Origin of the sequence: Synechococcus sp. HJ21-Hayes (assembly GCF_024345835.1) — a bacterium.
In the GTDB taxonomy this organism is placed as follows: Bacteria; Cyanobacteriota; Cyanobacteriia; order PCC-6307; family Cyanobiaceae; genus Vulcanococcus.
In genome coordinates this window covers 161,793-217,192 of the sequence record NZ_JAGQBW010000001.1, presented here as the reverse complement: position 1 = coordinate 217,192, position 55,400 = coordinate 161,793, and the positions used below count along the sequence as shown (strand labels likewise).

Genomic DNA, 55,400 nt, shown 5'->3' with positions numbered 1-55,400 from the left:
GAGGCGATCTTGCCGGTGGCCTTCACGGTGCTGCCTTCCTGGATGCCGCGGCCTTCGCCCATCAGCACCGCACCCACGTTGTCGTCCTCAAGGTTGAGGGCGATTCCTTCCGTGCCATCTTCAAACTGCACCAGCTCACCGGCCATCACCTCTTCGAGGCCATAGACACGGGCGATGCCGTCGCCGATCTGCAGCACGGTACCGACATTGCTGACGGAGACCGACTTGTCGTAATCAGCGATCTGCTGCTTGAGGATCGCGCTGATCTCGTCGGGGCGGATGGAAACCATGGGAGGCGTTGGTGTTGAGGACGAAGGGTGAGAACGATTGACGGGTGCGGAGCTAGCTCACCTTGGCCAGTGCCAGTCCGAGGCGACGCACCTGACCCGCAAGGCTGGCGTCAATCACCTTGGAGCCGACCTTCACGACGAAACCGCCGATCAGGGCAGGGTCCACCTTGAGGCTGATCTCCAGCTGGTCGGTACCGGCAACGGCCTGAACCTTCTTGCTGAGCTCAGCCTGCTGCTCCTCGCTGAGGGCGGCAGCGGAGGTCACGGTGGCAAGCGCAATGTTCCGCTGATCGCGATAGAGCTCGAGCATGCGCTCAAGCACGGCGTCCAGAACGCCGATGCGCTGGCGATCAGCCAGCAGCTTCAGCAGATTGAGGAACGACGGGGTCACCTGATCGGCAAACAGCTTCTCAAGGGCCGCCTTCTTGGCGTCAACTTCGAGAACTGGTGAGGCCATCGCCTGACGCAGTTCCAAGGATTGAGCCCAGAGGGCCAGAACGGCCTTGGCTTGGTCGACCACCTCATCGACTTCCTTGCGGCTGTCGGCCACTTGCAGGAAGGCTTCGGCGTAGGGGGTGGTGACGGTGTTGAGCAGCGGCATCAGGCGTTCCCCAGGTTTTGGATGGACTGATTCACCAACTGGGCCTGAGCCTTGTCGTCGAGCTTGCCGGGCAGGGTCGCCAGGGCCTTCTCGATGGCAAGACGGGCAGCTTCCCGGCGCAGCTGGTTGCTCACCCGTGCGGCCTCAGCATTGAGGTCGGCAGTGGCACCCTGCTTGAGACGGGCCATCTCCTCGATAGTGCGCATCTCGCTGTCCAAGCGGATGGCTTCGGCACGGGCCTTGCCATCTATACGGATCTGATCGGCCTTCTGCTGGGCTGCGGCCAGATCGCTCTGGGCCTGGGCAAGGGAGCTGGTGGCGGCTGCCAGACGCTCTTCGGCGTCTTTGAGGTCGGCAAGGATGCCAGCGCGACGCCGCTCCAGAATTCCACCCAGGAAATTGGGAAGGAATTTGTAGAGGGCGAAGATGACAATCGCCAGGTTGATGATGTTGGTCTCGAACAGGTTCAGGTTCAGCCCGAAACCACCGTGCGAGGCCAGGATCGAGGGGAAATTCATTTGGCAGCCAGCAGACGGTTGACGATCAGGTCACCGAGCTTGTCGGCATCACCCTTGAGCTGACTGAGGGCCGACTCCCGTTGGGCGTCGATCTCACGCCGGGCCTGCTCCCGGGTGGCGTTGGCGTCTGCCGTAGCAGCTGCCAGAGCTTCGCGGTAGAGCTTGTCGGAATCCTGCTCCGCTTCGAGAATCAGCTTCTGGGTTGCCACGCGGGCATCCTTGAGCTGTTCCTTGAGGTCCGCCTCAAGACGCTCAACCTGGGCAAGCTTCTGCTTGGCCTCGGCACGGCTGGTGGTGATGTAGCCCTCACGCTCTTCCACGACCCGACCAACGGGACGGAAGAACAGGGCATTGAGAATGAAGGTGAGGAGCACCACCTGCACCGCCATCAGCGGCAGGGTGGCATCGAGGTCAAACAGACCTCCCTCCGTTGCACCTAGCAGTAGCCAGCTGGTCATGAGGCGGGGGTGCGGGCGGGTGATCCGGGGTAGTCCGGAGGGCCGTCAAGCGGCCAAAAAGCAGGAAGGGCTGGGATGTGGGAAGGGGCTGACCACCATTGGTGGTCGGCCCCCACTCACCTCCGTTCGCGATCAGCCGGCGAAGGGGTTGGCGAACAGCAGCACCAGGGCGACCACGAGGCCGTAGATGGTGAGAGCTTCCATGAAGGCCAGGGACAGCAGCAGGGTGCCGCGGATCTTGCCGTCAGCCTCGGGCTGGCGAGCGATGCCTTCAACGGCAGAACCAGCTGCGGTGCCCTGACCGATGCCGGGGCCGATGGCGCCGAGGCCAACAGCGAGACCAGCGGCCACAACAGACGCAGCGGAAGTGAGGGAATCCATGGTGGAACTAAGGATGTGGGGCGCCGGGAGAGCGCGGATTGGGACCGGGACGTTATCCCTGCGCCTGGGACATCTCAGAAGACCTGAGATGGGCCCGGATCGAGCCGGACCTGCGCGCAGAGAGTTTGCCAGACCGGGGTGACCGGCCTGGACTGACCATCAGTGGGTCAGTGGTGCTCTTCGTGCACCGCTTCACCGATGTAGTTACCGGCGAGGGTGGCAAAGATCAGGGCCTGGATGGCGCTGGTGAACAGGCCCAGGAACATGGCCGGAAGGGGAACGAACAAGGGCACCAGGAAGGCCAGCACACCCACCACCAATTCGTCCGCAAGGATGTTGCCGAACAGACGGAAAGACAGCGAGAGCGGCTTGGTAAAATCCTCGATGATTTTGAACGGGAGCATGATCGGGGTGGGCTCCACGTAGTACTCGAAGTACCGGAATCCCTTACGGCTCAAACCTGCGTAGAAGTAGGAGAGCGACACCAGCAGAGCCAGGGCCACCGTGGTGTTGATATCTGCTGTGGGAGCCCCGAGCTCACCGTTGGGCAGATGAATCAGCTTCCAGGGCACCAGAGCGCCACCCCAGTTGCTCACAAAGATGAACAGCAGCAACGTGCCGATAAAGGGGAGCCAGTCGCGGTAGGCCTTCTCACCGATCTGCTCGCGGGCAAGATCGCGGATGTAATCCCAGAGGAATTCCAGAAGATTCTGGACACCACGGGGATCCCGCTCCATCTTGCGGGTACCCACCACCACGAGGGCCAGCAGGGCACCGATCACGACCCAGGAGCTCAGGAACACCTGGCCGTGGATCTTCAGATTCCCGAGCTGCCAGTAGAGGTGTTGACCCACCTCCAGTTCGGCAAAGGGAAGAGCAAGTGGCAAGGGAACCATCTGGCTGGAAGTTCGGTGTCGCAGGAGCGACGGTTGAGGGGAAACCGGCGAGGCCGGAGCTCAGGTCTCGGAAAAGGCCTGGAGAATCAGAGCGGGCTTGTAGAGCAGGAAGCCGAGCAGAGCCGGCAACAGATCGAGCTGGGGGATTCGGGCTCCCGCCAGCACAAGCACCACTGGGACGAGCAGCTGGGTCTTGCCGACCTTCTTCGAGCCATTGCCGAGCTTGCCAACACTGCGGGCGAGAAGCCGCAGATAGAGCACTCCGCCCAAGGCGCCCACCAGCAGGCTGGCGGCCGTATGGAGGCTGAAGACCAGGGCCGTGATGGACACCGCCAGGGCGGAGACGATCAGAGTGGCCAGGATCAGGCGCCGCTGAAGCTGCGCGTAGTCGTCGGGCGAACCAGACGACGGGGGTTTCAGAGCCGAATCGGGGCTGATGGAAGCTTCAACACCGCTCTCCGCCTCGATCTCAACCCCCTCGAGGGGATCAGTTTCAGGGGGGTTCACGGGTGAGGCCTGCAAACGCGCCGAGGCTCTGAAAAGGCGCGCGGAATCTATCACGCAGCCTTGCCACCAGGGGGGCGAAGCAGTAGAACCTGCGCCCCCTGCAGTTCCCTTGCCACAGCAACGATCCGGGCCGATTCCCAGCCCAACGGCAGCGCGGCCAGGGGCGTTCCTGCTGGAGCAAGCTCGAGAGATTGCATCAGGGCCAGGCCATCGGCGCTCAGGTCCAGGGGGGCCATATCGGAATCGAGTAGGGCCGCACCGGGCCAACCCCAGAGGCAGCGGTTGCGCTCCCCGGTTGCCGCCAGCAACTGGGGAGTATCAGCCCAGTCGTGGCGCGGCAAGTCCCCCTTGGACAGGAAGAACTCGAAGTGGCTGATGTCGGGGTCGAGATCTTCCACCAGTTGCCACTGGGCCCGGCTGGGCAGAGCCTGGGCCCGCTCCAGCAACTCGCCGCACAGCAGACGGCTGGGATCCCACACCTTCGGATTGGAGAAGCCGGCGAACTGCAGGTCAGCAGAGTCCACAAAGGCGAACAGCCGCTCGAGGTTGTAGCTGGTCTCCTGGGGATGGAGATACATGTCTGCGAAGTTCGCATCGGCGGCACAGTCGATCGCCCAACGCTGCTCGTGGTTCCGGCGCAGCCGGTTGTGCTCTGGCAACTCCGCGAACAGTTGCCGGCCCAGCCGCAGCCCCTGCTCGCCGGTGCCCACACCCATGGCGCTGAGCGCCCGTTGGGTGCGATGAATCTCCCAGCGCCCCCCATCGGCGTAGAGGAACAGGTGCAGCAGGCCACCGGGTTTCAACAGCGCAGCCAGAGCCTGGAGACCAGCTTCCGGTTCGCGCAGGTGGTGCAGCACCCCCACCGAGTTGATGTAGTCGAAGGGGCCCTCGCCCTCCAGCTCCAGCAGGCTGCGGTTCTCCAGCCGCACGCTGGCCTGGCGCCCACCACCGGAGCGGCGCAGCCGCTCGCGGGCCACCTCCAGGGTGCCGGGCGAGATGTCCACCGCCAGGATCTCGGCACCGGGATTGAGGTGGGCCAGGTAATCGGTACTCACTCCAGTACCGCAGCCCGCATCGAGGATGCGTAGGGGCTGGTCCGCACCAGCAGGGACCGGCAAGCCACCCGTACAGGCGGCATAGGCCGTATCGACACACCAGCGCCAGTTGTATCCAGGCGGGGGGCCGTCCTGGAGGGGATCACCGGGATAGGGAAAACGGTCGTAGAAGGCGCTCACCACCGGCGTGGCGGCATCGGCTGGGGCCTGGGTCATGGAGCGACGGAAGACAAGCGGCGCCAGGCCTGAAGGGGGGCCTGAACGGCTGAGCTTTTCATGGCCACCCCCGCTGGCGGCGGCCCAATCCCATCAGGCTGCAAACATTTGTTCATGGGCTGCCGGGAGGCCAGAGGGCCAGCCGTAACGTGCCTTGGCCCGGTTCGCTCTCCTCAATGACTGTGACCGCCAGCAGCGGCAGCAGCAGGGTTGCACCCCAGCGCTTTGACACCCTGCCGCTTTCCAGCGTCCGTCAGGCGGAACAGCAGGATCGATTCCCCGATGGCGGCGAGCTCAACACGCTCGTCAACTTCTTCCAAAGCGGCCAGCTGCGTCTCGAGGCCGCCCGTCGCCTCTCGGCCAACGCCGAGGCGATCGTGGCCAGGGCCGCCAACCGCATTTTTGTGGGTGGCACTCCGCTCTCCTACCTGGACGCGCCCCTGACGCCGGTGAGCGCCCCTGGCGCCACCCCGCTGGCCGCCGATCAGGCCGCCTTCCAGCGGTCCGTGCAGACCTTTGCCGGTGCAGCCGGCAGCAGCAAGTCCGGCAATGTGCTCACCCGGCTCCTGGAAGGTGCCGGCGGCGATGCCGACGTCCGTGTGGTTCTCCCAACGGGCTTCAATCCGATTTCGGTGGCCCGCTACGGCACCGAGCGGATGAAGAAGTCGATCCGCGACCTGGCCTGGTTCCTGCGCTACGTGGGCTACGCGGTGGTGGCCGGCGATCCCAGCATCCTCGCCGTGAATACCCGTGGCCTGCGGGACGTGCTCGAGAAGGGCTGTTCCCTGGCAGCCACCAACGTGGCCCTGCAGGAAATGCGTGCAGCCGCCGCGGAGCTGATCAAGGATCTTCCGGAAGCCCGTCAGCTGCTGATCGACAGCTTCAACGTGCTGATCAAGGAACTCGACGTTCCCACCCCCTCGGCCCGCCAGCGCCTGGGCAACCCCGAGAGCCAGGGCCTGCAGCTCCCCGCTATCTACGCCCTGGGAGCCCAGGGCAAAGCCCAGCGCTTCAACATGAAGCCGGGTATGAGCGGCGCCCAGAAGGCGGAGGTGGTGCGTGCTGCTTACCGCCAGGTATTCGAGCGCGACATCGTCAAGGGCTACAGCCAGGTGGTGTGCCCCGTGGAAGCCACCCAGGTGCGCCAGGGTGACATCTCCATGCGGGAGTTCATCCGCGCCCTTGGGCATAGCAAGGAATATCGCCAGCAGTTCTATGGCCGCTTCTCCAACAGCCGGGCTGTGGAACTGGCCTTCCGCCACTTCCTGGGGCGCGGGCTGAGTTCCAAGGAGGAGTTCACCCGCTACTTCGACATCGTGAGCGCCCAGGGCCTCAAGGGCCTAGTGGATGCCCTGATCAACACCATGGAATACGCCCAGGTGTTCGGGGAAGAAACGGTGCCCTACCTGCGCGACTTGGGCGAAGAGGCCCAGGAGAGTGCGGGCTGGGGTAGCCACCGCAAGCTGTTCCGATTCAGCGCTCCCTTTGAAGGTGCCCCCCAGTACGTCACCCTTTACGCGAGCTACCGCCAGCCCTTTGCCGACCAGCACCCCTACGGCGGCGGCAACGATCCGCTGGGCCTGAACTACGGCGCCATCTTCCCCTCAGGCACGGCCAATGTGGCCACCCGCCCGGCCCCCTTCGGCTACGACAGCCGCCGCATCTTGGTGGGCAACGGCATGCGCCAGCCGGGCCAGATGAATAGCCCCCAGTTCCGTGCCTCCACTCCCCGCAAGGTGGGGCCGAAGGTGGTGAGGCTGGAGCAGATCGCCACCGGTGGCGCCTCCGTGCCCCGCCGCGGCGGACAGCCCAGTGTGCGCAACACCGAAGCCAGCACCCAGCGCGTGATCCGCGCCGTCTATGTGCAGGTTCTCGGCAACACCGGCTATGCCGGTGAGCACAACAAGGTGGAGGAGATCAAACTCGAAAACGGCGACCTCAACCTGCGGGAGTTCGTGCGCCAAGTGGCCCGCAGCGACGCATTCCGCCGCCGCTACTGGAGTGGGCTCTACATCTGCAAAGCCATCGAGGTGATGCACCGGCGCCTGCTCGGCCGTCCCACCTTCGGACGCTGGGAGATCGATGCCTACTTCGACGTGGCCGCCCGCAAGGGCTTCTACGGGGTGGTGGACGCCATGCTGAACAGCCGCGAATACAGCGAGAGCTTCGGCGAAGACACCGTTCCCTATGAGCGGTTCATCACCCCGACTGACCTGAGCACCCGCCGCGTTCCCGCCCTCAAGCGGACCTTCAACGCAGCGGCCTATGCCGATCTCACCCCCCGTCAGCGCCCCGATGTGGCCCCTGGCAATGAGATCCGCTACGCGGGCAGCCTCACCCCCCGCAACCTGCCCGCCAAAGCCTCGGTGGTGCGCGGCGGTTGGAGTGCAACCCTCACCGGTGGCCAAACCCTTGCCCCCCAAGACGGCCTTCAGCAGGGGCCGGGTTCGGTTCAGGTGCCTCCCGCTCCCGAGCGGCGCTGGAGTGCCCCCCGCTGGCAACCCGGCGGTGGCCTGGCGGCCCCCTGGAGATCAGGCGCCACGATCACCGCACCGACAACTGCACCAGCCGCCTTCCGCAGCGCACCCACCATCAGCGGTGGGTGGAGCGCCAGCCTGTCCACTGGCGCGGGGGCCTTCGCGGAACAACCCGGTGCCGCCATGGCCAAAGCTCTACGAGCCGGCAACCTGCAGGGCTTCAGCAAGCGCAGGAGCCTTGGCAGTGTGCTGAAGCTGGCCATGGCAGCCAGCCCCGCCGAGCAAACCCAGGCCATTGAGGCGGTGTACCGCCAACTGCTGGGGCGTCAGCCCCTGGCCTCAGAGCGGCTGGTGGATGCCGAATCCCAGCTCCGCAATGGCGAGCTGATGGTGGCCGATTTCGTGGCCAAGGTGGCCGGCAGCGAGCTGTTCAACCGACGGCTCAATCGCATGGCACCGCTCCGGGCCGCATCCGCCGCCTACTTGGCTCTGCTTGGCCGAGCCGCCCAACCGGAAGAAACCAGCCGCTTCCTGGCCACCCGCTCCAACGAGGGCCAGCGGGCCGCCCTCGAGGCCATCCTCAATGGCCAGGAGTATGCCGAGAGCTTTGGCCGGGACACCGTGCCCCACCTCAAGGGCATGGCCACCAGCGATGGCATTCCGCTCACCACGGTGAATCGCACCGCGGCTCTCTACGGCGGCAACGCCGCCCTGATCCCGCCCAATCGCGGCGCCATCTGAGCTGCCGCCTGCGTTCATGGGCAACCAAAGCCCCTGGCCTAACGGCCAGGGGCTTTTATTTGCAACAGCTAGACACAAAGAATCGATCGCTTCGAGCCTTCTCCAGGGCGGAATCAAGCCACCAGATTGTTAACAACTGAGACGACTCCCGCGTATTCACAACACAGCCCAAAGCCTTTGCCAGCAAAGGGGTTTGCCGATTCCGAGCGCCGTGAAGAACTGTTACCAGGCCAGGGAAGCTCGCGGGGCGCTGCCACAGAATGACTCGGCGATCAGCACTGCTGTCGCCTCCTTCAGTCGCCCGTCCAAGCAGGCCACCTGGCAGCAGGTGATCCGCGTGGCAGGCCGGCCCCGCCGCAGTCACCTGCTCAACGGACCACTGAGGGTGTCCCCCCCTTACCCACCGGATATCGGTCACCATTCTGGCGACCGCTTGTTTCGAGGCAGAACTGCATGAGCATCGTCTCCAACTCGATCATCAACGCGGACGCCGAAGCCCGCTACCTGAGCCCTGGCGAACTCGACCAGATCAAGGCTTTCGTCAGTGGCGGTCAGCGTCGTCTGCGTGTCGCCCAGGTTCTGAGCGAGAGCCGTGAGCGCATTGTCAAGACCGCTGGCGGCGCTCTCTTCCAGAAGCGCCCCGACGTCATCTCCCCCGGCGGCAACGCCTACGGCGAGGAAATGACCGCGTCCTGCCTGCGCGACATGGATTACTACCTGCGCCTGGTGACCTACGGAATCATCGCGGGTGATGTAACCCCGATCGAGGAAATCGGCATCATCGGTGCCAAGGAGATGTACCGCTCCCTGGGTACTCCCCTCGAAGCCATGGCCGAAGCCGTGCGCGAGATGAAGAACGCCGCCACAAGCCTGCTCACCGGCGCTGACGCCGAAGAGGCTGGCTTCTACTTCGACTACGTCGTCGGCGCCCTCTCCTGAGGTTGCTTCCTCTCTAACCAACGCCTCTTCGATCAGGTTCCATGCAAGACGCCATCACCAACGTCATCAATCAGGCCGACGTTCAAGGCCTGTATCTGGACAGCTCCTCCATGGGCCGTCTGGAGCAGTACTTCGCCAGCGGTGAGCTGCGCGTGCGTGCCGCCGCGACCATCAGCGCCAATGCCTCCGCGATCATCAAGGAAGCGGTTGCCAAGTCGCTGCTGTACTCGGACATCACCCGTCCGGGCGGCAACATGTACACCACCCGTCGCTATGCAGCTTGCATCCGCGACCTGGACTACTACCTCCGTTACGCCACCTACGCCATGCTGGCCGGTGACACCTCGATCCTTGACGAGCGTGTGCTGAATGGCCTCAAGGAGACCTACAACTCCCTGGGCGTACCCATCGGTGCAACCGTGCAGTCGATCCAGGCTATGAAGGAAGCCACTGCCTCCCTCGTGGGACCGGATGCTGGCCGCGAAATGGGCGTGTACTTCGACTACATCAGCTCCGGCCTGGGTAACTGATCCCTGCCCCTGGCACACCCTGCGGATCACTCCCATGCGCCTGTTCAAAGTCACGGCCTGCATCCCCTGCCCTGAGAAAACCCGTTCTCAACGCGAGCTGCAGAACACCTTCTTCACCAAGTGGGTGCCCTTCGAAAGCTGGTTTGCTGAGCAGCAGCGAATCATGAAGCAGGGCGGCAAGATCCTGAAGGTTGAACTGGTCACCGGTCGCCGTCAGGTGAACGTCGGTAACTGAACCATCCGTCACTGTCAGCCCTGTCGCTGCCGTCTCTCCATCGATCAGCCCGGCTTCGGCCGGGCTTTTTTGTTATTGATGCCCAGAACTGGCGCCCAGCCATTGGCGGGTCTCCAACAAATACGAGAAACTCAGTCCTTCATTAGCCCATGCCCTTGGCCAAAGCCACTGCCCAGACCAAGGGTTTTCTGCCCGTGCCCTTCGCCCAGTGGCCGGCGGAAGCGCGCCTGCTGCTCGGCATGGTGGCGCTCTGGTGCCTGTTGGGCCTGGTGGTGCTGGGCTCCGCCAGCTGGTGGGTGGCCGCCCGGGAGATGGGCGATCCCAGTTACTACCTGAAGCGTCAGGCCATTTGGCTAGTGGCCAGCTGGGGCCTCCTTTATCTCGGGCTGCGCATCAACCTGCGGCGCTGGTTGCGGCTCGCGGCTCCAGCGCTGTTGATCGGGGCGGTGCTGGTGGCTCTGACCCTCGTGATCGGCAGCACCGTGAACGGTGCCAGCCGCTGGTTGGTGATCGGCCCCGTACAGATCCAGCCCACGGAACTGATCAAGCCCTTTCTGGTGCTCCAAGGGGCAGCGCTGTTCTCCCACTGGAAGCGGATCTCAGCCGATCAGAAGCTGATCTGGCTTGGGGTGTTCGCCGTGGTGCTGGGCCTGATCCTCAAACAGCCCAACCTCAGCACCGCTGCCCTGTGCGGGCTGCTGCTGTGGCTGATGGCCCTGGCCTCCGGCCTGCCCATGGTGGCCATGCTCGGCACCGCCGCCGCTGGCGCGGCTGTGGGTGTCGGCAGCATCGCCATCAACGAGTACCAGCGCATCCGCGTCACCTCGTTCCTCAACCCCTGGACCGACGCCCAGGGGGATGGCTACCAGCTGGTGCAGAGCCTCCTGGCCATCGGCTCCGGGGGATTCTGGGGCGAGGGCTTTGGGCTATCCACCCAGAAACTGCAATATCTGCCGATCCAGAGCACCGACTTCATCTTCGCGGTGTTTGCCGAGGAGTTCGGCTATGTGGGCTCGGTGGTGTTGCTCTTGTTCCTGGTGTTGTTCGGCTATGTGGGTTTGCGGGTGGCTCTGAGCTGCCGCAGCAATCAGCAGCGGCTGCTGGCCATCGGTTGCACCACCCTATTGGTGGGTCAATCGATCCTCAACATCGCCGTGGCCAGTGGAGCCATGCCCACCACAGGCCTGCCCCTGCCGATGATCAGCTACGGCGGCAACTCCCTGCTCTCGAGCCTGCTCACGGCTGGACTGTTGATCCGCTGCTCCCTCGAGGGGGCCGGGCTGGAGCCCCTGCGGCCCCGGCGAGACCGGCGGGAGGCCGCTGGCCGCCGGAGCGCCCCGATAGGCTGAGCCGATTGCGCGGCTGAATCCCAGCATGTCCGCTCTGGCACTGGCGGATTGGGCCCGCACCAGCGAAGAGCTTCTGCGCAGCTCCCTGGCCCAGCCCGGACCCTTCACCCTCGGGCTGGTGTTTGCCGGCGGACTGCTCACCAGCCTTGGGCCCTGCTCCCTCTCGCTGTTGCCCGTGACCCTGGCCTACCTGGCAGGCTTCGATACCGACAACACCCGGCCCTGGCTTCGCAGCCTCAGCTTCAGCGGCGGCATCGTGGCCTCGTTGGTGCTGCTGGGCCTGGCCAGTGGCTGGTTGGGGCACCTCTACGGCCAGGTGCCAGGGCTGATCCCAACCCTTGTGGCCATCCTGGCGGTGGTGATGGGGCTCAACCTGCTTGGTTTGCTGCGGCTGCCCCTGCCTGCAGGCCCCGATCCCAACCAGTGGCGGCAGAAGGTGCCAGCGCCCCTGGCGCCCCTGGCGGCCGGCCTGGCCTTTGGCCTCGCGGCCTCTCCCTGCACCACCCCGGTGCTGGCGGTGCTGCTGGCCTGGATCGCCCAGGCCGGCAATCCCCTGGCCGGTATGGCACTGCTCACCTGCTTCGCCACCGGCCAGGTGATGCCGCTCCTGTTGGCCGGCACTGTTGCAGCCTGGATGCCGCGGCTGCTAGCCCTGCGTGCCCTGGGACAGTGGGTGCCTCCCATCAGTGGTGTGGTGCTGCTCATCACCGGCGGGCTCACCCTGCTGGCCCAGTGGACCTGAAGGCTGAATGAAACGTCTGTTTGCCTGGATCTCCGATCTGCGCGTGGCCATTGGCCTACTGGTGATCATCGCCATCGCCAGCGGCCTGGGCACCCTGGTGCCCCAGAAGGAGAGCGCCGACCTCTATCACCGCGTCTACGACGCCACCCCTTGGTTGGGGCTGCTGCGGGGCGATGCGATCCTGGCGTTGCAGCTGGATCACGTGTACTCCAGCAGCTGGTTCCTGGCCCTGTTGGCCTGGCTGGGCCTAGCGCTGATCCTCTGCAGCTGGCGACGCCAGTGGCCTGCCCTTATGGCGGCGCTGCGCTGGATCGACTACAGGTCACCCAGGCAGCTCAGCAAGCTCACACTGGCTGAAACGCTCGAGTGCAGCGATGCCGGCAGCAGCCTGCACAAGCTGGAGCAACAGTTGGCCTCCCAGGGCTGGCAGCTGCAGAGCCACTCGGGTCGCCTGGCGGCCCGGAAGGGGGTGAGCGGCAGGGTTGGCCCCCTGCTGGTGCACGCGGGCTTGGTGGTGCTGATGGTGGGGGCCTCGTGGGGATCCCTGGGAGGCCAGCGACTCGAGCGCTATCTCGCTCCCGGCAATGAACTGGAGCTGCTCAACAGCCGCGGAGACACCCAGGTGACCGTGGCCCTGGAAACCTTTGGCATCGAGCGGGATCCCGCCGGCCGGCCCGAACAATTCCGCTCCCAGCTCAAACTGATTTCCGGCCCAGGCAACACTGCCAGCAGCACGGAGAGCAGCCCTGAAGAGAGCCGCGAGATCAGCGTGAACCACCCGCTGCGTTACCGGGGCATGACCCTTTACCAGGCCGACTGGGCCCTGGCGGCCATCGAGCTGCAGCTGGGCAAGAGCCCCATCCTGCAACTGCCCCTGCAGAGCTTCCCCCAGCTGGGGGAGCAGGTGTGGGGGATCGTGCTGCCCACCCGTCCCGATGGCAGCAATCCCGTGCTGCTCGCCCTCTCCAGCGAACAGGGCCCGGTGACTGCCTACTCCGCTGATGCCCAGGAGATTGGCAGCCTGATGCCTGGCGGCGCCCCCGTAACCATCGAGGGAATCCCGCTGCGGATCGCCGGAGTGGTGCCCGCCAGCGGCATCCTGCTCAAGCGGGACCCGGGCGTTCCCCTGGTGTACGCCGGCTTTGCCATTGCCCTGGCTGGAGGAGCCCTGAGCCTCGTGGCCACCCGCCAGCTGTGGGCAATCGCCGAGCCCGAACACCAAAAGCTGCACGTGGGCGGCCTCTGCAACCGCAACCTCACCGCCTTTTCCCAGGAGCTGCCGCAATTGCTGGCGGAGCTGCCCCGCTGATCAGCAGGGCAGGCGGGTGCCGTGGCTGGCGCGGATCACGGTATGCACGTTGCCCCGCGGGTTGAAATCGGCCTCCAGCTGCATCCACACGGGCTGGCAGGAAGCCACGAAGTCGTCGAGAATGCGGTTGGTTACCTCCTCGTGGGAGATGGAACGCTCGCGATAGCTGTTCACATAGAGCTTGATCGCCTTGAGTTCCATCACGCGCGGGCCAGGCTGATAGATCAGCCGCAACGTGGCGAAATCCGGGTAACCCGAAAACGGGCACTTGCAGGTGAATTCCGGCAGGGTGATCGACACCTCATAGGCCCGGCCCGGCCTGGGGTTGTCGAAACAGATCAGCTCCGCCTCCGCAATAGCCCGCTCGCCATAGAGGGGGGTCTGGGTCTGGGCGGCGGCACTGCCGGTGCTCATGGAGGGGAGATGGGGTGATGAGCGGATGCTACGCAGCCGATCGCCGGTAGCAACAGCCACACCGGCACCATCAAACCTGAGGCCTAATGGCCCTACGGGTTGCTTCCAGCCCCTTCCTCTCCCAGACCTTTCCTGAGAGACTCCCCTCCAGAACAAGCCCCCGGTTCCATGAAAAAAGTTGAGGCCATCATTCGCCCCTTCAAGCTCGAAGACGTGAAGCTGGCGCTGGTCAATGCCGGCATCGTTGGCATGACCGTGAGCGAAGTGCGGGGATTCGGTCGTCAGAAGGGCCAAGTGGAGCGCTACCGCGGCTCTGAATTCACCGTGGAGTTCCTCCAGAAGCTCAAGCTGGAAGTGGTGGTGGATGACGACCGGGTGGACACGGTGGTGACGGCGATCCAGGACGCCGCCCGCACCGGTGAGATCGGCGACGGCAAGATCTTCATCAGCCCGATCGAGTCGGTGATCCGCATCCGCACCGGCGATCGCGACAGCAGCGCCATCTGAATCAGGAGCCCAGTGTGGCCCGCACCAGCCGCCGAATGGCCTCCTCCGTGGGGGGCTGCTCGGCGGCTTTTGTGTGGGTGGGCCAGGTGCCGCTGCGCAGCCACAGCAGGTATTCGTGGTTGCCTGCCGGCCCGGTGATGGGGGAGGCCACCACCCCGCAGGCCCACCAGCCCTCCAGGGCCGCCGCCGCCATCACCCCCTCGATGGCGTCGGCGTGGGCCAGGGGATCGCGCACCACGCCACCCTTCCCCACCCGCTCCTTACCCACCTCGAACTGGGGCTTCACCAGCAGCAGCGCCTCACGGCGCTCCGCCTGCAGCAGCCGCCCCAGGGCCGGCAGCACCAGGGCCAGCCGGATGAACGACACATCCGCCACCGCCAGATCCGGCCAGGGATCAGCCGCGCCATAGAGCTCGTCAGGGGTGAGGTGCCGCAGGTTGGTGCGCTCCTTGAGCACCAGGCGCGGATCCGTACGCAGGCTCCAGGCCGTCTGGCCATAGCCCACATCAATGCCGTAGACGCGGCTGGCCCCGTGCTGGAGCAGGCAGTCGGTGAAGCCACCGGTGGAGATGCCGCCATCAAGGCAGACCCGCTCCGCCAGGGCAATGGGGAAGGCCTCCAGGGCCGCGATCAGCTTCTCGCCACCGCGAGACACAAACCGTGCCGGCTGCTCCACCTGCAGCTCAATCTCGGGCTGCACATCCAGGCCGGGCTTATCGAGCACCTTGTCGCCTGATCGAACCTTCCCGGCACGGATCAGTTGCTGGGCCTGCTGGCGGCTGGCGGCCAAGCCCCGTTCCACCAGGTGCAGATCCAGTCGTTGCTTGCGGCCCATGGCCCCTCCGGGCGGCAGGCGATCCGGCGCCCTGTCGTCATACAAACACAGGGGAAACCGAACAAAACTGGTGCGAGTTCTGCCCGGCCGGAAAACCCGGCAGAGGATTGCTTCCAGCTCAGGGACATCCCCCCCCCCATGGCTCCCTGCTCCCAGACCACCACCCAGAACCAACGGCATCGCGGCAGCAACGTGCTGGAGCTGCTCCGCCCCGGCAGTTTCGTGAAACTGCGCAACCAGCCGGCCGATCTGCCTCCCTTTCAACTGATCCACTGCCGCGGCGGCCGCTGCTGGGTGCGCCAGCAGACCTGGGGCCCGCTGGTGCACTGGGAAGTGAACCACCGCAAACTCACGGCCTGGGGCTAAGGCTGCGGGGAGGCCACAGGCTGCCCCATACATTGGTCTGGATGTGAGCCAGGCGCGGCCTTGATCGAGCGTTACACCCTGCCCGAGATGGGCGCCATCTGGAGCGAACAGGCCAAATTCCAGAGCTGGCTGGATGTGGAGATCGCCGCCACCGAAGCCAACTGCGAACTGGGCCGGGTACCTGCCGACGCCGTGGCCACCATCAAGGAGAAGGCCTCCTTCAGCGTGGAGCGCATCCTCGAGATCGAGGCCGAGGTGCGCCACGACGTGATCGCCTTCCTCACCAACGTGAACGAGCACGTGGGCGATGCGGGGCGCTACATCCATGTGGGCATGACCAGCTCGGACGTGCTGGACACGGGCATCGCCCTGCAGATGAAGGCCTCCGTACAGCTGCTGCGGATCGAGCTCGACAAGCTGGCCGAAGCCCTGCGGGTGCTGGCCCGGGAGCACAGGGGCACCGTGATGATCGGCCGCTCCCACGCCATCCATGGCGAACCGATCACCTTCGGCTTCAAGGTGGCCGGCTGGCTCGCGGAGGTGGTGCGCAACCAGGAACGACTGGACCGGCTCGAGCGCATGGTGAGCGTGGGCCAGATCTCCGGTGCCATGGGCACCTATGCCAACACAGATCCCCAGGTGGAGGCCATCGCCTGCGCCAAGCTCGGCCTGGAGCCGGATACGGCCAGCACCCAGGTGATCTCCCGCGATCGCCACGCCGAATACATCCAGACGCTTGCCCTAGTGGGCGCCGCCCTAGAGCGCTTCTCCACCGAGATCCGAAACCTGCAGCGCACGGATGTACTCGAGGTGGAGGAGAACTTCGCCAAGGGTCAGAAGGGCAGCTCGGCCATGCCCCACAAGCGCAACCCGATCCGCAGTGAGCGCATCGGCGGCCTGGCCCGCGTGCTGCGCAGCTACGTGGTGGCCGCCCTGGAGAACTGCGCCCTCTGGCACGAGCGTGACATCAGCCACAGCTCCGTGGAGCGCATGATGCTGCCCGACTGTTCCGTGACCCTGCACTTCATGCTGCGGGAGATGACGGACGTGGTGAAGGGCCTGGGGGTCTACCCCGACAACATGGCCCGCAATATGAATGTGTACGGCGGTGTGGTGTTCAGCCAGCGGGTGCTGCTGGCCCTCGTGGACACCGGGCTGAACCGCGAGGAGGCCTATCGGATCGTGCAACGCAACGCTCACACCGCCTGGAACACCGAGGGGGGTAACTTCCGCGCCAATCTCGAGGCCGACGCCGACGTGACCAGCCGCCTCAGCGCCGAGCAGCTGGCCGACTGCTTCTCCACCGACCTGCACCAGGAGAACCTGGATGTGATCTGGCAGCGGCTGCGGATCTGAACTGAAGCCCGGCGGTCCTCACTCCCGGGCATAGAGGCCCGTGAGCTGGGCCGTGGCCAATTCATGCCCCCGCATGGCTTCCCGCAGCTCCCCTGGCGTCACGGCCGGCGCCAGATCCAAGGCGGCATCAAGGGCTGTCAGCGCGAACACGTAGCGATGAGCCTGCCCGGGCGGGGGCTCGGGCCCCTGATAGCCGATGCGGTGACACTGATCCACGCCCCAGCAGCCGCCGTGGCGGGCGCCGTTGGCCAACTCGGGCGAGCGGTCCAAGCCTGCGGGTAAGCCGTGCACCTCCCCAGGGATGTTGAACAGCACCCAGTGCACCCAGGTGCCCCCCGGGGCATCGGGATCCTCAACGATCAGCGAAAAGCTCTGGGTATGGAGCGGCGCGCCGCTCCAGCGCAAGGGTGGCGAGAGATCCAGGCCATCGGCGCTGTGGATGGCAGGGATCATGGCGCCATCCGCAAAGGCCGGGGACTCCAGATGGAAGGAGCCGTTACTGCTCGACATGCGCTCCGATCGACGTCTGGGGCAGGCAAGACATCCCTAAGGGCGGGGCGTCCAACCCCCGAACGGTGACGCCACCAGCAGCCCACCCGGCCAAATGCAGCACCATCCCACCGCCATCACGGCAGTGAAGCCCAACATCCGCCGCCCGGCCCGCCAGCCCCAGCCCCCTGGGTAGACAGAGGTTGTCTCCGCGCTGTCTGTCTCTCTATGGGGCAGCCAACGGGGACCGGGGTGAGGGGGGGCACCTTCTCACCTCGTCCAACCGATTCATCCCTAGGCCTTCCTAGGCCTTGTGATAAGGCCCGCCCTGGAGGATCGAGCTGGCCCGATAGAGCTGCTCGAGCAGCAGCAGGCGGGCAAGCTCATGGGGGAACGTCATCGGCGAGAGGCTTAGGCGCCAGTTGGCCCTGGCCTTGAGCGCCGGATCCAGCCCCTCGGCTCCGCCGATCACAAAGGCCAGTCGCGCCGAGCCGGAATCGCGGAGCTGCTGGGCGAAGGCCACGGAGTTGTAGGTGGTGCCCTCTTCCGTGAGCAACACAAGCCGCTCATCGGGTCGCAGAGCAGCGGCGATCACCTCGGCCTCCTTGGCCATGGTGGAGTCCCTGAGCTCGGTGACGACCAATCCCGGCAGCCGCTTGAGGTAGAGGGCCACCCCCTCCTGCACCCAGCTCTTGCGCACCTTGCCCACCGCAAGGATCCGGATCCGGGAGGGATTGATCACAGCTGGGGGCTGGTGCTCAGACCCCGCCAGGGAGGTTGCGCTCCGTGGCGGGGTTCAGGGGGCCACCACCACCGGCGAGCTGATCGATGGGCTCGCACACAGGGAAGCGGTTGATGGCCTTGAGGGCTGCCCGGGCGTTGCCGCGCAGCTGTTCCGTGATGGCTTCGGCGTAGGGGATCTGGGCCAGCAGATCCACGGTGCGGCGCATGATCCGCACCACATCGCCCTCATCGAGCGAGGTGTTGGCGATCAGATCGTTCCAGCTCACGCCCTTGGCCCAGGCGTGGACCAACCCCATCAGCTCCAGCTCGTACCAAACCGGCATCACCACACTGGCCCGCTCCTGCTGGCGCAGCAGCTCCCGGCGGATGCCGCGCAGGTCGTGCATGGCTTCTTCTGCAGCCGGCGGCGGCGGATAGGCACTCCACAGGTCGGGGCGATTCACCTCAGTGGAGATGGCCTCCAGCACCGCCGCCAGATCCGCTGGCTCCAGCTCATCGAGGTGGCCGCTCATCAGGGCCAGCCCCAGCCAGAGCTCGTTGTCGCCACGCAGGGCGGCCACGGTGCGACCAATCTCCGTGGGATCGAGGCCCTCCTCACCATCGAGGCAACCGAAGAAGCGCAGGATCTCGATCAGGGCTAGGAATGTCTCCCAATGGCGGTTGGCGCGGAAGTGCAGGATCCGCTGCCGCTCCTCGATCTCGGCCTCCAACTCCTCCATGCGGAAGCGCTGTTTCTTGAGCTTCTTGCGATCCCCAGCCCCGTGGGCTGGGTGCAGCTCCAGGGCCATCTCCAGCTCCCGCACCAAGTGGGCCTGGGCCTGCACTTCCCCGGCCAGGTCGTATTGCGGGGTCACCATGTCGTGGCGGCGGGCCATGGAAGCCACCGCCAGGGCCAGGCCACCACTGGCCTGATCACCGTGGCGCAGCTCCCCGGCCCGATGCAGCTCGGGGGCGGGGATACTGCTCACCTGCAGGCAGCTGAGCTCGGCGTGCAGGCTCACCACAGCGCCGCAGGGCACCAGCACCCACACGTTCTCATCGGTGAGGCAGAGCAGCAGGGGGAACTGACCTGGGCCCTCCACCTTCTCCACGATCACCGCCGGGGTCACACGGCCCCGCAGGATCGGGGCCTTGAGGCTCACCAGGGTGCCCTCGCTGGCAAAGCGAAGCGCCAGGGTGAGCTCATGGGCGAGCGTTTCCTCGGCCTGCTGCTGCAGGATCCGCTGGATGCGGCGTTCCTCCCGCAGCCGGCCCCGCTGCTTCTCGTAGTCCTCGAAGTCGTCCCAGGCCACCTCCTCCGCGGTATCAGCCAAATGGCTGAGCTGCTCACGCAGTTCGGCAATGCGGGCCTCGTCCTCCACCAGATCGAGGGTGGCCAGGTAGCGGCCGAAGCTGCGCTCCACCAACTCCCTGGCCTTGGCCAGTTCGTAGCGCTGCAGCAGGTTCAACACCATGCCGTAGCTGGGGGTGAACTGGCTCACCAGCGGATCAGCGGGGCTGGTGGCCAGCTGACCCGCCTCCCGCACCCCTTCAAAGCGGCTCTGCACCGTCACCACATAGCCCTGGGAATCGAGGCCGCGGCGGCCGGCCCGGCCCGCCATCTGCAGGAACTCGCTGCCCATTAGGGGCCGGTGGCCGCGCTCAGTGCGCTTGGAGAGCGCTGAAATCACGGTGCTGCGGGCCGGCATGTTGATGCCGGCGGCCAGGGTTTCGGTGGCGAATACCACCTTCACCAGCCCCTGCTGGAACAGCTCCTCAATCAGTTCTTTCCAGGCCGGGAGCACCCCGGCGTGGTGAGCGGCGATGCCGCGCAGCAGGGCATCATCGTGGCCCCCCTCGCGCACGGCCTCGGGCGTGGCGGCCACAAAGGCCTCCAGGCGGACACGGATACGGGCCTGCTCCTCCGGATTCACCAGGCATACCTTGCCCAGATCCCGCACGGCCTTGTCGCAACCCCGGCGGCTGAAGATGAAATAGATGGCCGGCAGCATGTCCCGCTCAGCCATCTGGGCCACCACAAAGCCCAGGGGCGGGGCCTCCGGCTGGGGGGGCTTGGGGGTTTTCGGTCCCTTGCGCTTGCTGCCCTTGGGGGCGCGCCACACCTTGCAGTTGGGGTGGAGGCCGGTGCCCTCCTCATTCAGCAGCGGATGCAGGCCCTTGGCACTGCAGAAGCTGAACTGGAGCGGCACCGGCCGAAAATCGCTCAGCACCAGCCGCGTGGGGCCATGCACCCGCTCGATCCAATCGGTGAGCTGCCCGGCATTCGCCACCGTGGCCGAAAGCGCCACCATCTGCACCGGTGGCGGGCAGTGAATGATCGATTCCTCCCACACCGTGCCGCGCTGGGAATCATTCATGTAATGGCACTCGTCGAGTACCACCGCCTCCACATCCGCCAGGGGGTCATCGCCCTGATCGGCCTCCGCATACAACATGTTGCGGAAGATCTCGGTGGTCATTACCACCACCGAGGCCTCACGGTTCACCGTGAGATCACCAGTCATCAGTCCAACCCGCTCGGCTCCAAATTGCTCGCGGAAATCGCGCAGCTTCTGGTTGGAGAGGGCCTTGAGGGGCGTGGTGTAAAAAACCTTCTGGCCATGGGCTAGGGCGCGATGAATGGCGTACTCGCCCACCAGCGTCTTACCGGAACCCGTGGGAGCACTCACCACCACGGAATGGCCCTGGTTCAGGGCATCGATGGCCTCGAGTTGAAAGTCGTCGAGCGGAAAGGGGAAAAGCTGATCGAGGGGCGGCACCTCTGCAGTGGGTGACACCTCAGCGACGGGCTGCACTCCAGCTGGAAGGGGCCCGCTGTCGGGCTGGGTGCGGCGATCGGGCATGGCCCAATCCTATGAGGAGCGGGCAGACTGGGTGTCAAGAGCTGGACTGGGCTTGGCGAGGGCGGTAAACGGCGATCCCCTGGCCCCCCTGGCTGCCGATCTGGCCGCCCTGCCGCCGGAGCGCCGACGAACCCTGCGCACCTTTGCACCCAGCGGCCCTGGAGGCCTGAGCCCAGCCACCGGGGGGGCGCTGCTGGATCTGGCCAGCAACGACTACCTAGGCCTGGCCTGCCATCCCCAGCTCCAGGCCGCAGCTTCCATGGCCATGGCCCTGGAGGGGGTGGGTGCCGGCGCCTCGCGGCTGGTGAGCGGCAGCCGGCCCGTGCATGCCGCCCTGGAGCAGGCGCTGGCCCACTGGCTGGGCCGGGAGCGGGTACTGCTGTTCCCGAGTGGCTTTCAGGCCAACCTGGCGGCGGTAGCCGCCCTGGCCGATCGCCACAGCCTGGTGCTCGCCGACCGCCTGATCCACCACTCCCTGCTGGTGGGCGTGCAGGCCACCGGTGCTCGCCTGCAGCGCTTCGCCCACAACGACCTCCATGACCTCGCCCAGCGCCTACAGCGCTGCCGGGCGGAAGCACCGCAGCGGCGCCTGCTGGTGATGAGCGAAAGCCTGTTCTCCATGGAGGGCAGCTCCCCGGATACGGCCGCCCTCGCCGCGCTGTGCCAACGCCATGGCGCGGCCCTGCTGCTCGATGAGGCCCATGCGCTGGGGGTGCTGGGCCCGGGCGGCCGCGGCCTGGGCCATGGGGTGGAGGGAGTGCAGCTGGTGAGCGGCACCTTCGGCAAGGCCTTTGGCAGCGGTGGGGCCTTCCTGGCGGGTCCGGCCCTAGTGGCCGACTGGCTACTGCAGTATTCGGGGCCGTTTCGCTACACCACGGCCCTGGCGCCCCCGCTGGCCGCCGCCGCCATGGCTGCTCTGCAGACCATCCAGGCGGAACCACAACGGGGCCACGCCCTGCTCGAGCGTGCCGAGCGCTGGCGCGATGGCCTGGAGCAGGCCGACTGGCCCCGCCCCCCCGGCACAGGACCGATCCTGTCGCTGCAGGTGGGCAGCGACGCGAGGGCTCTGACCTTCCAGCAGCAGCTGGAACGGGCAGGGCTGCTGAGCGTGGCCATCCGGCCTCCCACGGTGCCCGAGGGTACGGCCCGGCTCCGGCTGGTGCTGCGCCACGACCTCCCCGGCGGCAGCCTGAAACGGCTGCTGGCGGCCCTCGCTGTGAAGCCATGACGACCCAACTGATCGCCATGCATGGCTGGGCCGGGGACCATCGCGGCTGGCAACCCTGGAACGCCCTCGCCAGCGCCAGGGGGTGGCGCTTCAGCACCGGCGAGCGTGGCTATGGCCGCCAGCTGCGCCACGACCCCACATGGGACCCCGACACCAGCCAACGGGTGGTGCTGGCCCATTCCCTCGGGCCCCATCTGCTGCCAGCCGCCCTGCTGGAACGGGCCACGACCGTGGTGCTGCTGGCCAGCTTCGGGCAGTTCCTGCCACCGGGCCGTTGTGGCCGCCGACTGAGCAAGGCCCTACAGGCCATGGCCACCAAGCTGGAGAGCGGGCAACAGGAACCGATGCTGCGGGAGTTCTTCCAGCAGGTGGCAGCCCCTCATCCCGTGGGCCACTTGCCGCCGGGCCCCCTCAACGACGGGATCCCCCCCGAGGGCTGCCGGCTGCTGCTAAGAGACCTGGCCCTGCTGCAGGCCACCGGCGGCCTGCCACCAGGCTTTCCCCGCGAGGCCCGGGTGCTGGTGGTGGAAGCGGACGACGACCTGATCGTGGATCCCGCCAGCCGCACCCTGCTGCGGGCCGCCCTGCCCCAGGCCACGGTGTGGCAACGCCAGGGGGGAGGCCATGCCCTGCTGCTGCCAGACCTGCCCGCGGCGGTGCTGGACTGGGTGGCGCATGCGTACCCCTGAATCCCCTCCGGCAGGCTTCAGCCACCAGGTGCGCCGGTGCTTCGGGCGCCAGGCAGCCCACTACGACCAAGGGGCCCTGCTGCAGGCCGCCGTGGCCTGGCGGCTGGCCCACCTGTGCCGCAACCTGGCCCTACCCAACGGGCCCTGCGCCGATCTGGGCGCCGGTTCCGGGCTCCTGGCCCGTGCCATCGCCCAGCAGCGCCCAGGCCTGGAGCTGCTGCGGCTGGATAACTGCCCGGAACTCCTGGCCCAGGGCATCAGCCGAGCCCCAGGCCCCTCCCTGCAGTGGGATCTGGAGCGGGGGCTGCCCTCCCAGCTGGATCAAGCGGCGCTGCTGGCCTCCAACTTCGCCCTGCAGTGGCTGCAGCAGCCCGAACGGGAACTCCAGCGCTGGTGCCAACAGCTGCAACCGGGCGGTTGGCTAGCCGTGGCGGTGCCAACGGCAGGCAGCTTTGCCCCCTGGCGGGCCGCCGCCTCCGGCGCCGGGGTGCCCTTCACGGGCCTGGGGCTGCCGGACGCCGCCAGCCTGGAGGCCGTGGCCCGCCAGGAACTCACGCTCCACCGCTGCCGGCTGCTGCACTTCAGCCGCCCCAGCCAGGACGGCCTGACGTTCCTACGCCAGATGAAGGCCATCGGCGCCCAGGCCAGCCGCAAGGCACCCCTGAGGCCCACGCAACTGCGGCAGCTACTGGCCCATTGGCCCACTGTCAGCAGACCGCAACCAGACTGGCAGGTGCTGCTGATGCTGGGCCGCAAACGATGAGCAAACCATCGCCACAGCTGGTGGTGTGCGGCACGGACACCGATGTGGGCAAGACCCTCGTGAGTGCCTGGCTGGTGCAGGGGCTGGGGGCCACCTATTGGAAACCCGTGCAATGCGGCCTGGAGGGCGGCGGCGACCGCGAGCAGGTGCAGCGCTGGTTAGGGCTCCCCGCCGAACGGCTGCTGCCAGAGGCCTATCGCTACCGGGCTCCGGCCTCGCCCCACTGGGCCGCCGCACTGGAGAGCGGGGATCCCGAGCATCCCGGTCAGCCTCTGGATCCCGAGCGCTTGGCCCTGCCGGCGGTGGCGGGACCACTGGTGGTGGAGACCGCCGGCGGGCTGCTGGTACCCCTGCGCCTCGACCTGCTGCAGATCGATCAGGTGCAACGCTGGGGACTTCCGGTGCTCTTGGTGGCCCGCAGCGGCCTGGGCACCCTCAACCACACGCTCCTGTCGGTGGAGGCCCTGCGGCACCGTGGGATCCCCCTGGTGGGGCTTGTGCTGAATGGGCCCTTCCACGCCAACAACACCGCCACCCTGGAGCGGCTCACGGGCACCCCAGTGCTGGCCTGCCTACCGCCCTTGGCCACCATCAACCGCAGCACCCTGGCCCAGCAGTGGCAGGAGCAGGAGCTCGCCCATAAGCTCAACGCATGAAAACGTCCAACCTGCTGATCAGCGGCGCCGTTGCCGCCCTGTGTGCCGGGATCCTTGTGGTGTTCACAGACATCGAACTATCGATGGTCCGCTGGTTCAGTTGCGGCCCCTTCTCCACCAGCAGCGAAGAGCAGAGCGAGTTGTGCAAGCGCAAGCTCTAGTGCCGGCGAGCCTTCAGGGGACAATGCCCCGACAACAACGCCACGTTGTTTTCCGCGAAGGGCAGGGGCCACCCCTGGCGCATCTGATCGTGGATCTGCTCGATCTGGGAGGCATTCCAGCCCCGGGCCTCGAGCCGCAGTGGTGACGGGAGCGATCCATGGCACGCTTCACCTGCCCTGCATCATGCCCAGGGCAGGGAGCTAGGGCCCGGCCAGAATCGCTGCCTCCACATCGGCGCGGCTGAATGCATAGGGGAAGTGGCGCTCCACCGTTGCTAGTCCCACGCTGGTCGAACTGGCCTGCCAGCGCACGCTGATCTCCTCGATGTCCAGCTCTATCTCGGCGGTCCAACCGCTGCGGGTCAGGTGCCAAAGGCAGGAGTTGGCGGAACGCTGCACAGCCCCAAGGTCACTCAGCCACTGCTCCAACGCCGCCAGCGGATGGTTGTAGAGCGGCGCCTGGGGGGGTGGCAGAGGAGACATCCGCGAGGGCAACGCCTAGAGGTTGGGCAGTCTGCCCGGCAGGCGGCCACCAGCTCGGCACCCGCACGAATTCGGCCCCGCGCGCCCAGGCCAGCCCCACCCCCAGCACCAAGCTGAACACCACCGCCAGGGCTAACAACAGCAGGGCCAACCACTCGCCGCCAGATAAGGCCCGCCGCACCGGGGCTGGCTGGGTGCTCAGGCGCACCGAGGGCGACAGCGTCCGCACCGGCTGAACCACCAGCAGGCTGGCGTCGTAGACACGGCGACGCTCGGGATCGCTGAGGGTGAGATAGGCCTGCTGCAGCAGACGAAAAGCCTCCTGGGCCTCCGCCTCCGGCAATGTGGTGGTATCTGGGTGATAGCGCTTGCTGAGGCTGCGAAAGGCCTGGCGCAGCTCAGGCCCCGTGGCCTGGGGGCTTAGGCCCAGCAAGGCGTAATGGCTGGCGGACTGGTTGGCAGCTCCCACCGAGGCGGTACCGGGTGTGCGGGATCCTAGAGATCTTGCCCATGCCGCCCCAGGGGATGCCAGTCGCACCGGAGTCCGCCACCCCTTTTGCCACCCCCAGCGACGCCCTCTGGGAGGCGCTGGGCTGGCGTCCCAGCCCAGGCCAGCTCGAGCAGCTGATCCAGCTTCAACAGCACCTGCGCGAGTGGAACAGCCGCCTCAACCTCACCCGCCTGGTAGAGGGAGAGGACTTCTGGATCGCCCAGGTGATGGACAGCCTCTGGCCGCTGCTACCGCTGCTGCGGAGCACGCCAGAGGCGGCACTGCGCTGCATCGATGTGGGCACGGGCGGTGGGTTCCCCGGCCTGGCAGTGGCGATTGCCCTGCCCAATGCCCAACTGACGCTGGTGGATTCGGTGGGCCGCAAGACCCAGGCCGTCCAGGCCATGGCCGAGGCTCTAGGGCTGGGCGAGCGGGTGGAGCTGCGCTGCGAGCGCGTAGAACTCACGGGCCACCAGAAGCGCTGCCGCGGCCACTACCACCTAGCCATGGCCCGGGCGGTGGCGGCAGCCCCGGTGGTGGCGGAATATCTGGTGCCCCTGCTGGCCCCCCAGGGCGAAGCGCTGCTCTACCGGGGCCAGTGGACAGGCAGCGATCAACAGGAGCTGGAACGAGCCCTGCTGCCCCTAAAGGCCCGCATCAGCCGCCAGCAACAGCGGGAGCTTCCTGGCGGCCGGGGCGTGCGCACTGCTCTGGCGCTGAGCGCCAATGAACCCTGCCCCCGCACCTATCCGCGGGCGGTGGGGATCCCCAGCAAATTCCCCCTCGGAGCTGCGCGAGCCAGCTGAGTGGCAGACGCAGAATTAGCTCCCCGTCATCAGCCGCTGACTGGGCTGGCCACCGATGCGGGAGCGCAAGTCCCGAAGAACGGCCGGAATCCGGTGACACCATGGGCTCGCTGCCAACACCGCCAGGAGCTCCGCCTCGCTCACGCTGGCGTCGAGGGCATCGGCATTGGCGCCCGGAAACCAGTGGCTGCCAGCCCCCAGCAGGCCGTAACGGGCCTTGGCATAGCTCTGCAGGTCCCAGGCTTCCAGCAGGTTATGGAGCCACAGCAGGGTGGCCAGGTTCATCTGCCCCGGGGTGTCCTGCCAAGCCGGCAACCCTTCACTCCAGGTGCTGAGCCAGGCCTCCCCCAGGGCCTCGCAACGGGCCTGCTCCAACCGCTCCAGGATCGGAGGCAGTAGTGCTTCGGCCTGGGGCAACAGCTCCACCGCTTGCAGATGCAAGTGGAGATCCGAGGGCCGGGCCGCCCCCACACTGATGGTGTGGATCCCAGCTGCCGACAGGCAGAACAGATCGTTGAACACGATCGGGTGCAGCGGCGCGCAGAGCTGCAGCAGTTTTGACGAGGGGTTATGCAGGTGGCCGCCCTTGTCCGTGGGGCTGATCACAAACACGCCCATATCATGGGCGATGGCGGCATCGATCGCCGCACGGTTGTCCTGGCGAATGAAATACCAGTGCAGGTTGATGTAGTCAAAGGCGTCGCTATCGATCGCCGCCAGGATCAGGGGCAGGCTGCCGTGGGTTGAAAAGCCCACCGCACCGATCCGCCCAGCTGCCTGCCAGCGGCGCACCACCTCCAGGCAGCCTCCTGGCCGCAGGGTGTGCTCCAGGTGCTCCGGCAGGTTGATTCCATGGATGGCCAGCAAATCCACCCGCCCGGAGCCGTTGCCCAGGCCTAGGCGCTCGAAACTCAGGGCCAGCTCCGCCTCGAAGGCCTCCGGATCGGCCTGGGGAGGCACCTTGGTCTGCAGGATCCGCTGCGGATCTGGCACCTCGGGGAACAACCAGCCCAGCTGACGCTCGGAACTGCCGTAGTGACGGGCCGTTTCGATGTGGTGAAACCCCGCTGCAACGGCCAACTCGAGGGTGGCCCTGAGGTTCGCCTGGCTGTGGTCCGTGATCTCTGAGGGCGGCAGATCACTCCAGCTCTGCTGAAAGCGCATGCCCCCGAGGGAGAGCACGGGCATCGGCAGTTCGGTGCGGCCAAAGCGGCGAGTGGGGAGCATCAAGCGGGATCTCGCCGCGGCAGGGTGCGCCTGGGACGGCTGGAGCTGGGAAGCCCGAGGGGCAGCAGCTCCTGGGAGCGGCACTGTTCCTCAAGGGCGGGCAGCTCCTCGTAACTCACCCAATGGATGCAATCCACTGGGCAGGTGTCGATCGCTTCCTGGATGGTCTCGGTGCTGTCGCCGTCCTGACGAATGGCACGGGAACGCCCCCACGACTCCTCCACCACAAAGGTGTGGCCGGCCACGTGGGCGCAGTAGCGGCATCCGATGCACACGGGTTCATCCACCCAGACAGCCTTCTGGCGCAGCGCTCCCCCCAGGAGGGGTTCGAAACCACTGGCCCGGGGTGGAGCCGCGGCAGCCGTCGAAAAGGCCAGTGAGGGATCGGCACTCACCGCACACCTCCCAGCACTGGGATCATCCGTCCCAGCGGGTCACCACCAGTTCAATGCTGCCATCGGTGGCCTGGCGCTGTTCAGTCACCTGGAACCCCTCCTGAACCGAGGCTGCCAGGATGCTGCGCAGGGCGTACTGCTGGGTGAGCTTGGCAAGGAAGCGCTCCACCGGGATGGGCTGCTTCCACAGATCCAGATCAGTCACCAGCTCGTAGCTGCCGCTGAGCTCATTCCAGCGGAAGCCCAGGTTGGTGCCCTCGCTGGAGGCGATGGCCAAATCGGCCACCACGGTTTGGCCGCGGTAGCCGCGCACGGGATGCTCGCCATCGCTGGGTTGATGGCCAAGATCCCGCAGGGCCTCCATCAGGGCAGCGCGGTCACGCAATTCCGTCTTGACGGTGCTGAAGTGCGACATCAGGAAACCGAGGTGGAGAGGGTCTGCTCAGGCGTCACCGCCGAGGTTGGCGCCGCAAAGGCGTCGGACGTCGACTGGCGCTGTTGCACAGTGCCGAGCCTGGCTTCGATGCGTTCGGTGAGCTGCTCGCAGCCGCTGCCCTGAACGCCTTCCACCAGCTCCTCAACGCGGCCGTCGGGCCGAATGCGAAAGCGGATGGATTGCTGGGCCATCCCAGACGGCGGAAGGAAGGTGAGGTGATGCTAGCCGGGTTCACCAGAGGCTGGCTGGCCTACGCCAACAGCCCCTCATCCACGAGGGTCTGAAGCCGCTCCAGCACCAGGGGATCCTCCAGTTGCTCCAGGGCCAAGCGGGCCTCGTCCCGGACCGCCATGTCGGTGTCGTGGAGCAAGGCCCCCAGCAAGGCCTCCACCACCTCCTTCTGGCGAGGCTCCACCAGATCGCCATAGAGGCGCCCCAGCGACCAGGCGCTGTTGCTGCGCACCACGGGCTCGCTGTCGATGCGCAGGGCCTGCAGCAGTCGACCGGCCGCTTGATCCGCCTTGGCCAGGCCCGTGGCACCGGCATCGGCCAAGGAACTGGCGGCCCAGAGCCTCACCGCCGCGATGTCCGTTTCCAGGGCCCGGATCAGCGGGTTCATCACCGGGGCATCGGGGTAGCTGCTGAGGCTCCAGGCCACAGCCTTGCGCACATAGCCATTGCTGTCGTTCTGGAGCAGGGCCAGCAACGGCGACACTGCCTGCAGATCCGGATTCCGCCCCAGGGCGTACACCGCACTCATGCGCAGGATCGGACAGCTGGCCTCGAGCAACGGCAAGAGCTGGGTCGCCGCGCGGGGATCGCGGTGCTCGCAGAAGATGCGCAGCCCCTGCATGCGCTCGTCATGGCCGCCTTGGAGCAACTGCAGCCCGAGATCGCACTCAGCTGCCACATCGGCCTGCTCGGCCTCCAGGGCATCGAGATCGTCGAGGGGGTCGCCCAGCAGCTCCTCGGCCAGCTCGTTGGCGAGCATCTCCGGATCCAGCGCCAACTCGGCCGGACTTTGGGAGAACTCGGGGAACGGGCCAGTCATGGGGCGATCGTAAAAGCCAGCCGCTGCAGGGCTCTCGCTGAGCTGGGCGTGCGGCGCAACGGGCGGCTCAACTGATCGGGGCGGGGGCGGCCATATCGCCCGGCAACCAGATGCGGGCACTCACCGCGAACAGGGCCAGACCGAACAGCACCACGATGGCTGCCGGCAACAGGGTTGAACGAAAAAACTGCACGGCGAATGGGCTCGGCGCCCCAGGCTATGGAAACCATTCTGATGGTCGATCAGCCTGGATTCAGGCCCCCTAATCCAAGGTCCCTAGTCTTCGCCCAGTCGAGTCGTGTTCATGGGTCCGCAGGCCGCCGAGAAAGCCGGCACCTGGAGGCGCCTCACGGCCGTCACCGCCGAGGGCGTGGCCAGTGGTGCGCCGCTGATGGTGGGCAGCAAGCTGTTGCAGGGCTGGCTCACCGCCAGCGGTGTGCCCTTGGCGCTGATCGGGCTGATTCCCCTGGCTGAGCTGCCATACACCCTCAAGCTCTTCTGGGCACCGCTGCTGGATCGCTGGCCGATCACCTGGCCGGATCGGCGCCGGGGTTGGCTGTTGGTGATGCAGCTGTTGCTGGTGGCGGTGATTGCCGCCATGGCCCTGCTACGGCCCAGCACGGATCCCGCCAGCATCAGCGCCATCGGCATCGCCGCCCTGGTTCTGGCGGTATGCAGCGCCACGCAGGACATTGCCGTGGATGCTTACCGCACCGACCTGCTGCCGGAGCAGGAACGGGGGGCCGGAGCGGCCGCCGCGGCCCTGGGCTACAGAGCCGCCATGTTGGCGGTGGGGGCCGGCGGCTTCGTGCTGGCCGGGCGATTCGGCTGGCCGGTGGCCCTGCTCGCCGCCGCAGCCCTGGTGGCGGCCGTGGTGCCCTTCACCCTCATGGCACCCGCCTTGGCGCCGGTGCAGCACCCGGTCACCAGCCTGCGCCAGGCAGTGCTGGGGCCCGCGCGGGAATTCCTGTTCCGGGCGGGCCCCAATCGCACCTGGCAGCTCCTGCTGCTGGTGCTGCTCTACCGCTGGCCCGATGGCCTGCTCAGCGCCATGGCCATCCCCTTCCTGAAGCTGCAGGGCTTCAGCGATGCCGACATCGGCCTGGTGCAGGGGGGCTGGGCCATCGCCGCCACCATGGCGGGCACCGTGCTGGGCGGCGTACTGTTCACCCGCCTGGGGATGAACCGCTCCCTGTGGCTATTCGCCCTGGCGGGAGCCGCCGGCAACCTCAGCTACTGGGCCCTGGCCCAGTTCGGTGGAGGCTTTGCCGGACTGATCATTGCCGTGAGTCTGGAGAACCTCACGGGCGGCATGGTGGGCGCCGTGTTCGTGGCCCTGCTGATGGGCCTGTGCAATCCCCGCTTCTCCGCCACCCAGTACGCCCTGCTCTCGGGGGTGTATGCCATGAGCCGCTCCATCCTCTCGGCCCCGGCCGGAGTGCTGGCCGAACAGGCGGGCTGGCCCGTCTTTTTCCTGCTCACCGCCGCCGCCGCCATTCCCGCCTTCCTGCTGCTGGTCCGCTTGGCCCCATGGAGCGAACAGGAGCCCCGGGGCACCTTTGATCCCGCTCGGGACGCCACCTGAACCAGGGCACGGCCGCTGATCTCAGGGATCAGTCCTCCAGGCGGCGGCGCAACTGGCCGCAGGCGGCGTCGGCATCCAAGCCACGACTGGCTCGGACACTCACAGCCACATGCCTGTCCTGCAGGGCCCGGCGGAAGGCTTCCACGGCGCCAGGGCCGGGACGCTGGAACTCCTCCTCCTCGATCGGGTTGTACGGGATGAGGTTCACATGGCTCTGGAAGCCGCGCAGCAACTGGGCCAGGGCCGCCGCATGGCGGGGCTGGTCGTTGAGACCACCTAGCAGGATGTACTCAAAACTCACCCGTCGGCCGGTGATGGCCACGTAGCGGCGGCAATCTTCCAGGAGGGCCTCAATGGGGTAGGCATGGGCCGTTGGGATCAGTTCTTCCCGCAACCGCTGATCGGGAGCATGCAGGCTCACGGCCAGGGTGAACTGGGCCCGGCCCAGGCGAGCCAGAGCCCGTTCCGCCAGGGTAGGCAGGGTGCGGGGCACGCCCACGGTGCTCACGGTGATCTGGCGCTGGGCCATGCCCAGATCGGTGCAGAGGCAATCGATGGCCTCCAGCACCGCCTCGATATTGAGCAAGGGCTCGCCCATGCCCATGAACACCACATGGCTGGGGCGCTGCTCCATCACGGCGCGCACGCTCAGCACCTGATCCACGATCTCGTGCACCGCCAGGGAGCGCTGCAGCCCCCCCTTTCCGGTGGCACAGAACTTGCAGGCCATCGGGCATCCCACCTGGCTGCTGACACAAACAGTGAGCCGATCACTGGCCGGGATACCCACAGTCTCCAGGCTGAGGCCGTCGTGGGTTCCCAACAGCAACTTGGTGGTGCCATCCCGGGCCACGCTGCGATGCAGCTCGCGGGAGCGCCCCAGCCAATCGAAGGCTCCAGAAGGAGGCTCGGCGGCCAGCTGCTCGCGGAAGGCCTTGGGCAGCACCGACACCTCCTGAAGGCTGCGGGCACCCTTGGCGTAGAGCCAATCGTGCAGCTGCCTGCCGCGAAAGGCCGCCTGACCGCGATCCTTCGCCCACTGCTCCAGAGCCGAAAGGCCCATCCCCAGCAGGGGACGGGCCTTGGAAGCCTCAGCCGCAGGAACGACTGAACCGGTCATCAGGGCCAGACCAGCAGACCGTGACCCAGTTGCACCTCCACCACCAGCAGGGCGATGAAGCCGAGCATCGCCGCACGACCGTTCAGACGCTCGGTGTGGGTGTGGAAGCCATAGCGGGGAAGCCGCCGCTGGGGGATGAGCTTGGGTTGAACCATGGCAGGAATGGCGGAGGGGATAGAGACGGTCACTCGTCGGTGAGCAGGCCTTCTTCCTGCAGACCCTCGAGGGCTGCAGGGTCTGCAATCAGCTCCTCCTCCAGGCCTTCTTCCACGGCAGGGCGGGTGAAGGCTGCCATTGTGCTGGCGGCGGCTTCGATGCCGTGACGGCTGCGGGTGGCCTCCAGATCATCGTCGGAGGGATCCTCGAGCAGCACGCCGGGGGCAGCGGCAGAGGGAGCGGCTGGCATCTCAACGGTGTAGTCGGGACGCAGGTTCTGCATGCGGCGGTACCCAGCCGGATCCTCATCGAGAATGTCGGGATGGGGGCCGGCCTCAGCGCGCAGCTCCTCTTCAAAGCCACTGAAGCCTGTACCGGCGGGGATCAGGCGACCGATGATCACGTTCTCCTTGAGACCGCGCAGCCAGTCGCTCTTGCCCTCGATGGCGGCTTCGGTGAGCACCCGGGTGGTCTCCTGGAAGGAAGCCGCGGAGATGAAGCTATCGGTGTTGAGCGAGGCCTTGGTGATGCCGAGCAACACAGGGGTGAACTCGGAAGGAGCACCACCAGTGATCGCCATGGCGCTGTTCACTTGCTCCACCTGACGCAACTCGATCAACTCACCGGGCAGCAGGGTGGTGTCCCCCGCGTCCTCGATGCGGACCTTGCTGGTCATCTGGCGCACGATCACTTCGATGTGCTTGTCGTCGATGGTGACGCCCTGAGACTTGTAGACGTTCTGCACTTCCTGCACAAGGCGGAACTGCAGCTTGGAGATGGCCTCTTGAGCCGCCTCCATGGTGGGCTTGCGGCTGCGCAGATCCTCGAAGAAGCACTCGAGCAGCTCGTGGGGGTTGATCGGACCGTCGGTGAGCAGTTCACCAGCAGTGACCTGCTGCCCGTCGGACACCATCACGTTGCGGCCCAACAGAATCGGGTACTCGGTGATCAAGTCATCGGACTCGATCACCGAGACGGTGACGGAATCGTCGTCATCGCCCTGCTTGATCTGCACCGTACCGGCCTTGCGGCACAACACGGCGGATTCCCGCGGGCGGCGAGCTTCCAGCAGTTCCTCAATACGGGGCAGACCCTGCACGATGTCGCCGGTCTTCTGGCGTTCAAACACCAGCAGCGCCAGGGAGTCGCCGCGTTGCACGAGTTCGCCGTCGCGCACGTGGAGCACGGAGTCGGGCGACACCATGTAGGGGCGGCCCAATCGGATCGTGACCTTGCTGCCGCTGACGGCCTCCACCTGGCCACAGCAGGGCGCGGGCACACCAGCGGCGAGCAGATCGCCATCCACGAGGCGCTGGCCCTCGCTCACCTCGGGCTTGGCGGAGCCGAGGTCGATAGTGCTGGTGTCGGTGGCGCGCTCCACGATCAGACGGCGGATGGGCTCGCCCTCCACCTGATCGGGCAGTTGCACCACACCGTCCTCCTTGCAAAGGATCTGGGTGGTAGCCACCACATCGCCGCTCTTGACGTTGATGCCGTCCTCCACCTGCAGCTCGGTGTGGGTGGAACCGTGGCTGGCGTCAGAGAGAGTGTCGCGGCGAACCAGCAGGCTCTCGAGGATCACCAGCTGCAGGCGATCGATGGTCTTGGCGCGCTTGTCGGGAACCGACTCCACATCAACCGTCATCTGGGGCGTGGTGTCAAAGCTCTCGAGCATCAGCTGGGTGCGGAGCAGTTCCACACCCTCCACGCTCTTGATCAATTCGCCATCCTTGAAGGCGAGACGCTGGGTGGCCTTGAGGCCGAGGCTGGGGCCATTGGCCTGCTTGACGCTGCCCAGTTCGGGCAGATGAGCCTCATCGGGAATGCGGTATTCCTCAACGGGACGCAACAGCAGGGCACCACCCTCCGGTGTATCCACGGCCTCCACAAACACCATGGCGTCGGCCTTCAGACCCTTGGCGATTTCCTCGCCAGGATTCACCATCTTGCCGTCGCTGTAGCGGCTCACCACCTTGGCGTCAGACACGTGGTGGAGCTTGCCGGAGCGAACGATGATCTCGCGCAGAATGTCGTTCTTCTGGGTCACCGTCACGATGCCGGCGGTCTGGCTGAAGATGTCCTTCACCACCTCCGTACCAGCCTCGATCCACTGGCCATCCTCGATCATCAACAGGGAGATGTCCTTGTTGATCTCGTGGGTTTCCTGGGGAATCCACAACAACGTGCCACCCTTGCTCACCTCGTAGCCGTTCTTGGCGCTACGGGCTTTCTTGATGGCCAGGCCAGGGGCATATTTCACGATGCCGCCGGTCTGGGTGCGGAAGCGGTCATCGGCCAGCTCAGCGATCACTTCGCCGCTGCCGATCTTGCTGCCGGGGTTTGTGTTGAGGCGATAGCGGATGTTGTCCTTGCCCTCTAGGTGCCAGAGCTCGCCGGCGTGGGTGGATTCACCCACCAGCTTGCAGTCCTTGAGGGTGAGGCTGGTGGTGACGATCTGCACCTCGCGGGAGTCGCCGGCGCTCTCGCGCAGACGTACCGCACCGCCGTACTCGCTCACCAGACGGCTTTCGGCAAGCACCTCACCGGTGGTGACGGCCTTGTTGCCCTGCACCACGGGCTGGGCATTGGGGGGCAGGTTGTACACATCGCCGGCGAACACCCACATCCGCCCCAGACGGGTGGCCTTGTGGGTGATGTTGCCCTGGCGGTCGGTGACCTCCTTGGGCTGGATGCCGTCTTCGTAGCGCACCTGGCCAGCCAGGTCGCAGATCACGTCTTTGGTGGCCTTCTCCACGCTCTTCTTCACGGCAGCGCCGGAAGAGATCTGGGCCAGGGTCGTGTCGGCGGCATAGTCCTGACCGTCGGTCACGAACAACAACGAGCCGTTGGTGATATCGAGCTTCTGGGGCTTGCCCTTGCCGGAGGGCTTCACCGTGAGAACGAAATCGGTCTCGGCGATCTGGGCGTCCACACCATGGGGTGTGCGGAAGGGGCGCACGCGGGCCTTGCTGCCGAACTCAATCGTGCCTTCCACCAGCGAGCGCACCACGCCGGTCTCGGCGGTGGACACACCACCGGTGTGGAACGTCCGCATGGTGAGCTGGGTACCAGGCTCACCGATGGACTGGGCGGCCACGATGCCGACGGCCTCACCAAGGTCCACCAGCTCGTTATGAGCCAGGGCCCAGCCGTAGCACTTACGGCACACGGAGCGGGCGGCTTCACAGGTGAGGGGCGAGCGCACCTTCACGGTCTTGACGCCGGCGGCTTCGATGCGGCGGGAGAGGGGAGGATCGATCTCACCGTCGCGATCCACCAGGATCTCGCCGTTGGCATCCACTACCGGCTCAGCCGCCAGCCGACCCACCAGCTTGGCGGCGTACTTGCCCTTGTCATCCGCGTCGATGGGGATGCTGCGGGTGGTGCCGCAGTCGTCCTCACGCACGATCACGTCCTGGGCCACGTCCACCAGACGGCGGGTGAGGTAACCCGAGTCGGCGGTGCGCAGGGCCGTGTCCACCAGACCCTTGCGGGCGCCGTAGGAGGAGATCACATATTCGGTGACCGTCAGACCCTCACGGAAATTGGTGCGGATCGGCAAGTCGATGATCTCGCCCTGGGGGTTGGCCATCAGGCCCCGCATACCCACCAGCTGACGCACCTGGGACATGTTCCCCCGGGCGCCGGAGTTGGCCATCATCCAGACCGAGTTGAGCGGGTCGTTCTCGTTGAAGTTCTTCTTGACCTCTTCAACCAGACGCTCGTTGGTCTCGGTCCAGGTGTCGATCACCTTGGTGTGACGCTCCACCTCGGTGATCTCACCGAGGCGATAGCGCTCTTCTGTATCGGTGATCTGCTGCTCGGCTTCCTCGAGCAAACGGGCCTTCTCGCCAGGAATCCGCAGGTCGTCCACCGAGATCGACACGGCGGCCTGGGTGGCGTAGTGGAAGCCCAGGTCCTTGAGCTCATCGGCCATGGAGGCCGTGGCAGCGGTGCCGTGGTTCTTGTAGGCCCACGCCATCAAGTTACGCAGCGCCTTCTTGTCGATGGTGCGGTTGCGGAACGGAGGGGCGGCCTTACTCAAGGGAGCCGAGGCGCCCAACACGGGGGCGGGAGCTTCAGGAGCCGCTTTCTTGCTGGACTTCTTGCTGGACTTCTTGGCGGGGGTGGCGGTCATGGCTGCGCGCGAAGAGGAAAGGAGTGAAGGGAAAGACGTCCGGGATCTCAGGCGGCTGCCACCGCGTCAATGATCGTGCTGTTCATGACCACACGGCCCACGGTGGTGAGCAGATAGCGGCTGATCAGTGCACCGTCCTCATCGAAGCGGTCGCGGCGGTAGTTCCACTGCTCGATGCGCGTGCCGTCGCTGAGGGTCTCTGCCTTGATGGGTTCCTTGCCGTCGTCCTCATCGTCCACCTCACCGCTGAAGCGCACCCAGATCCAGTCATGCATGGCGAGGTGCTTCTCATCAAAGGCACTGAGCACATCGCCCAAGCCGGCAAAGGTGCGGCTGCGATCGCCGAACCCTGGCTTCGTGTAGTCGGGCTGCACGGCCGTGAGGTAGTAGGCGCCGAGCACCATGTCCTGGGACGGCGTGATGATCGGCTCGCCGGTGGCGGGCGAGAGGATGTTGTTGCTGGCCAGCATCAACATGCGTGCCTCGGTCTGCGCCTCGATGGCCAGGGGCACGTGGACGGCCATCTGGTCACCGTCAAAGTCGGCGTTAAAGGCAGGGCACACCAGGGGGTGCAGCTGGATCGCGCGTCCGGCCACCAACTTGGGTTCGAAGGCCTGAATGCCGAGGCGGTGCAGAGTCGGGGCACGGTTCAGCAGGATCGGGTGTCCTTCGATCACCTCCTGGAGCACCTGCATCACCTCATCGTCGGCGCGCTGAATCAGCTTCTTGGCGGCCTTGATGTTGTTAACAATGTTCTGGCGGATCAGGCGATGGATCACGAACGGCTGGAACAGCTCGATCGCCATCTCCTTGGGCAGGCCGCATTGGTGCATCTTCAGCTTGGGGCCCACCACGATCACGGAACGACCGGAGTAGTCGACCCGCTTACCGAGAAGGTTCTGACGGAAGCGACCCTGCTTGCCCTCGATGATGTCACTGAGGGATTTGAGCGGGCGGTTGTTGGCGCCCACCACGGTGCGACCACGGCGACCGTTGTCGATCAGGGCATCCACGGCCTCCTGCAGCATCCGCTTCTCGTTGCGGACGATGATTTCGGGCGCGAGGATTTCCTGCAGACGCGCCAACCGGTTGTTCCGGTTGATCACGCGACGGTAAAGGTCGTTGAGGTCTGAGGTGGCGAAGCGGCCGCCATCGAGCTGCACCATCGGGCGCAGATCGGGTGGGATCACGGGGATCACATCCAACACCATCCACTCAGGGCGGGCACCAGTGGCGATGAAGTTGTCAATCACTCGCAGGCGCTTGATCAGCTTGGCCCGCTTCTGACCCTTGCTCCCGGCGATCTCCTCGCGCAGCTCCTCAGCCACCACGGGCAGATCAATGTCCTCGAGCAGCTGCTTGAGGGCTTCAGCACCGATGCCCACCTGGGGCTCGTTCTCGATCTCCGAATCTTCGGCGTAGATCTGGTCCTCAATCTCCAGCCACTCGTCTTCGGTGAGCAGCTGCTTGTAGGTGAGATCTTTGTGGTCGCCCTTATCGAGCACCACGTAACAGTTGAAATAAACAATCTGCTCGACATCACGCAGGGGCATGTCCAGCAGGATCGCCACATAGCTGGGAATCCCCTTCAGATACCAGACGTGGGACACCGGAGCCGCCAGTTTGATGAAGCCCATGCGGTGCCTGCGCACGCGGCTCTCCGTGACCTCCACACCACAGCGCTCGCAGACGATGCCGCGGTGGCGCACCCGCTTGTACTTACCGCAGTGGCATTCCCAGTCCTTGGAGGGACCAAAAATTTTCTCGCAGAACAGCCCGTCCATCTCGGGCTTCAGCGTGCGGTAGTTGATGGTTTCGGGCTTGGTGACCTCACCCACCACCTGACCGTTGGGCAGCGTGCGCTGGCCCCACTGCATGACCCGCTCGGGAGAGGCGAGCGTGATCTTGACGTAGTCGAAGTGGTTCTCGGTCCGGAGGTTGCTGTTGGTCATGGCCGTGGAGCGCGCGGAGGTCTGGAGGAACGGAACGGATCAGGGCATTGCCCAGGGGGGCTGGCCTGAATCGATCTGCGATCAGTCGTCGTCGAAATCCGCGACGCCGAGGGATTCGTAGGTGGGCCGGTTGGGGGTGCTGCGGCGGGGGTTCACGTCCTGCATCAGGTCGACTTCCTCGCCGGCATCGGTGTACACGGCGATGTCGAGGCCTAGGGACTGGAGCTCCCGCATCAGCACCTTGAACGATTCGGGAGTACCCGGGCGGGGGATCGGCTTGCCCTTGACGATGGCGTTGAGCGCCTCGTTGCGGCCCTGCATGTCGTCGGACTTGACGGTGAGCAGTTCCTGCAGGGTGTAGGCGGCGCCATAGGCCTCGAGGGCCCACACCTCCATCTCACCCAAACGCTGGCCGCCCTGCTGGGCTTTACCGCCGAGGGGCTGCTGCGTCACCAGGGAGTAGGGACCGGTGGAACGGGCGTGGATCTTGTCGTCCACCAAGTGCACCAGCTTGAGGATGTGGGCGTAGCCCACGGTGACCGGCTGGTCGAAGGCTTCGCCGCTGCGACCGTCGATCAGCTGGATCTTGCCGGGATTTTCAGGGTCGTAGACCCAGTCCTTCCCAGGTTGTGCCTTGGCCGCCTCGAGGTAAGCCTGCACGGTGTTCTTGGAAGTTTCCGGGCCATGCATCTCATCGAAGGGCACCACCTTCACGCGGCAGTCCAGATGGGACGCCGCCCAGCCCATCAGGCACTCAAACACCTGGCCCACGTTCATCCGGCTCGGCACGCCCAGGGGGTTGAGCACGATGTCGATGGGGGTGCCGTCCGGCAGGTAGGGCATGTCTTCCAGGGGAAGAATGCGGCTGATGATGCCCTTGTTGCCGTGGCGGCCGGCCATCTTGTCGCCCACCTGGATTTTGCGGCGTTGGGCCACGTAGACCCGCACCACCATGTTGGCGCCTGGCGGCAGTTCATCGCCCTGCTCGCGGGTGTAGATGCGCACGTCCACCACGCGGCCCCGTTCGGTGCTGGGCACCCGCAAGGAGTTATCACGCACATCGCGGGCCTTCTCGCCAAAGATGGCGCGCAGCAGCTTCTCTTCCGGGGGTTGATCAGATTCACCCTTGGGGGTGACTTTGCCCACCAGGATGTCGCCGCTCTCTACGTAGGCACCCACGCGGATGATGCCCATCTCATCGAGGTTACCCAGGCTCTCCTCGGCAACGTTCGGGATCTCGCGGGTGATTTCCTCGGGGCCGAGCTTGGTCTGACGCGCTTCAATCTCGTACTTCTCGATGTGCACCGAGGTGTAGAGGTCGTCGCGCACCAGGCGCTCAGACACCAGGATGGCGTCCTCGTAGTTGTACCCCTCCCAGGGCATGTAGGCGATCAGCACGTTCTGGCCGAGGGCAATTTCGCCGCCTTCGCAGGCTGAGCCATTGGCCAGGACCTGGCCGGCAATCACGGGATCGCCAAGTTTGACGATCGGCCGGTGGTTGAGACAGGTGTCCTGGTTGGAGCGCTGGTACTTCTGCAGATAGTGGGTGTGGTCGTTGCCCTGCTCATCGCGAATCACGATGGCGGTGGCATCGACGAAGGCCACCGTGCCATTCACGGTGGTGATCGGCACCATGCCCGAGTCACGGGCCACCTGGGTTTCCAGGCCCGTGCCCACCAGGGGACGCTCAGGGCGCAACAGGGGAACGGCCTGGCGCTGCATGTTCGAACCCATCAGGGCCCGGTTGGCGTCGTCGTGCTCGAGGAAGGGAATCAGCGAGGTAGCCACCGAGATCACCTGCACCGGCGACAGCTGGACGTAGTCCACCTGGGCGGGGGGCACGGTTTCGAAGTCCTGGCGGTAGCGCACAGGCACCAGCTCGGCGGTGATGCGACCTTCGGCATCGGTGGCCACGTCACCAGGGGCAACCCGGCACTCGTCTTCCAAGTCGGCGGAGAGATAGATGGGATCGCCCTGCTTGAGGACGATGCCGTTCTCCACCTTCCAGAAGGGGGTCTCGATGAAGCCGTATTCGTTCACCCGGGCGTGGGTAGCCAGGGAGCCGATCAGACCGGCATTCGGACCTTCCGGGGTCTCGATCGGGCAAATGCGGCCGTAGTGAGACGGGTGGATATCGCGCACGGCGAAGCCAGCGCGCTCACGGGTCAGACCACCGGGGCCCAGGGCGCTGATGCGGCGCTTGTGGGTGAGCTCAGCCAGGGGATTGGTCTGATCCATGAACTGGCTCAGCTGGCTGGAGCCGAAGAACTCCTTGATCGCCGCCACCAGGGGCTTGGGGTTCACCAGCTGGGCAGGGGTGAGGCTTTCGGTCTCACCAACGGTCATGCGCTCCTTGATGATCCGCTCGAGGCGGTTCAGGCCCACGCGCACCTGGTTCTGCAGCAGTTCGCCCACGGAGCGAACGCGTCGGTTGCCGAGGTGGTCGATGTCGTCGAGGGTGGCACCGCCCACATCGAGCTCGAGGTTGATCAGGTAATCGATCGTGCTCAGCACGTCCTCAGGGGTGAGGGTGCGGGTGGCGTCGGGGATGGTGAGACGCAGCTTCTTGTTGATCTTGTAACGACCAACGCGGCCCAGGTCGTAACGCTTGGGATCGAAGAAGCGGCTGTGCAGGAGAGTCTGGCCACCGCTCACGGAAGGGGGCTCACCCGGCCGCAGCTTTTTATAGAGCTCAAGCAGGGCCTGGTCTTCGGAGGCGATGCCTTCGTCGTTGGCGGCCTCGATCGACTTCTGGTAATACTCGGGGTGCCGCAGCTTGTCGAGAACATCGTTATCCGACAGGCCAATGGCCCGCATCAACACATGGGCGTTGATCTTGCGGGTCTTGTCAACGCGAACGTGCAGAAGATCGTTCTTGTCGGTCTCGAACTTCAGCCAGGCACCACGGTTGGGGATGAGGCTGGCGTTAAAGGTCTTACGGCCGTTCTTATCCTGCTCGTCCTTGAAATAGACGCCAGGCGAACGCACGATCTGGTTCACGATCACGCGCTCAGCACCATTAATGATGAAGGTGCCGCGCTCGGTCATCAGGGGCAGTTCCCCGATGAACACTTCCTGCTCCTTAATCTCGCCGGTCTCCTTGTTGACCAGACGGCAGGTGACATACATCTGGGACGCGAAGGTCGCATCGCGACGCTTCGCCTCTTCCACATCGTGGCGGGGGCGCTTCAGCCGGTACTCGCTACCGATGAAGTGCAGCTCCAGCTTGCCGGTGTAGTCGGTGATCGGGGAGAAGCTCTCCAGCTCCTCGATCAGACCCTTCTCCAGAAACCATTTGAAGCTCGCGCGCTGTACCTCGACCAAATCGGGCAGGTAAGTGGCGGTCTTGGCGACCTGGATCGCGCTGCTCATGCGGTGAACCTGCAGGAACGGGTTGGACGGGGTAGGGGCCTGTTGCGCAGGCGGGGGAGGAACTGACGGCGCCAGCAGGGCGCCCAGGGAAGACCAGCCACAGGAATCGCCGCCCCCACAGAGGGAACGGCTGCCCTGCTAGCGGACCTACTCAGCTCGCTTCAACCCCGCCGACGACGACAAAATGCACCGGAAAGACACAGCACCACAAACATGGGCGGGCACACCAGATCCCTGGTGGGCGCTTTCGGGCTGCAGCGAGCACGGATAAATCAGAACTCGCTGCCAGGCCAATAAAACATCATACACTGTGCAGGGCGGACCCAAACAGCGCACAGGCGTTGGCAGTGCTCTGCTGCGCCACTTGCGTCAGGGTCTCGCCACGCAGCTCGGCCACCCGAGCCGCCACGGCAGCCACATAGGCAGGCTCGTTGCGCTTGCCGCGACGGGGAACCGGAGCCAGGAAGGGGCAATCGGTTTCCACCACGTAGCGATCGGCGGGCACCTGCTGGGCGCAGGCATGGGTGTCCTGTGCCTTGGGGAAGGTGACGTTGCCGCTGAAGCTGATATAGAAGCCGAGATCCAGGAACCCCTGCATCTCGGCGGGAGTTCCACTCCAGCAATGCATCACCCCCCGGGGGCAGAGTCCCGTTGCGGCCCGCTGGTGCAGCTCCGCCAACATCGGCTCCGCCGCATCGCGGCAATGGACGATCACCGGCAGATCCAGCTCCACCGCCAGGTCCAACTGGGGACGCAGCATCGCCAGTTGCTGATCGAGGTTCTTATCGCGGAAGAGATCCAGCCCCAGCTCTCCGATGGCCACAACCCGCGGATCAGCCTGGGCGGCCTCACGCAGCACCTGCTGGGTATCGGCCTGCCAATGCTCGCTGTCGAGAGGATGCACCCCAACGGAATAGCGGAGCTCTGGAAAACGATCGGCGAGTGCACGAATCGCGGGAATCTCAGAGGGTTCCACACACGCATGAAGGAGGCGGCCCACACCGGCATCACGCCAGCGTTGGGCCACCTCCTCTAGGTCTTCGTCGTACTGACGGAAGACGATGTGGCAGTGCGAGTCAATCAGCGGGGCCGAAAGATTCTCGAGAGCTACAGCCGAAGGGGCTGTGCAGGCACGAGTTCCAGGATCAGCCGTCGCCACTGCCGTCATCGAGATCAAGCCTGGTGGCGTTGCGAAACCAAGCGCAAAGCCTAAGGAGCTCAGGCCTTGGCAGCAGGCTCAACGGCCTGTTTCACGGCAGCGCTCAAGCGGGACTTCTGGTTGGCACCGGTGTTGCGATGCAGCACACCCACTTTCACGGCCTTGTCGATCTTGCTGAAGGCGGCGTTGAGGCTGCTCTGCACCACATCCTTGGCGTCGGCACCGGGGGCAGCTGTGTAGGCGCTGCAAGCGGTGAAGCAGCGCTTCATCAGCGTGCGCACAGCAGACTTGTAGGTGCGGTTGTGCAGCCGATTGCGCTCAGCAATCAGGATGCGCTTCTTCGACGACTTGTTATTGGCCACAGGCGGGATCGGCGCTCGAAATCAGCGCTAGCTCGGCGAACGGAAATCGTACCCCCTGGACCGACCACCCCCCTGAAGGCGGCCCACTAGCTTGATTCCTCCTCTCACCCTCACCGGTGCCCTTGGCCGTGAACACCCCCGCCGTCAGCAGCTCCTCCGCAGGCTCTCCCCAGGGGCTGCATCTGGAGGTGCTGCGCGATCTCGCGATCGCCGGCGAGCGGTTGGAGGCCATCGCCCAGCGCACGGGCAGCGGCCAGAGTGCGGACGCCGCTCAACGGGTGGATGCGATCCTCGCCCAGGTGCGCAGCCAGGGAGATGCCGCCCTCCTGGACCTCACCGAGCGCTTTGACGGCGTGCGGCCCGATCCCCTGCGGGTGCCGCCCCAGGAGATCGCCGCGGCGTGGCAGGCCTGCGATCCCAACCTGCAGGAAGCCCTGAAACTGGCCCACCGCCGCATCCTGGATTTCCACCAGCGCCAGAAACCGGTGGATCTGCAGGTCACCGGGGTGCACGGCGAGCGCCTCGGCCGCCGCTGGCGACCGGTGGAGCGTGCCGGGCTGTACGTGCCCGGAGGCCGCGCCAGCTACCCAAGCACGGTGCTGATGAATGCCGTGCCCGCCAAGGTGGCGGGCGTGCAGCGGGTGGTGATGGTGACGCCGCCGGGCCCCGATGGACGCGTCAACAGCACCGTGCTGGCGGCGGCGCACCTGGCGGGGGTGGATGAGATCTACCGGGTCGGGGGAGCCCAGGCCATCGCCGCCCTGGCCTACGGCACCGAGAGCATCCCCAGGGTGGATGTGATCACCGGCCCCGGAAACCTCTACGTGACCCTGGCCAAAAAGGCCGTGTACGGCCGCGTGTCGATCGACTCCCTGGCGGGCCCCTCTGAGGTGCTGGTGATCGCCGACCACAGCGCCAACGCCGAGCATGTGGCCGCCGACCTGCTGGCCCAGGCCGAGCACGATCCCCTGGCCGCCGCAATCCTGCTCACCACCAGTGAAGAGCTCGCTGCAGCCGTGCCTGCCGCGATCGAGGCGCAGCTGGCGGGCCATCCGCGGGCGGAGATCACCCGCACCGCCATCAACGACTGGGGGCTGATCGTGATCTGCCCCAACCTCGAGAACGCGGCCACGCTCAGCGATCGCTTTGCGCCGGAACACCTGGAACTGCAGGTGGAGCGGCCGGAGCCCCTAGCCGAGCAGATCCAACACGCGGGGGCCATCTTCCTGGGAGCCTGGACCCCCGAGGCCGTGGGCGACTACCTGGCCGGCCCCAACCACACCCTGCCCACCTCCGGAACCGCCCGCTTCGCCGGCGCCCTGAGTGTGGAAACCTTCCTGCGCCACACCAGCCTGATCCAGTTCAACCGCCAGGCCCTCGAGGCCACCGGCAGCGCCGTGGCCACCCTGGCCGACAGCGAAGGGCTCCACAGCCATGGGGAATCCGTGCGGCTTCGGCTGGGCTGAGCTACGGCATCAGACGACAGCGCAACAGGGCCAGGGCTTCATCGGGCAGGCCCAGGAAGCGATCCAGCCAGGGATCACCACTGGGCGCAACGGTGGCCACACCCACCAGCAGGGCCTCTCCAGAGGCATTAAGCCCATGGCCCTGGGCCCGGTGGCGACGGCTGTGCAGCGAACCGGTGCTGAGGGTGGTGTCGATCAACAGATCCGGCGCCCGATAGAACCGACCGATGCGGAAGCGGAAGCGAGCCCTGAACTGCAGCTCCAGCTCACCCGACTCGGGCGCCAACGTGCCCGCCAGATACTCAGGGGCAATGGCAATCTCGAGGCCGGGGGGCAAGGGCAGGCCCAACACGCGGGTGGTGCGGCTGTTGAGCGCTGGAATGCGCAGAGCAGCCGGATCAAACACGAGCCGTTGCACCCTGTCGCCATCGGGCACGGCCGGAGCCGCCCATCCCCCACCGCCGCTGGCGTCATAGCGAAAACGGGGATAGGGGCCAATGGCCAGGCCACAGCCCGCGAGGGTGGCCAGCTCGAGCTGGGGCACAGAGGAACGAGGGGTCAGCGCTTCACCAGATCACGCACGCCAGGAACGCCATCGTTGATCTCCCCCACCAGCACTTGGTCGGTGAGATTCACGAACAGGCCGTTCTCCAGAACGCCCGGAAGGTTATTGATCTCCTTCTCGAGCGCCACGGGATCGCTGATGCCGCCTGCGAACTTCACATCGAGCACCAGGTTGCCCTGGTCGGTCACCACCGGCCCGGCCTTGCGAACCGCCATGCGCAGCTGAGCATCACCACCCATCTGCTCCAGTTGGGCCTGCACCTGGCGCCAGGCACCGGGAAGCACCTCCACCGGCAGCAGAAAGCCCAGATTCAGGGTGTCCACGAGCTTGGTGGCATCCACCACCACCACAAAGCGCTCGGCCCGGCGGGCCACCAGCTTCTCCTGCACATGGCAGGCACCGCCGCCCTTGATCAACTGAAAACCAGGGTCAACCTCATCGGCGCCATCAATGGCCAGATCAATGCGCTCGATGGCATTGAGGCTCTTGAGGGGAATGCCCAGCTCTGCCGCCAGCACCTCACCTTGAAAGGAGGTGGTGACACCCACGATGTCCTTGAGCTCGCCCCGCTGGAGCTTGGCGCCCAGGCCCTGAATCATCAGGGCGGCGGTGGAGCCGGAGCCCAGGCCCACCACCATGCCATCGCGGATCTGCTCAACCGCGGCCTCGGCCACGGCCTGCTTCATGCGGTCCTGCAGATCGGACATCACGCGCCCAGGAATGGCCCGTGACCGTAGCTCAGGCGTGGGGCAGGGCCTCAGGACGGATCGCCAGACTCAGCTCCTGGTCGCCCCGCAGAACGGTAAGGGGCAGGGGTTCACCCACGCTAGAGGCCTCCACCAGCCGCAGCAAGGCCGCAGGATCCGGCACGGTTTGCTCCGCTGCAGCCACCACCAGATCGCCACGGCGCAGGCCGGCCTGCTCGGCCGGACTCTGGGGCAGCACCCGCTGCACCAGGGCACCATCACGCTCCGGCAGCTGCACTAGGGCATTCGGATCCGTGTTGTTGTCCCGGGCAAGCCGGGCCGTGAGGGGCACCAGCTGCAGGCCGAGATAGGGATGCACCACCGCATCCCCGTTGCCCAGCTGCGCGGCCACCACCTTGGCCAGGTTGATCGGGATGGCAAAGCCAAGGCCCGCCCCCGGGCCTGAACGCACCAGGGTGTTGATGCCCACCACCTCGCCAGCCGCATTCACCAGCGGACCACCGGAGTTGCCGGGATTGATGGCGGCGTCGGTCTGGATCAGATCGAGGCGTTTATCGGAGAAGCCAAGGCTGGTGATGTTGCGGTGCAGGCTGCTCACGATGCCCAGGGTCACGGTGCGCTCCAGGCCATAGGGCGTGCCCAGGGCGATGGCCCAATCGCCCACCTCCAGGGCCTCCGAGTCCCCAAGGGGAGCGGCCCGGAGATCGGAGGGATTGGGAATCCGCACCACCGCCAGATCCGTCACGGCATCAGCGCCCAACACACTGCCCTCCACCTCACGGCCGTCGGCCAGGGTCACCTCCACCCGGTCGGCGCCGTCCACCACATGGGCGTTGGTCAGCACCAGTCCCTTGGCGTCGATCACGATGCCGGAACCCTGGCCCCGCTCGCGGGCATTCGGGCTGGGATCGCCGAACAACTCGCGCAGGAGTGGATCACTGAAGGCAGGATCCAAACCGGCCCGCGGCACGCTGCGCTCGGTGTCGATGCGCACCACCGCAGGGCCTACCCGCTTCACCGCAGCCGTGACAAAGCTGCGGGGCTGCAATTCCGTGGCGACGGCCGGCAGCGGCGCCAGGAGCAGAACCCCCAACAGCAGGGCACACAGGGCGGCAGGCAGGCGTCGCAAGGGGCCATGGGCGCAATCCCCCCAGGCTAGGCACGATCCAGGGGTCACCAGACCCCGAACCAGCACGAGCCCGCTACTGGACTTAAGTTGCCCCTTCTCTGCGTTGCAGGCATGGCTGCGATCCCCCCGGGCACCCGTCAACGCTGCTCCCTCTGCCAGGTGGAGATCCAGGGCATGGCCGGCGGTGGCGACATGGTGCACTTCAGCCAGGGCGGCCCCTCCACCCGATCCAAACTGTGGGCGCGGGTGTGCCAATACCTGCGCACCGACGAGCAGAAGGGCCAGTGCCTCAACCAGGATCCCAGCCTGCGCGGCGAGATCCAACCCGGTGACAACTACATGGAACCGCCCGCCGTGGATCTCGGTTCTCTCTGATCACGTAGGGTCAAGGGGTGCCCGGCGGGCATCCCCTTGACCAGCTGGCGGAACCCTCCGCACGCGGCCACGGGAGCAGAACTCTGCGGGTGCCGGACGGGCCGAGCGTCCCCCTGCCGAACTCCCTCGCCTTGCCGCATCCCCTAATCCCCGATCTGCATACCCTGGCCACCCAGGTTGCCGAATCCGCCGGATTCCAGGTGTGCGGTCTTCAGCTGCTCACCCACCGCATCCCGATGACGCTGCAGGTGCAGCTGCGCCTGGCCGATGGGGGGGATGTGAGCCTCGATAACTGCGCCGCCTTCAGTGGCGTGCTGGGGGAGGCCCTCGAGGGCAGCGATCTGCTCGAGGAGGCCTATGTTCTGGAAATCAGCAGCCCCGGCATCGGCGAAGAACTGAAGGACGATCGTGACTTCCGCAGTTTTCGCGGCTTCCCGGTCGAAGTTCACGTCCACGACGCCAAGACAGGGGGTGAGCTGAAGCGCGAGGGCCTCCTGCTGGAACGCGACGAGACCACCGTGCACCTCAACGTGCGCGGCCGCACCGTTCGCTTTCCCCGCAACGAGGTGATCGCCGTACGCCTCACCACCCCCACTGAGGGCTGACGCCGCCAGGCAAGGCCCCCTCATCCCGTTCTCCCCGCGTCTGACGCGACCTCTCATCCATGGCACTGGTTCTGCTCCCCGGTCTGGCGAACCTGATCGAGGACATCAGCGAAGAGAAGAAGCTGCCCACCCAGGTGGTGGAGTCGGCCCTGCGCGAGGCCCTGCTCAAGGGCTACGAGCGCTACCGCCGCACGCTGTACCTGGGCATCAGCGAAGACCCCTTCGAGGAGGACTACTTCTCGAATTTCGACGTCGCCCTGGACGTGGATGAAGAGGGCTACCGGGTGCTGGCCTCCAAGATCATCGTGGAAGAGGTGGAGAGCGAAGACCACCAGATCGCCCTTGCCGAGGTGATGCAGGTGGCAGAAGACGCCCAGGTCGGCGACACGGTGGTGCTGGACGTCACCCCGGAAAAAGATGATTTCGGCCGCATGGCCGCCGCCACCACCAAGCAGGTGCTGGCCCAGAAGCTGCGCGACCAGCAGCGCCGCATGATCCAGGAGGAATTCGCCGACCTAGAAGACCCCGTGCTCACCGCCCGGGTGATCCGGTTCGAGCGCCAGAGCGTGATCATGGCCGTGAGCAGCGGCCTGGGTCGTCCTGAAGTGGAGGCCGAACTGCCCCGGCGCGATCAGCTGCCCAACGACAACTACCGCGCCAACGCCACCTTCAAGGTATTCCTCAAGGAGGTGAGCGAGGTCCCCCGCCGCGGGCCACAGCTGTTCGTGAGCCGCTCCAACGCTGGCCTGGTGGTGTATCTGTTTGAGAACGAGGTGCCCGAGATCCAGGAGGGCTCCGTGCGGATCGTGGCTGTGGCCAGGGAAGCCAATCCCCCCTCCCGCTCGGTGGGCCCCCGCACCAAGGTGGCTGTAGACAGCGTGGAGCGGGAAGTGGATCCGGTGGGGGCCTGCATCGGCGCCCGCGGCTCCCGCATCCAGCAGGTGGTGAACGAACTGCGCGGCGAGAAGATCGACGTGATCCGCTGGTCGCAGGACCCCGGCCAGTACATCGCCAACTCCCTCAGCCCTGCTCGGGTGGAGGCCGTGCGCCTGGTGGACCCCGAGGGCCAACACGCCCATGTGCTGGTACCTCCCGACCAGCTGAGCCTGGCCATCGGCCGCGAGGGGCAGAACGTGCGCCTGGCCGCCCGCCTCACCGGCTGGAAGATCGACATCAAGAACAGCACCGAATACGACCAGGCCTCCGAAGACAACAAAGTGGCAGAGCTGATCGCCATGCGCGAGGAGGATGAAGCCCTTCAGGCCGAGGCAGAAGCACGCCTGATGGCCGAACAGGCTCTGCGTGCCGAAGAGGATGCGCGCCTGCGGGAGCTGTATCCCCTGCCCGAGGACGAGGAGGAGTACGCCGAAGGTGAAGCGGCCTACGACGAGCAGGCCTACGCCGAAGCCGAGGCCAACAGCGAGCCTGCGGCTGAGACCGTGGACGAAGAGATGAGCGAAGAGGCGACCACCGCAGACGCCCCAGCCGAGGACGAAGCCCGGTGAGCGGCCACGCCGTTCTGAGGCGCTGTGTGACCTGCCGCCAGCTGCTCGACCGCCAGCAGCTCTGGAGGGTCGTCCGCCTCAAGGACGGAGGACTGAGCCTGGATCAGGGCATGGGCCGCTCGGCCTACCTCTGCCCAACCCAGGCCTGTCTCGAGGAGGCCAAGCGCCGCAAGAAACTGCAGAAGGGACTCCGGTGCCAGGTTGCAGATTCCATCTACGCGGCATTGGAGCAGCGCCTGAACACCACCCCTGTTGCAGGCTCTGAGGCAAGATGAATAGTGGCCTTACCGCGCGTGGGGCCCGGTGGCACCCGTTGCCCCGACCGATTGGAGCACTGAATGACCAGCAGCGGCAAAGTGAGGATTTACGAGCTGTCCCGGGATCTGGGCCTGGATAACAAGGACGTGCTCGATGCCGCCGAGAAGCTGGCGATTGCTGCCAAGAGCCACAGCAGCTCGATCAGCGACGACGAGGCCGCCCGGATCCGCAGCCTGATCACGGGCAATGGCAAGCCGGCAGCCCCCACTGCGGCCGCACCCAAGGCCATCCTTTCGGTGCAGAAAGCCCCGGCACCCGCTGCCCCGAGCGCCCCCATGGCCCCAGCCAAGCCCGCAGCGGCCGCGCCAGCGGCACCGGCAGCCCCGGCGCGTCCGGCCAGCCCGGCGCCCACCCCCGTTCGTCCGCCCGCAGCCGTGGCCGCTCCCAAGCCTCCCGTGGCCAAGCCCGCTGCCAAGCCTGCGGCCCAGGCCCCGCAGGTGGTCAAGCCCGCCCGCCCGGCACCGGTAGTAGCCCCGCCAGCCCGGCCCACTGCTGCCAAGCCCAGCACCCCGGCCCGCCCAGCCGCTCCATCAGCTCCCGCACGGCCCGCGCCGGCGATCGTGGCCAAGTCACCCGCCACACCGGCACCGGCGGCCCGCAAGCCCGCCGCTCCCACGCCCCCTGCTGCAGCTGCACCTGCGCCACGCCCCAGCGCTCCCCCGGCACGTCCCGCAGCGGCAACACCCCAGCGTCCTGGCGCGCCGGCACCGGTTCGCCCTGCCCCCGGCAAGCCCCAGCTGGTGGGTCGGCCCCAGGGCGGCCAAGGCCAGGGCGGCAGCAACCGCCCGGCGCCCCCATCGGGACGCCCGCCCCTGAGCCAGCGCCCCGGCATGCCCACCCGCCCCGGCGCTCCGGCCCCCGTACGGCCTGGTCAGACTGGCAAACCCGGAGCTCCGCCCGTGCGGGCCCAGGTGGAACTGGTTGGCAAACCAATCCGCCGCGATGTGAGCGGCCCCGCTGGGGGCGGCACGCGCCCGGCTCCCCCCACGCGGCCTGGCATGCCAGGCATGCGCAAGCCAGTAGCCCCTGGCGAGCTCATGCAGCTACAGAAGCCCGGTGCACGGCCGATGGCCGCCCCGCCGCGGCGCCCTGCCGGAGCCGGTGAAGCCGGTGCTCCAGGCACAGAAGGCGGTCCCGCTCGCCCCACCGCCACGCCGCCGAGCGCACCGCGCCGGCCCAACTTCCGCACGCCGCAGGCCCCTGGTCGCGCCCGTCGCCCCGACTGGGACGACAGCGCCAAGCTGGAAGCCCTGCGCAGCCGATCACCGCAGAAGCAGCGGCAAAAGGTGCACATCATCGGCGAAAACGATGATGCCCTCACGGCTGAAACCGGCGGCTTCGCCGGTGAACAGGAAGCCCTGGTGCTGCAGGCCAGCCTGGCCCGGCCCGCCAAGCCCCGTAGCAAACCGGCAGCTCCTGCCGCCAAGCCCGTGGCGGCCATGCGCAAGCGCAAGAAGGAAACCACCCGCCAGCGTCAGCGCCGCCGTGCCATGGAGCTGCGGGCCGCTCGGGAGGCCAAGCAACAGCGTCCCGACATGCTGATCGTGCCGGAGGGCAACCTCACGGTGCAGGAGCTGGCCGAGAAGCTCGGCGTGGAAAGCTCCGAGATCATCAAGAGCCTGTTCTTCAAGGGGGTGATCGCCACGGTCACCCAGAGCCTCGATCTCTCCACCATCGAAGCCGTGGCCGAGGAGTTCGGCGTGCCGGTGCTGGAGGACGACGTCCAGGAAGCCGCCAAGAAGACGGTGGAGATGATCGAGGAGAGCGACATGGCTCACCTGATCCGCCGTCCGCCCGTGGTGACCGTGATGGGCCACGTGGACCACGGCAAAACCAGCCTGCTGGACGCCATCCGCAAAACCCGTGTGGCAGCAGGCGAAGCCGGGGGAATCACCCAGCACATCGGTGCCTATCAGGTGGAAATCCCCCACGCCGGTGAGCAACGCAAGATCACTTTCCTGGACACCCCTGGCCACGAGGCCTTCACGGCCATGCGGGCCCGGGGCACCAAGGTGACCGACGTAGCCGTACTGGTGGTCGCCGCCGATGACGGCGTGCGCCCCCAGACCCTTGAGGCCATCAGCCACGCCCGCGCCGCCGAGGTACCGATCGTGGTGGCGATCAACAAGATCGACAAGGAAGGTGCTAGCGCCGACCGCGTGAAACAGGAGCTCTCCGGCCAGGACCTGCTGGCGGAGGACTGGGGCGGCAACACCGTGATGGTGCCGGTGAGCGCCATCAAGGGCGAGAATATCGACAAGCTGCTGGAGATGATCCTGTTGGTAACGGAGGTGGAAGACCTCCAGGCCAACCCGGATCGCATGGCGAAGGGCACGGTGATCGAGGCCCACCTCGACAAGGCCAAGGGCCCTGTGGCCACCCTGCTGATCCAGAACGGCACCCTGCGCACCGGCAACGTGTTGGCCGCTGGCCCCGTGCTGGGCAAGGTGCGCGCCATGGTGGACGACACCGGCAAGCGGGTCAAGGAAGCCGGCCCCTCCTATGCCGTGGAAGCGCTGGGCTTCAGCGAAGTTCCCACGGCCGGTGATGAGTTCGAGGTGTATCCGGACGAGAAGACCGCCCGTTCCGTGGTGGGTGATCGGGCCAACGAGGCCCGCGCCACCCGCCTGGCGCAGCAGATGGCCTCCCGCCGGGTGTCCCTCGGCTCCATGTCCGGTCAGGCCAGCGAGGGCGAGCTCAAAGAGCTCAACCTGATCCTCAAGGCCGACGTGCAGGGCTCCGTGGAAGCCATCCTCGGTTCGCTGGAACAGCTGCCCCAGGGCGAAGTTCAGGTGCGGGTGCTGCTCTCCGCTCCGGGCGAAATCACCGAGACCGACGTGGACCTGGCGGCCGCTTCCGGCGCCGTGATCGTGGGCTTCAACACCTCCATGGCTCCTGGTGCCAAGCGCGCCGCCGATGCCACCGGTGTGGATGTGCGGGATTACGACGTGATCTACAAACTGCTCGAGGACATCCAGCTCGCCATGGAAGGCCTGCTGGAACCCGAACTGGTGGAGGAGTCCCTGGGCGAAGCCGAGGTGCGGGCCGTGTTCACCATCGGCAAGAGCGCCGTGGCGGGCTGCTACGTCACCAACGGCAAGCTGCAGCGCAACTGCAAGGTGCGCGTCTTCCGCGGCAAGGAGAAGGTTTTCGAGGGCGACCTCGACTCCCTGCGCCGGGGCAAGGACGACCAGAAGGAAGTGGCCACGGGCTTCGAATGCGGCATCGGCACGGATCGCTTCGCCAACTGGCAGGAAGGCGATCGCGTTGAGGCCTTCAAACTGGTCACCCAGCGCCGCACCCTCACCCTCTGACCGTGAGCACCCTCCGGGGCAACCCAGCCCGCCGCGAACCCCTGCTGTGGCTCCAGCTGCTGGGGCTGGCGGTGTTGCCCCTCGAGGCGGTGCTCTTGGTGCTTGTGCTGGCTGGCGCCGATCCAGGGCTCTTGCCTGGCTTCGAGCGGCTGCTCACCTGGGCACTCGGAGCCTTGGGCCCGGCAGTTCTGTTCTGGCGTCTGCAGCCCGATCTCTGGTCCCTGCTGCTGCTGCAAGTGCCGATGCGGGCCAGGCGGCCCGATCAACTACGCCTCAGCGCCCTACAGAACGTCCTTCCCCTGAAACTGCTAGCAAGCAGCGGTGCGGCCCTGCTGCTGCCCCTGGTGTGGTGGATCGATACTTCCGCCGGTATGGCCTGGGCCTGGTCGCCGCTGGCCGCCAGTCCGCGGCTGGTGGTACTGCTGATGGCCGTGCCCCTACTGGTGCTGATGCTCTGGCAGTGGCATCAGGTGGTGCAAGCCCTGTGGATGTTCAGTCGCTCCACCCAACAGATCGAGCAAACGCTGCCACTCACCCAAGTTGAGGCCGCCGAGCAACGCCTCAACCTGGGATTGCCCCTCCTGCTGCTGCCGTCCTTGGAGCTGGATCCCACAGAAACCAAACCCCAGGCACCTGAAACACCTGAGCCTCCCGCTGCCGTAACTGAACCTGAGGTTGAGCATCAGCCCGAACCCATACAGGATCCCGAGCCTGATCCTGCAACAGGACCGGAGTCCGAACCCAAGGACCTTCCGGCGGCGACCCCGGAAACCACCACAACCGAGCCTTCAGTCGGCACCGGTGGAACCGTCTCCGGGGTCAGCAGCACGATCCCGCCAGAGCAGGAACCCGAAGAGACTGAGGGCCCCAACCTGGATCAGCAGATCTGAGCCGGGCACACCATCCCCCGCTGAGGCTCGCATCGCCATCGTGGCCAGACCAAGCGCTGCAGAGGCAGTGAAAGCCAGCCAGAGGGCCCTGCGCAGACCACGCCAAGGCGTGCGGGCCTCTTGCAGCAAACGGGCCCGGAGGGCCGGATCCAGGGGCTCACGGGAGGGAGGAACCATCGGTGTCACCGCGGGCCAGAGAGGCCTGAATGCTAATTTCATGGGGATGCCGGTGTAGCTCAGTGGTAGAGCAACTGATTCGTAATCAGTAGGTCGCAGGTTCAAATCCAGTCACCGGCTTTCACGACTGGTTGTCACACACCATCGCCCTTGGCTCTCCGGCTGGTGCTGGTGTTTTGTCGGTTTTCCTCATCCGCAAACCGGTCTCGCCTGCGTCTGGATCAAAGCAAGCTCTCCATGGCGCCCAGGGGATGCAGCTCGCGCGGAAGTTCGCGGAGTAGTTGAAAATCCTGGAAGTCAAAACCTGGAGCCACGCAGCAGGTCACCAAACTCCAGCTGCCCATGGAACGAGCCGCCTGCCACCAGCCCGCAGGCACAACGGCCACGGGCAGGTTGGGCTCCTCTGAAGCGCCACCACTGAGGCCCAAGGGGCCCAGAAGCCGGCGGCTTGGCGTGTGCATATCGGGTTCCAGGATCCAGAGCTCCAAGGGCTCGCCCCCAGCGAAATGCCAGGTTTCATCGGCATGGAGCACCCGATGCCAGCCACTGGTTTCACCGGCCGCCAACAGAAACACGATCAGGGTCAACCCGGATCGGGCCTCACCATCCCATCGCTGAACGGCGGCCTCACTGCGATGCAGCTCCCGGTACCAGCCTCCTTCCGGATGGGGTTGAAGCTGCAGCTCCGCCGCCACCTGAGCAGCTGTGCGCTGCAGCCCATCCCCAACCACCGGCATTCAACCCACTGCAGCCACTCTCACCCATCCACGGGGCGCCAATAAAAAAGCCCCCGCCGTAGCGGGGGCTCGTTAACCGGACTGTTGGCTTCAGCCGATCACAGGTGCGGTCAGAGCCACGGGGGTGGCTTCTGCAGCGGCCAGGTCGAGGGGGAAGTTGTGAGCATTGCGCTCGTGCATCACTTCCATGCCCAGACCAGCGCGGTTCAGAACGTCCGCCCAGGTGTTCACCACGCGGCCTTGGCCGTCGAGGATCGACTGGTTGAAGTTGAAACCGTTCAGGTTGAAGGCCATGGTGCTCACGCCCAGGGCGGTGAACCAGATGCCAACCACGGGCCAGGCAGCCAGGAAGAAGTGCAGGCTGCGGCTGTTGTTGAAGGAGGCGTATTGGAAGATCAGGCGACCGAAGTAACCGTGGGCAGCCACGATGTTGTAGGTCTCTTCCTCTTGGCCGAACTTGTAGCCGTAGTTCTGGGACTCAGCCTCGGTGGTTTCACGCACCAGGGAGGAGGTCACCAGGGAGCCGTGCATGGCGGAGAACAGGCTGCCGCCGAACACACCGGCCACACCCAGCATGTGGAAGGG

Annotated in this window: 59 protein-coding genes and 1 tRNA gene (2 of these 60 cut by a window edge); 26 read left to right on the top strand and 34 right to left on the bottom strand. The window is 66.2% G+C overall.

The features are described from left to right. The 8 genes from atpA to KBZ14_RS01185 form a co-directional block, all read right to left on the bottom strand. Positions 1-290, bottom strand: partial view of a F0F1 ATP synthase subunit alpha gene (gene atpA / locus KBZ14_RS01220; protein WP_255116452.1) — the beginning only. Its footprint begins 1,228 nt before the window's first position; only the first 290 of its 1,518 coding nucleotides appear in the window; its start codon is at positions 288-290; its stop codon lies off the left edge, out of view. A 52-nt stretch (positions 291-342) separates the two neighbouring features. Beyond that, on the bottom strand, positions 343-891 hold the full coding sequence (gene atpH / locus KBZ14_RS01215; protein ID WP_255116451.1) for an ATP synthase F1 subunit delta: 549 nt from the start codon (positions 889-891) through the stop codon (positions 343-345). After that, a complete protein-coding gene (locus KBZ14_RS01210; RefSeq protein ID WP_255116450.1) occupies positions 891-1,409 on the bottom strand; it encodes a F0F1 ATP synthase subunit B in 519 nt (172 codons plus the stop codon). The genes atpH and KBZ14_RS01210 overlap by 1 nt, the downstream gene beginning before the upstream one ends. Then, complete coding sequence (locus KBZ14_RS01205; protein ID WP_255116449.1) at positions 1,406-1,867, bottom strand: F0F1 ATP synthase subunit B'; 462 nt, start codon at positions 1,865-1,867, stop codon at positions 1,406-1,408. Before KBZ14_RS01205 ends, KBZ14_RS01210 begins: the two co-directional genes overlap by 4 nt. A 132-nt stretch (positions 1,868-1,999) precedes the next feature. After that, entirely contained in the window at positions 2,000-2,248 is a 249-nt protein-coding gene (atpE, locus tag KBZ14_RS01200) for an ATP synthase F0 subunit C (RefSeq protein WP_255116448.1), read from the bottom strand. 167 nt (positions 2,249-2,415) lie between these two features. Beyond that, entirely contained in the window at positions 2,416-3,144 is a 729-nt protein-coding gene (atpB, locus tag KBZ14_RS01195) for a F0F1 ATP synthase subunit A (protein ID WP_255116447.1), read from the bottom strand. Between the two features lie 60 nt (positions 3,145-3,204). Next, positions 3,205-3,651, bottom strand: a complete 447-nt coding sequence (locus tag KBZ14_RS01190; RefSeq protein WP_255116446.1) for an ATP synthase — start codon at positions 3,649-3,651, stop codon at positions 3,205-3,207. 50 nt (positions 3,652-3,701) lie between these two features. After that, positions 3,702-4,922, bottom strand: a complete 1,221-nt coding sequence (locus KBZ14_RS01185; RefSeq protein ID WP_255116444.1) for a class I SAM-dependent methyltransferase — start codon at positions 4,920-4,922, stop codon at positions 3,702-3,704. A gap of 176 nt (positions 4,923-5,098) precedes the next feature. Here KBZ14_RS01185 and KBZ14_RS01180 point away from each other — a divergent pair, with 176 nt between their 5' ends. The 7 genes from KBZ14_RS01180 (at position 5,099) to KBZ14_RS01150 (ending at position 13,244) form a co-directional block, all read left to right on the top strand. After that, positions 5,099-8,140: a phycobilisome rod-core linker polypeptide gene (locus tag KBZ14_RS01180; protein ID WP_255116443.1), complete on the top strand. Its 3,042-nt coding sequence runs from the start codon at positions 5,099-5,101 to the stop codon at positions 8,138-8,140. 453 nt (positions 8,141-8,593) lie between these two features. After that, positions 8,594-9,079 (top strand): allophycocyanin subunit alpha, encoded by a 486-nt coding sequence (gene apcA, locus KBZ14_RS01175; RefSeq protein WP_255116442.1) that lies wholly within the window; start codon positions 8,594-8,596, stop codon positions 9,077-9,079. A 41-nt stretch (positions 9,080-9,120) separates the two neighbouring features. After that, positions 9,121-9,609 (top strand): allophycocyanin subunit beta, encoded by a 489-nt coding sequence (gene apcB, locus KBZ14_RS01170; RefSeq protein WP_255116441.1) that lies wholly within the window; start codon positions 9,121-9,123, stop codon positions 9,607-9,609. Between the two features lie 34 nt (positions 9,610-9,643). Beyond that, positions 9,644-9,844, top strand: a complete 201-nt coding sequence (locus KBZ14_RS01165) for a phycobilisome linker polypeptide (RefSeq protein WP_255116440.1) — start codon at positions 9,644-9,646, stop codon at positions 9,842-9,844. A gap of 149 nt (positions 9,845-9,993) precedes the next feature. Continuing rightward, positions 9,994-11,193, top strand: coding sequence for an FtsW/RodA/SpoVE family cell cycle protein (locus KBZ14_RS01160; protein WP_399210219.1), 1,200 nt, complete (start codon positions 9,994-9,996; stop codon positions 11,191-11,193). A 25-nt stretch (positions 11,194-11,218) separates the two neighbouring features. Then, positions 11,219-11,935, top strand: coding sequence for a cytochrome c biogenesis CcdA family protein (locus KBZ14_RS01155; RefSeq protein WP_255116438.1), 717 nt, complete (start codon positions 11,219-11,221; stop codon positions 11,933-11,935). A gap of 7 nt (positions 11,936-11,942) precedes the next feature. Further along, positions 11,943-13,244, top strand: a complete 1,302-nt coding sequence (locus KBZ14_RS01150) for a cytochrome c biogenesis ResB family protein (protein WP_255116437.1) — start codon at positions 11,943-11,945, stop codon at positions 13,242-13,244. On the opposite strand, the gene queF is transcribed toward KBZ14_RS01150, so the two are convergent. After that, positions 13,245-13,658: a preQ(1) synthase gene (queF, locus tag KBZ14_RS01145; protein WP_255116436.1), complete on the bottom strand. Its 414-nt coding sequence runs from the start codon at positions 13,656-13,658 to the stop codon at positions 13,245-13,247. A gap of 168 nt (positions 13,659-13,826) precedes the next feature. Between queF and KBZ14_RS01140 the strand changes: the two genes are divergently transcribed. Continuing rightward, positions 13,827-14,165 (top strand): P-II family nitrogen regulator, encoded by a 339-nt coding sequence (locus tag KBZ14_RS01140; protein ID WP_255116435.1) that lies wholly within the window; start codon positions 13,827-13,829, stop codon positions 14,163-14,165. A gap of 1 nt (position 14,166) precedes the next feature. Here the strand turns inward: KBZ14_RS01140 and KBZ14_RS01135 are convergent, their stop codons facing one another. After that, positions 14,167-15,000, bottom strand: coding sequence for a TlyA family RNA methyltransferase (locus KBZ14_RS01135; RefSeq protein WP_255116434.1), 834 nt, complete (start codon positions 14,998-15,000; stop codon positions 14,167-14,169). Between the two features lie 138 nt (positions 15,001-15,138). Here KBZ14_RS01135 and KBZ14_RS01130 point away from each other — a divergent pair, with 138 nt between their 5' ends. Together KBZ14_RS01130 and purB are read left to right on the top strand one after the other, a co-directional pair. Continuing rightward, complete coding sequence (locus KBZ14_RS01130; protein ID WP_255116433.1) at positions 15,139-15,366, top strand: hypothetical protein; 228 nt, start codon at positions 15,139-15,141, stop codon at positions 15,364-15,366. A gap of 60 nt (positions 15,367-15,426) precedes the next feature. Next, positions 15,427-16,722 (top strand): adenylosuccinate lyase, encoded by a 1,296-nt coding sequence (gene purB / locus KBZ14_RS01125; RefSeq protein ID WP_255116432.1) that lies wholly within the window; start codon positions 15,427-15,429, stop codon positions 16,720-16,722. 18 nt (positions 16,723-16,740) lie between these two features. Here the strand turns inward: purB and KBZ14_RS01120 are convergent, their stop codons facing one another. The 3 genes from KBZ14_RS01120 to KBZ14_RS01110 form a co-directional block, all read right to left on the bottom strand. Next, positions 16,741-17,232: a YbhB/YbcL family Raf kinase inhibitor-like protein gene (locus tag KBZ14_RS01120; RefSeq protein ID WP_255116431.1), complete on the bottom strand. Its 492-nt coding sequence runs from the start codon at positions 17,230-17,232 to the stop codon at positions 16,741-16,743. A gap of 283 nt (positions 17,233-17,515) precedes the next feature. Further along, the gene (locus tag KBZ14_RS01115; RefSeq protein ID WP_255116590.1) at positions 17,516-17,950 is read right to left on the bottom strand and encodes a 23S rRNA (pseudouridine(1915)-N(3))-methyltransferase RlmH; all 435 of its coding nucleotides are present in this window, start codon (positions 17,948-17,950) and stop codon (positions 17,516-17,518) included. A gap of 19 nt (positions 17,951-17,969) precedes the next feature. Beyond that, on the bottom strand, positions 17,970-20,798 hold the full coding sequence (locus KBZ14_RS01110; protein ID WP_255116430.1) for a DEAD/DEAH box helicase: 2,829 nt from the start codon (positions 20,796-20,798) through the stop codon (positions 17,970-17,972). 100 nt (positions 20,799-20,898) lie between these two features. Here KBZ14_RS01110 and KBZ14_RS01105 point away from each other — a divergent pair, with 100 nt between their 5' ends. Genes KBZ14_RS01105 through KBZ14_RS01080 form a run of 6 tightly spaced genes read left to right on the top strand, consistent with a single transcriptional unit; the run spans position 20,899 to position 24,441 of the window. Further along, positions 20,899-22,026 (top strand): aminotransferase class I/II-fold pyridoxal phosphate-dependent enzyme, encoded by a 1,128-nt coding sequence (locus tag KBZ14_RS01105; RefSeq protein WP_399210279.1) that lies wholly within the window; start codon positions 20,899-20,901, stop codon positions 22,024-22,026. Continuing rightward, complete coding sequence (locus KBZ14_RS01100; RefSeq protein WP_255116428.1) at positions 22,023-22,715, top strand: alpha/beta hydrolase; 693 nt, start codon at positions 22,023-22,025, stop codon at positions 22,713-22,715. Before KBZ14_RS01105 ends, KBZ14_RS01100 begins: the two co-directional genes overlap by 4 nt. After that, positions 22,702-23,478, top strand: a complete 777-nt coding sequence (locus KBZ14_RS01095) for a methyltransferase domain-containing protein (RefSeq protein ID WP_255116427.1) — start codon at positions 22,702-22,704, stop codon at positions 23,476-23,478. Before KBZ14_RS01100 ends, KBZ14_RS01095 begins: the two co-directional genes overlap by 14 nt. Beyond that, the gene (gene bioD / locus KBZ14_RS01090; RefSeq protein ID WP_255116426.1) at positions 23,475-24,134 is read left to right on the top strand and encodes a dethiobiotin synthase; all 660 of its coding nucleotides are present in this window, start codon (positions 23,475-23,477) and stop codon (positions 24,132-24,134) included. Before KBZ14_RS01095 ends, bioD begins: the two co-directional genes overlap by 4 nt. Further along, on the top strand, positions 24,131-24,295 hold the full coding sequence (locus tag KBZ14_RS01085; RefSeq protein WP_255116425.1) for a hypothetical protein: 165 nt from the start codon (positions 24,131-24,133) through the stop codon (positions 24,293-24,295). Before bioD ends, KBZ14_RS01085 begins: the two co-directional genes overlap by 4 nt. A 23-nt stretch (positions 24,296-24,318) precedes the next feature. Continuing rightward, complete coding sequence (locus KBZ14_RS01080) at positions 24,319-24,441, top strand: hypothetical protein (protein ID WP_255116424.1); 123 nt, start codon at positions 24,319-24,321, stop codon at positions 24,439-24,441. 55 nt (positions 24,442-24,496) lie between these two features. Here KBZ14_RS01080 and KBZ14_RS01075 read toward each other — a convergent pair whose 3' ends face one another. Next, on the bottom strand, positions 24,497-24,694 hold the full coding sequence (locus KBZ14_RS01075; RefSeq protein ID WP_255116423.1) for a DUF3143 domain-containing protein: 198 nt from the start codon (positions 24,692-24,694) through the stop codon (positions 24,497-24,499). Positions 24,695-24,704: 10 nt separating this feature from the next. Continuing rightward, positions 24,705-25,247, bottom strand: coding sequence for a J domain-containing protein (locus tag KBZ14_RS01070; RefSeq protein ID WP_255116422.1), 543 nt, complete (start codon positions 25,245-25,247; stop codon positions 24,705-24,707). 56 nt (positions 25,248-25,303) lie between these two features. Between KBZ14_RS01070 and rsmG the strand changes: the two genes are divergently transcribed. Then, a complete protein-coding gene (gene rsmG, locus KBZ14_RS01065; protein ID WP_255116421.1) occupies positions 25,304-26,074 on the top strand; it encodes a 16S rRNA (guanine(527)-N(7))-methyltransferase RsmG in 771 nt (256 codons plus the stop codon). A gap of 15 nt (positions 26,075-26,089) precedes the next feature. Here the strand turns inward: rsmG and KBZ14_RS01060 are convergent, their stop codons facing one another. The 6 genes from KBZ14_RS01060 to KBZ14_RS01035 form a co-directional block, all read right to left on the bottom strand. Further along, a complete protein-coding gene (locus KBZ14_RS01060; protein WP_255116420.1) occupies positions 26,090-27,301 on the bottom strand; it encodes an aldo/keto reductase in 1,212 nt (403 codons plus the stop codon). After that, complete coding sequence (locus tag KBZ14_RS01055) at positions 27,301-27,696, bottom strand: ferredoxin (protein WP_255116419.1); 396 nt, start codon at positions 27,694-27,696, stop codon at positions 27,301-27,303. The genes KBZ14_RS01060 and KBZ14_RS01055 overlap by 1 nt, the downstream gene beginning before the upstream one ends. A gap of 22 nt (positions 27,697-27,718) precedes the next feature. After that, the gene (locus KBZ14_RS01050; protein ID WP_255116418.1) at positions 27,719-28,111 is read right to left on the bottom strand and encodes a DUF1257 domain-containing protein; all 393 of its coding nucleotides are present in this window, start codon (positions 28,109-28,111) and stop codon (positions 27,719-27,721) included. Continuing rightward, complete coding sequence (locus KBZ14_RS01045) at positions 28,111-28,323, bottom strand: DUF2997 domain-containing protein (protein ID WP_255116417.1); 213 nt, start codon at positions 28,321-28,323, stop codon at positions 28,111-28,113. The genes KBZ14_RS01050 and KBZ14_RS01045 overlap by 1 nt, the downstream gene beginning before the upstream one ends. A 59-nt stretch (positions 28,324-28,382) precedes the next feature. Next, positions 28,383-29,183 (bottom strand): HEAT repeat domain-containing protein, encoded by an 801-nt coding sequence (locus KBZ14_RS01040; protein ID WP_255116416.1) that lies wholly within the window; start codon positions 29,181-29,183, stop codon positions 28,383-28,385. Between the two features lie 67 nt (positions 29,184-29,250). Beyond that, a complete protein-coding gene (locus KBZ14_RS01035) occupies positions 29,251-29,376 on the bottom strand; it encodes a DUF8624 family small hydrophobic protein (protein WP_255116415.1) in 126 nt (41 codons plus the stop codon). Between the two features lie 111 nt (positions 29,377-29,487). Here KBZ14_RS01035 and KBZ14_RS01030 point away from each other — a divergent pair, with 111 nt between their 5' ends. After that, complete coding sequence (locus tag KBZ14_RS01030; RefSeq protein WP_255116414.1) at positions 29,488-30,768, top strand: AmpG family muropeptide MFS transporter; 1,281 nt, start codon at positions 29,488-29,490, stop codon at positions 30,766-30,768. Positions 30,769-30,796: 28 nt separating this feature from the next. Here the strand turns inward: KBZ14_RS01030 and rlmN are convergent, their stop codons facing one another. From rlmN to rpsT, 7 genes are all read right to left on the bottom strand, one after another. Then, a complete protein-coding gene (rlmN, locus tag KBZ14_RS01025; protein WP_255116413.1) occupies positions 30,797-31,888 on the bottom strand; it encodes a dual-specificity RNA methyltransferase RlmN in 1,092 nt (363 codons plus the stop codon). Then, on the bottom strand, positions 31,888-32,043 hold the full coding sequence (locus KBZ14_RS01020; RefSeq protein ID WP_255116412.1) for a chlorophyll a/b-binding protein: 156 nt from the start codon (positions 32,041-32,043) through the stop codon (positions 31,888-31,890). Before KBZ14_RS01020 ends, rlmN begins: the two co-directional genes overlap by 1 nt. Before the next feature lie 29 nt (positions 32,044-32,072). Continuing rightward, entirely contained in the window at positions 32,073-36,182 is a 4,110-nt protein-coding gene (locus KBZ14_RS01015) for a DNA-directed RNA polymerase subunit beta' (protein WP_255116411.1), read from the bottom strand. A gap of 47 nt (positions 36,183-36,229) precedes the next feature. After that, positions 36,230-38,134: a DNA-directed RNA polymerase subunit gamma gene (locus KBZ14_RS01010; RefSeq protein WP_255116410.1), complete on the bottom strand. Its 1,905-nt coding sequence runs from the start codon at positions 38,132-38,134 to the stop codon at positions 36,230-36,232. Between the two features lie 81 nt (positions 38,135-38,215). Continuing rightward, positions 38,216-41,506: a DNA-directed RNA polymerase subunit beta gene (rpoB, locus tag KBZ14_RS01005; RefSeq protein WP_255116409.1), complete on the bottom strand. Its 3,291-nt coding sequence runs from the start codon at positions 41,504-41,506 to the stop codon at positions 38,216-38,218. Positions 41,507-41,807: 301 nt separating this feature from the next. Beyond that, positions 41,808-42,674: a TatD family hydrolase gene (locus tag KBZ14_RS01000; RefSeq protein ID WP_255116408.1), complete on the bottom strand. Its 867-nt coding sequence runs from the start codon at positions 42,672-42,674 to the stop codon at positions 41,808-41,810. A gap of 50 nt (positions 42,675-42,724) precedes the next feature. Continuing rightward, positions 42,725-43,027 (bottom strand): 30S ribosomal protein S20, encoded by a 303-nt coding sequence (gene rpsT, locus KBZ14_RS00995; RefSeq protein ID WP_255116407.1) that lies wholly within the window; start codon positions 43,025-43,027, stop codon positions 42,725-42,727. A 128-nt stretch (positions 43,028-43,155) separates the two neighbouring features. Here rpsT and hisD point away from each other — a divergent pair, with 128 nt between their 5' ends. Further along, positions 43,156-44,493 (top strand): histidinol dehydrogenase, encoded by a 1,338-nt coding sequence (gene hisD, locus KBZ14_RS00990; RefSeq protein ID WP_399210277.1) that lies wholly within the window; start codon positions 43,156-43,158, stop codon positions 44,491-44,493. 1 nt (position 44,494) lies between these two features. Here hisD and KBZ14_RS00985 read toward each other — a convergent pair whose 3' ends face one another. Genes KBZ14_RS00985 through KBZ14_RS00975 form a run of 3 tightly spaced genes read right to left on the bottom strand, consistent with a single transcriptional unit; the run spans position 44,495 to position 46,894 of the window. Beyond that, complete coding sequence (locus tag KBZ14_RS00985; RefSeq protein WP_255116406.1) at positions 44,495-45,037, bottom strand: hypothetical protein; 543 nt, start codon at positions 45,035-45,037, stop codon at positions 44,495-44,497. A 14-nt stretch (positions 45,038-45,051) separates the two neighbouring features. Next, positions 45,052-45,765, bottom strand: coding sequence for a ribose-5-phosphate isomerase RpiA (rpiA, locus tag KBZ14_RS00980; protein ID WP_255116405.1), 714 nt, complete (start codon positions 45,763-45,765; stop codon positions 45,052-45,054). A 31-nt stretch (positions 45,766-45,796) separates the two neighbouring features. Beyond that, entirely contained in the window at positions 45,797-46,894 is a 1,098-nt protein-coding gene (locus KBZ14_RS00975) for a trypsin-like peptidase domain-containing protein (RefSeq protein WP_255116404.1), read from the bottom strand. Between the two features lie 111 nt (positions 46,895-47,005). Between KBZ14_RS00975 and nblD the strand changes: the two genes are divergently transcribed. The 6 genes from nblD (at position 47,006) to KBZ14_RS00945 (ending at position 53,901) form a co-directional block, all read left to right on the top strand. Next, positions 47,006-47,269, top strand: a complete 264-nt coding sequence (gene nblD, locus KBZ14_RS00970) for an NblD family protein (RefSeq protein ID WP_255116403.1) — start codon at positions 47,006-47,008, stop codon at positions 47,267-47,269. Between the two features lie 131 nt (positions 47,270-47,400). Continuing rightward, on the top strand, positions 47,401-47,874 hold the full coding sequence (gene rimP / locus KBZ14_RS00965; RefSeq protein ID WP_255116402.1) for a ribosome maturation factor RimP: 474 nt from the start codon (positions 47,401-47,403) through the stop codon (positions 47,872-47,874). Between the two features lie 59 nt (positions 47,875-47,933). Continuing rightward, positions 47,934-49,379, top strand: a complete 1,446-nt coding sequence (gene nusA / locus KBZ14_RS00960; protein WP_255116401.1) for a transcription termination factor NusA — start codon at positions 47,934-47,936, stop codon at positions 49,377-49,379. Further along, complete coding sequence (locus KBZ14_RS00955) at positions 49,376-49,654, top strand: YlxR family protein (protein ID WP_255116400.1); 279 nt, start codon at positions 49,376-49,378, stop codon at positions 49,652-49,654. The genes nusA and KBZ14_RS00955 overlap by 4 nt, the downstream gene beginning before the upstream one ends. A 63-nt stretch (positions 49,655-49,717) precedes the next feature. Beyond that, on the top strand, positions 49,718-53,011 hold the full coding sequence (gene infB, locus KBZ14_RS00950) for a translation initiation factor IF-2 (RefSeq protein ID WP_255116399.1): 3,294 nt from the start codon (positions 49,718-49,720) through the stop codon (positions 53,009-53,011). 2 nt (positions 53,012-53,013) lie between these two features. Further along, the gene (locus KBZ14_RS00945) at positions 53,014-53,901 is read left to right on the top strand and encodes a low-complexity tail membrane protein (RefSeq protein ID WP_255116398.1); all 888 of its coding nucleotides are present in this window, start codon (positions 53,014-53,016) and stop codon (positions 53,899-53,901) included. Here KBZ14_RS00945 and KBZ14_RS15895 read toward each other — a convergent pair. After that, complete coding sequence (locus KBZ14_RS15895; RefSeq protein ID WP_399219563.1) at positions 53,800-54,078, bottom strand: DUF3493 domain-containing protein; 279 nt, start codon at positions 54,076-54,078, stop codon at positions 53,800-53,802. The genes KBZ14_RS00945 and KBZ14_RS15895 overlap by 102 nt on opposite strands. 48 nt (positions 54,079-54,126) lie before the next feature. Between KBZ14_RS15895 and KBZ14_RS00940 the strand changes: the two genes are divergently transcribed. Then, positions 54,127-54,198, top strand: a tRNA-Thr gene (locus KBZ14_RS00940). A gap of 101 nt (positions 54,199-54,299) precedes the next feature. Here the strand turns inward: KBZ14_RS00940 and KBZ14_RS00935 are convergent. Together KBZ14_RS00935 and psbA are read right to left on the bottom strand one after the other, a co-directional pair. After that, complete coding sequence (locus KBZ14_RS00935) at positions 54,300-54,815, bottom strand: cupin domain-containing protein (RefSeq protein WP_255116397.1); 516 nt, start codon at positions 54,813-54,815, stop codon at positions 54,300-54,302. 90 nt (positions 54,816-54,905) lie between these two features. Next, positions 54,906-55,400, bottom strand: partial view of a photosystem II q(b) protein gene (gene psbA / locus KBZ14_RS00930; protein WP_255116396.1) — the 3' portion only. Its footprint extends 585 nt past the window's final position; the window shows 495 of its 1,080 coding nt (coding positions 586-1,080); its start codon lies beyond the right edge, outside the window; its stop codon occupies positions 54,906-54,908.

Bases quoted from the DNA above. Each gene is read 5' to 3' on its own strand.
- atpH (WP_255116451.1), bottom strand. From the start codon at position 891: ATGCCGCTGCTCAACACCGTCACCACCCCCTACGCCGAAGCCTTCCTG.
- KBZ14_RS01210 (WP_255116450.1), bottom strand. From the start codon at position 1,409: ATGAATTTCCCCTCGATCCTGGCCTCGCACGGTGGTTTCGGGCTGAAC.
- KBZ14_RS01205 (WP_255116449.1), bottom strand. From the start codon at position 1,867: ATGACCAGCTGGCTACTGCTAGGTGCAACGGAGGGAGGTCTGTTTGAC.
- atpE (WP_255116448.1), bottom strand. From the start codon at position 2,248: ATGGATTCCCTCACTTCCGCTGCGTCTGTTGTGGCCGCTGGTCTCGCT.
- atpB (WP_255116447.1), bottom strand. From the start codon at position 3,144: ATGGTTCCCTTGCCACTTGCTCTTCCCTTTGCCGAACTGGAGGTGGGT.
- KBZ14_RS01185 (WP_255116444.1), bottom strand. From the start codon at position 4,922: ATGACCCAGGCCCCAGCCGATGCCGCCACGCCGGTGGTGAGCGCCTTC.
- KBZ14_RS01180 (WP_255116443.1), top strand. From the start codon at position 5,099: ATGACTGTGACCGCCAGCAGCGGCAGCAGCAGGGTTGCACCCCAGCGC.
- apcA (WP_255116442.1), top strand. From the start codon at position 8,594: ATGAGCATCGTCTCCAACTCGATCATCAACGCGGACGCCGAAGCCCGC.
- apcB (WP_255116441.1), top strand. From the start codon at position 9,121: ATGCAAGACGCCATCACCAACGTCATCAATCAGGCCGACGTTCAAGGC.
- KBZ14_RS01165 (WP_255116440.1), top strand. From the start codon at position 9,644: ATGCGCCTGTTCAAAGTCACGGCCTGCATCCCCTGCCCTGAGAAAACC.
- KBZ14_RS01160 (WP_399210219.1), top strand. From the start codon at position 9,994: ATGCCCTTGGCCAAAGCCACTGCCCAGACCAAGGGTTTTCTGCCCGTG.
- KBZ14_RS01155 (WP_255116438.1), top strand. From the start codon at position 11,219: ATGTCCGCTCTGGCACTGGCGGATTGGGCCCGCACCAGCGAAGAGCTT.
- KBZ14_RS01150 (WP_255116437.1), top strand. From the start codon at position 11,943: ATGAAACGTCTGTTTGCCTGGATCTCCGATCTGCGCGTGGCCATTGGC.
- queF (WP_255116436.1), bottom strand. From the start codon at position 13,658: ATGAGCACCGGCAGTGCCGCCGCCCAGACCCAGACCCCCCTCTATGGC.
- KBZ14_RS01140 (WP_255116435.1), top strand. From the start codon at position 13,827: ATGAAAAAAGTTGAGGCCATCATTCGCCCCTTCAAGCTCGAAGACGTG.
- KBZ14_RS01135 (WP_255116434.1), bottom strand. From the start codon at position 15,000: ATGGGCCGCAAGCAACGACTGGATCTGCACCTGGTGGAACGGGGCTTG.
- KBZ14_RS01130 (WP_255116433.1), top strand. From the start codon at position 15,139: ATGGCTCCCTGCTCCCAGACCACCACCCAGAACCAACGGCATCGCGGC.
- KBZ14_RS01120 (WP_255116431.1), bottom strand. From the start codon at position 17,232: ATGTCGAGCAGTAACGGCTCCTTCCATCTGGAGTCCCCGGCCTTTGCG.
- KBZ14_RS01110 (WP_255116430.1), bottom strand. From the start codon at position 20,798: ATGCCCGATCGCCGCACCCAGCCCGACAGCGGGCCCCTTCCAGCTGGA.
- KBZ14_RS01100 (WP_255116428.1), top strand. From the start codon at position 22,023: ATGACGACCCAACTGATCGCCATGCATGGCTGGGCCGGGGACCATCGC.
- KBZ14_RS01095 (WP_255116427.1), top strand. From the start codon at position 22,702: ATGCGTACCCCTGAATCCCCTCCGGCAGGCTTCAGCCACCAGGTGCGC.
- bioD (WP_255116426.1), top strand. From the start codon at position 23,475: ATGAGCAAACCATCGCCACAGCTGGTGGTGTGCGGCACGGACACCGAT.
- KBZ14_RS01085 (WP_255116425.1), top strand. From the start codon at position 24,131: ATGAAAACGTCCAACCTGCTGATCAGCGGCGCCGTTGCCGCCCTGTGT.
- KBZ14_RS01080 (WP_255116424.1), top strand. From the start codon at position 24,319: ATGCCCCGACAACAACGCCACGTTGTTTTCCGCGAAGGGCAGGGGCCA.
- rsmG (WP_255116421.1), top strand. From the start codon at position 25,304: ATGCCAGTCGCACCGGAGTCCGCCACCCCTTTTGCCACCCCCAGCGAC.
- KBZ14_RS01060 (WP_255116420.1), bottom strand. From the start codon at position 27,301: ATGCTCCCCACTCGCCGCTTTGGCCGCACCGAACTGCCGATGCCCGTG.
- KBZ14_RS01050 (WP_255116418.1), bottom strand. From the start codon at position 28,111: ATGTCGCACTTCAGCACCGTCAAGACGGAATTGCGTGACCGCGCTGCC.
- KBZ14_RS01045 (WP_255116417.1), bottom strand. From the start codon at position 28,323: ATGGCCCAGCAATCCATCCGCTTTCGCATTCGGCCCGACGGCCGCGTT.
- KBZ14_RS01040 (WP_255116416.1), bottom strand. From the start codon at position 29,183: ATGACTGGCCCGTTCCCCGAGTTCTCCCAAAGTCCGGCCGAGTTGGCG.
- KBZ14_RS01030 (WP_255116414.1), top strand. From the start codon at position 29,488: ATGGGTCCGCAGGCCGCCGAGAAAGCCGGCACCTGGAGGCGCCTCACG.
- rlmN (WP_255116413.1), bottom strand. From the start codon at position 31,888: ATGACCGGTTCAGTCGTTCCTGCGGCTGAGGCTTCCAAGGCCCGTCCC.
- KBZ14_RS01020 (WP_255116412.1), bottom strand. From the start codon at position 32,043: ATGGTTCAACCCAAGCTCATCCCCCAGCGGCGGCTTCCCCGCTATGGC.
- KBZ14_RS01015 (WP_255116411.1), bottom strand. From the start codon at position 36,182: ATGACCGCCACCCCCGCCAAGAAGTCCAGCAAGAAGTCCAGCAAGAAA.
- KBZ14_RS01010 (WP_255116410.1), bottom strand. From the start codon at position 38,134: ATGACCAACAGCAACCTCCGGACCGAGAACCACTTCGACTACGTCAAG.
- rpoB (WP_255116409.1), bottom strand. From the start codon at position 41,506: ATGAGCAGCGCGATCCAGGTCGCCAAGACCGCCACTTACCTGCCCGAT.
- KBZ14_RS01000 (WP_255116408.1), bottom strand. From the start codon at position 42,674: ATGACGGCAGTGGCGACGGCTGATCCTGGAACTCGTGCCTGCACAGCC.
- rpiA (WP_255116405.1), bottom strand. From the start codon at position 45,765: ATGTCCGATCTGCAGGACCGCATGAAGCAGGCCGTGGCCGAGGCCGCG.
- nblD (WP_255116403.1), top strand. From the start codon at position 47,006: ATGGCTGCGATCCCCCCGGGCACCCGTCAACGCTGCTCCCTCTGCCAG.
- nusA (WP_255116401.1), top strand. From the start codon at position 47,934: ATGGCACTGGTTCTGCTCCCCGGTCTGGCGAACCTGATCGAGGACATC.
- infB (WP_255116399.1), top strand. From the start codon at position 49,718: ATGACCAGCAGCGGCAAAGTGAGGATTTACGAGCTGTCCCGGGATCTG.
- KBZ14_RS15895 (WP_399219563.1), bottom strand. From the start codon at position 54,078: ATGGTTCCTCCCTCCCGTGAGCCCCTGGATCCGGCCCTCCGGGCCCGT.
- KBZ14_RS00935 (WP_255116397.1), bottom strand. From the start codon at position 54,815: ATGCCGGTGGTTGGGGATGGGCTGCAGCGCACAGCTGCTCAGGTGGCG.